This window comes from Citrobacter sp. HN-141 (assembly GCF_033341895.1).
Lineage (GTDB): Bacteria > Pseudomonadota > Gammaproteobacteria > Enterobacterales > Enterobacteriaceae > Citrobacter.
Map to the genome: position 1 here is coordinate 112,460 of NZ_JAWPBF010000013.1, position 42,599 is coordinate 155,058.

General features: G+C 51.8%; 43 protein-coding genes and 1 pseudogene (1 of these 44 cut by a window edge). 24 read left to right on the plus strand and 20 right to left on the minus strand.

Annotation, left to right across the window (positions count from 1 at the left end; genetic code table 11):
• Positions 1-69, minus strand: partial view of a diguanylate cyclase DgcJ gene (gene dgcJ / locus RYZ59_RS16715; protein ID WP_318049440.1) — the 5' end (the start) only. It extends 1,422 nt beyond the left edge of the window; the window shows 69 of its 1,491 coding nt (coding positions 1-69); the start codon lies at positions 67-69; its stop codon lies beyond the left edge, outside the window.
• Between the two features lie 179 nt (positions 70-248).
• On the opposite strand from dgcJ, the gene RYZ59_RS16720 reads away from it, so the two are divergent.
• Both RYZ59_RS16720 and RYZ59_RS16725 read left to right on the plus strand, forming a co-directional pair.
• Entirely contained in the window at positions 249-1,019 is a 771-nt protein-coding gene (locus tag RYZ59_RS16720; protein WP_202038854.1) for a class I SAM-dependent methyltransferase, read from the plus strand.
• 13 nt (positions 1,020-1,032) lie between these two features.
• Positions 1,033-1,443 carry a hemerythrin domain-containing protein gene (locus RYZ59_RS16725; RefSeq protein ID WP_202038853.1) on the plus strand — a complete coding sequence of 137 codons (411 nt, stop codon included), beginning with the start codon at positions 1,033-1,035 and terminating at the stop codon, positions 1,441-1,443.
• A gap of 92 nt (positions 1,444-1,535) precedes the next feature.
• Here the strand turns inward: RYZ59_RS16725 and RYZ59_RS16730 are convergent, their stop codons facing one another.
• Both RYZ59_RS16730 and yeaG read right to left on the minus strand, forming a co-directional pair.
• The gene (locus RYZ59_RS16730) at positions 1,536-2,819 is read right to left on the minus strand and encodes a YeaH/YhbH family protein (RefSeq protein WP_137383441.1); all 1,284 of its coding nucleotides are present in this window, start codon (positions 2,817-2,819) and stop codon (positions 1,536-1,538) included.
• Positions 2,820-2,941: 122 nt separating this feature from the next.
• Positions 2,942-4,876, minus strand: coding sequence for a protein kinase YeaG (gene yeaG, locus RYZ59_RS16735; protein WP_137383440.1), 1,935 nt, complete (start codon positions 4,874-4,876; stop codon positions 2,942-2,944).
• Positions 4,877-5,309: 433 nt separating this feature from the next.
• On the opposite strand from yeaG, the gene RYZ59_RS16740 reads away from it, so the two are divergent.
• From RYZ59_RS16740 to RYZ59_RS16755, 4 genes are all read left to right on the plus strand, one after another.
• Positions 5,310-6,056: a MipA/OmpV family protein gene (locus tag RYZ59_RS16740; protein WP_048212595.1), complete on the plus strand. Its 747-nt coding sequence runs from the start codon at positions 5,310-5,312 to the stop codon at positions 6,054-6,056.
• Positions 6,057-6,636: 580 nt separating this feature from the next.
• Positions 6,637-6,879, plus strand: coding sequence for a hypothetical protein (locus tag RYZ59_RS16745; RefSeq protein ID WP_318049432.1), 243 nt, complete (start codon positions 6,637-6,639; stop codon positions 6,877-6,879).
• Between the two features lie 10 nt (positions 6,880-6,889).
• Positions 6,890-7,165, plus strand: a complete 276-nt coding sequence (locus RYZ59_RS16750; protein ID WP_318049429.1) for a hypothetical protein — start codon at positions 6,890-6,892, stop codon at positions 7,163-7,165.
• A 252-nt stretch (positions 7,166-7,417) separates the two neighbouring features.
• Positions 7,418-8,272, plus strand: coding sequence for an aldo/keto reductase (locus RYZ59_RS16755; protein ID WP_318049427.1), 855 nt, complete (start codon positions 7,418-7,420; stop codon positions 8,270-8,272).
• Positions 8,273-8,353: 81 nt separating this feature from the next.
• Here the strand turns inward: RYZ59_RS16755 and RYZ59_RS16760 are convergent, their stop codons facing one another.
• A complete protein-coding gene (locus RYZ59_RS16760; protein WP_318049425.1) occupies positions 8,354-9,238 on the minus strand; it encodes a D-hexose-6-phosphate mutarotase in 885 nt (294 codons plus the stop codon).
• 268 nt (positions 9,239-9,506) lie between these two features.
• Entirely contained in the window at positions 9,507-10,502 is a 996-nt protein-coding gene (gapA, locus tag RYZ59_RS16765; RefSeq protein ID WP_003030697.1) for a glyceraldehyde-3-phosphate dehydrogenase, read from the minus strand.
• Between the two features lie 341 nt (positions 10,503-10,843).
• On the opposite strand from gapA, the gene msrB reads away from it, so the two are divergent.
• Positions 10,844-11,257 carry a peptide-methionine (R)-S-oxide reductase MsrB gene (gene msrB, locus RYZ59_RS16770; RefSeq protein ID WP_040233651.1) on the plus strand — a complete coding sequence of 138 codons (414 nt, stop codon included), beginning with the start codon at positions 10,844-10,846 and terminating at the stop codon, positions 11,255-11,257.
• Between the two features lie 42 nt (positions 11,258-11,299).
• A complete protein-coding gene (locus tag RYZ59_RS16775) occupies positions 11,300-11,575 on the plus strand; it encodes a YeaC family protein (protein ID WP_005121124.1) in 276 nt (91 codons plus the stop codon).
• 44 nt (positions 11,576-11,619) lie between these two features.
• Here the strand turns inward: RYZ59_RS16775 and yajD are convergent, their stop codons facing one another.
• The 5 genes from yajD to sppA form a co-directional block, all read right to left on the minus strand.
• Positions 11,620-11,964, minus strand: a complete 345-nt coding sequence (gene yajD, locus RYZ59_RS16780; RefSeq protein WP_003832478.1) for an HNH nuclease YajD — start codon at positions 11,962-11,964, stop codon at positions 11,620-11,622.
• A gap of 94 nt (positions 11,965-12,058) precedes the next feature.
• Entirely contained in the window at positions 12,059-13,312 is a 1,254-nt protein-coding gene (locus tag RYZ59_RS16785) for a glycoside hydrolase family 18 protein (RefSeq protein WP_202038848.1), read from the minus strand.
• 259 nt (positions 13,313-13,571) lie between these two features.
• Positions 13,572-14,210: a bifunctional nicotinamidase/pyrazinamidase gene (pncA, locus tag RYZ59_RS16790; RefSeq protein ID WP_318049617.1), complete on the minus strand. Its 639-nt coding sequence runs from the start codon at positions 14,208-14,210 to the stop codon at positions 13,572-13,574.
• A 14-nt stretch (positions 14,211-14,224) separates the two neighbouring features.
• The gene (gene ansA / locus RYZ59_RS16795) at positions 14,225-15,241 is read right to left on the minus strand and encodes an asparaginase (protein ID WP_202038841.1); all 1,017 of its coding nucleotides are present in this window, start codon (positions 15,239-15,241) and stop codon (positions 14,225-14,227) included.
• A gap of 127 nt (positions 15,242-15,368) precedes the next feature.
• Positions 15,369-17,225, minus strand: coding sequence for a signal peptide peptidase SppA (gene sppA, locus RYZ59_RS16800; protein ID WP_318049417.1), 1,857 nt, complete (start codon positions 17,223-17,225; stop codon positions 15,369-15,371).
• A gap of 173 nt (positions 17,226-17,398) precedes the next feature.
• Between sppA and RYZ59_RS16805 the strand changes: the two genes are divergently transcribed.
• The 3 genes from RYZ59_RS16805 to RYZ59_RS16815 all read left to right on the plus strand — a co-directional run bounded on the left by RYZ59_RS16805 (position 17,399) and on the right by RYZ59_RS16815 (position 21,055).
• Positions 17,399-17,950: an NAD(P)H nitroreductase gene (locus tag RYZ59_RS16805; RefSeq protein ID WP_202038839.1), complete on the plus strand. Its 552-nt coding sequence runs from the start codon at positions 17,399-17,401 to the stop codon at positions 17,948-17,950.
• Positions 17,951-18,066: 116 nt separating this feature from the next.
• Complete coding sequence (selD, locus tag RYZ59_RS16810) at positions 18,067-19,110, plus strand: selenide, water dikinase SelD (RefSeq protein ID WP_318049413.1); 1,044 nt, start codon at positions 18,067-18,069, stop codon at positions 19,108-19,110.
• A 4-nt stretch (positions 19,111-19,114) separates the two neighbouring features.
• On the plus strand, positions 19,115-21,055 hold the full coding sequence (locus RYZ59_RS16815) for a DNA topoisomerase III (protein WP_318049411.1): 1,941 nt from the start codon (positions 19,115-19,117) through the stop codon (positions 21,053-21,055).
• A 92-nt stretch (positions 21,056-21,147) separates the two neighbouring features.
• Here RYZ59_RS16815 and gdhA read toward each other — a convergent pair whose 3' ends face one another.
• The gene (gene gdhA / locus RYZ59_RS16820) at positions 21,148-22,491 is read right to left on the minus strand and encodes an NADP-specific glutamate dehydrogenase (protein WP_318049409.1); all 1,344 of its coding nucleotides are present in this window, start codon (positions 22,489-22,491) and stop codon (positions 21,148-21,150) included.
• A 236-nt stretch (positions 22,492-22,727) separates the two neighbouring features.
• Here gdhA and RYZ59_RS16825 point away from each other — a divergent pair, with 236 nt between their 5' ends.
• Complete coding sequence (locus RYZ59_RS16825) at positions 22,728-23,003, plus strand: YnjH family protein (RefSeq protein ID WP_137383420.1); 276 nt, start codon at positions 22,728-22,730, stop codon at positions 23,001-23,003.
• Here RYZ59_RS16825 and RYZ59_RS16830 read toward each other — a convergent pair.
• Positions 22,963-23,376: a pyrimidine (deoxy)nucleoside triphosphate diphosphatase gene (locus tag RYZ59_RS16830; RefSeq protein WP_318049615.1), complete on the minus strand. Its 414-nt coding sequence runs from the start codon at positions 23,374-23,376 to the stop codon at positions 22,963-22,965. The two genes, RYZ59_RS16825 and RYZ59_RS16830, sit on opposite strands and share 41 nt — an antisense overlap.
• Before the next feature lie 81 nt (positions 23,377-23,457).
• On the opposite strand from RYZ59_RS16830, the gene RYZ59_RS16835 reads away from it, so the two are divergent.
• Positions 23,458-24,027: a carboxymuconolactone decarboxylase family protein gene (locus tag RYZ59_RS16835; protein ID WP_318049407.1), complete on the plus strand. Its 570-nt coding sequence runs from the start codon at positions 23,458-23,460 to the stop codon at positions 24,025-24,027.
• Positions 24,020-24,643 (plus strand): CDP-alcohol phosphatidyltransferase family protein, encoded by a 624-nt coding sequence (locus RYZ59_RS16840; protein ID WP_318049405.1) that lies wholly within the window; start codon positions 24,020-24,022, stop codon positions 24,641-24,643. The genes RYZ59_RS16835 and RYZ59_RS16840 overlap by 8 nt, the downstream gene beginning before the upstream one ends.
• 44 nt (positions 24,644-24,687) lie before the next feature.
• Here RYZ59_RS16840 and RYZ59_RS16845 read toward each other — a convergent pair whose 3' ends face one another.
• The 7 genes from RYZ59_RS16845 to xthA form a co-directional block, all read right to left on the minus strand.
• The gene (locus tag RYZ59_RS16845) at positions 24,688-25,995 is read right to left on the minus strand and encodes a sulfurtransferase (RefSeq protein WP_318049403.1); all 1,308 of its coding nucleotides are present in this window, start codon (positions 25,993-25,995) and stop codon (positions 24,688-24,690) included.
• Between the two features lie 87 nt (positions 25,996-26,082).
• Entirely contained in the window at positions 26,083-26,715 is a 633-nt protein-coding gene (locus RYZ59_RS16850; RefSeq protein ID WP_318049400.1) for an ATP-binding cassette domain-containing protein, read from the minus strand.
• Entirely contained in the window at positions 26,715-28,250 is a 1,536-nt protein-coding gene (locus RYZ59_RS16855) for a thiamine ABC transporter permease (protein WP_318049396.1), read from the minus strand. The genes RYZ59_RS16850 and RYZ59_RS16855 overlap by 1 nt, the downstream gene beginning before the upstream one ends.
• Complete coding sequence (locus RYZ59_RS16860; RefSeq protein WP_318049393.1) at positions 28,223-29,392, minus strand: ABC transporter substrate-binding protein; 1,170 nt, start codon at positions 29,390-29,392, stop codon at positions 28,223-28,225. The genes RYZ59_RS16855 and RYZ59_RS16860 overlap by 28 nt, the downstream gene beginning before the upstream one ends.
• A 26-nt stretch (positions 29,393-29,418) precedes the next feature.
• Positions 29,419-30,120: a TVP38/TMEM64 family protein gene (locus RYZ59_RS16865; protein WP_411961709.1), complete on the minus strand. Its 702-nt coding sequence runs from the start codon at positions 30,118-30,120 to the stop codon at positions 29,419-29,421.
• 5 nt (positions 30,121-30,125) lie between these two features.
• Positions 30,126-30,785 carry a TVP38/TMEM64 family protein gene (locus RYZ59_RS16870; RefSeq protein ID WP_170974388.1) on the minus strand — a complete coding sequence of 220 codons (660 nt, stop codon included), beginning with the start codon at positions 30,783-30,785 and terminating at the stop codon, positions 30,126-30,128.
• Positions 30,786-31,005: 220 nt separating this feature from the next.
• A complete protein-coding gene (xthA, locus tag RYZ59_RS16875; RefSeq protein WP_116360166.1) occupies positions 31,006-31,812 on the minus strand; it encodes an exodeoxyribonuclease III in 807 nt (268 codons plus the stop codon).
• Positions 31,813-32,256: 444 nt separating this feature from the next.
• On the opposite strand from xthA, the gene RYZ59_RS16880 reads away from it, so the two are divergent.
• The 7 genes from RYZ59_RS16880 (at position 32,257) to ves (ending at position 40,043) form a co-directional block, all read left to right on the plus strand.
• Positions 32,257-33,477, plus strand: coding sequence for an aspartate aminotransferase family protein (locus RYZ59_RS16880; RefSeq protein ID WP_318049388.1), 1,221 nt, complete (start codon positions 32,257-32,259; stop codon positions 33,475-33,477).
• A complete protein-coding gene (gene astA / locus RYZ59_RS16885; RefSeq protein WP_202038827.1) occupies positions 33,474-34,508 on the plus strand; it encodes an arginine N-succinyltransferase in 1,035 nt (344 codons plus the stop codon). The genes RYZ59_RS16880 and astA overlap by 4 nt, the downstream gene beginning before the upstream one ends.
• Complete coding sequence (gene astD, locus RYZ59_RS16890) at positions 34,505-35,983, plus strand: succinylglutamate-semialdehyde dehydrogenase (RefSeq protein WP_318049386.1); 1,479 nt, start codon at positions 34,505-34,507, stop codon at positions 35,981-35,983. The genes astA and astD overlap by 4 nt, the downstream gene beginning before the upstream one ends.
• The gene (gene astB / locus RYZ59_RS16895; protein ID WP_318049384.1) at positions 35,980-37,323 is read left to right on the plus strand and encodes an N-succinylarginine dihydrolase; all 1,344 of its coding nucleotides are present in this window, start codon (positions 35,980-35,982) and stop codon (positions 37,321-37,323) included. Before astD ends, astB begins: the two co-directional genes overlap by 4 nt.
• Positions 37,316-38,281 carry a succinylglutamate desuccinylase gene (gene astE / locus RYZ59_RS16900; RefSeq protein ID WP_318049380.1) on the plus strand — a complete coding sequence of 322 codons (966 nt, stop codon included), beginning with the start codon at positions 37,316-37,318 and terminating at the stop codon, positions 38,279-38,281. The genes astB and astE overlap by 8 nt, the downstream gene beginning before the upstream one ends.
• A 348-nt stretch (positions 38,282-38,629) precedes the next feature.
• A complete protein-coding gene (gene spy / locus RYZ59_RS16905) occupies positions 38,630-39,115 on the plus strand; it encodes an ATP-independent periplasmic protein-refolding chaperone Spy (protein WP_048211888.1) in 486 nt (161 codons plus the stop codon).
• A 352-nt stretch (positions 39,116-39,467) separates the two neighbouring features.
• The gene (gene ves / locus RYZ59_RS16910) at positions 39,468-40,043 is read left to right on the plus strand and encodes an environmental stress-induced protein Ves (protein ID WP_048211887.1); all 576 of its coding nucleotides are present in this window, start codon (positions 39,468-39,470) and stop codon (positions 40,041-40,043) included.
• Positions 40,044-40,100: 57 nt separating this feature from the next.
• Here ves and nadE read toward each other — a convergent pair whose 3' ends face one another.
• Complete coding sequence (gene nadE, locus RYZ59_RS16915; RefSeq protein WP_318049376.1) at positions 40,101-40,931, minus strand: ammonia-dependent NAD(+) synthetase; 831 nt, start codon at positions 40,929-40,931, stop codon at positions 40,101-40,103.
• A 210-nt stretch (positions 40,932-41,141) separates the two neighbouring features.
• Between nadE and osmE the strand changes: the two genes are divergently transcribed.
• The 3 genes and pseudogenes from osmE to RYZ59_RS16930 all read left to right on the plus strand — a co-directional run.
• Entirely contained in the window at positions 41,142-41,480 is a 339-nt protein-coding gene (osmE, locus tag RYZ59_RS16920; protein WP_202038822.1) for an osmotically-inducible lipoprotein OsmE, read from the plus strand.
• A gap of 301 nt (positions 41,481-41,781) precedes the next feature.
• Complete coding sequence (chbB, locus tag RYZ59_RS16925; RefSeq protein ID WP_003832547.1) at positions 41,782-42,102, plus strand: PTS N,N'-diacetylchitobiose transporter subunit IIB; 321 nt, start codon at positions 41,782-41,784, stop codon at positions 42,100-42,102.
• An 85-nt stretch (positions 42,103-42,187) separates the two neighbouring features.
• Positions 42,188-42,544 (plus strand): annotated as a pseudogene (locus tag RYZ59_RS16930) (PTS N,N'-diacetylchitobiose transporter subunit IIC); the annotation flags it as partial.
• Between the last annotated feature and the right edge of the window lie 55 nt (positions 42,545-42,599).

The window sequence follows — 42,599 nt, forward strand, 5'->3', positions numbered from 1 at the left end:
AAAAGAAGATGTCAAAACAATAACGCTTACGGAGATAAAGTGCCGGAGCGCTTTATGATGCAATTTCATAATGATTTACAACCCTGTAAGTCAGATGCATCAGTCTATCACACGGCATACATTCACTCTAACAGTACGGAAAATCCCGCAGAATTGCGCATTATTTGTAATAAAAATCATTCGTGCTCTTCACCTTTAACCTCTATTGTTGTATTTATAATGCAACTTATAAAAAAGGAGACCGGCGAATGAGCGCGACTGAAAAAGCGGGCCATACATTTTTAGCCAGCCTGGGAAAAACCCGCCTGCGTCCAGGCGGAGTTGAAGCGACAGAATGGTTGTTCCGGCAGTCCCAACTGACGCCTGGCAGCCAGGTCCTTGAAGTTGCCTGTAATATGGCGACGACGGCCATCGAACTGGTACAGCGCTTTGGATGTACGGTCTATGCCATTGATATGGATAAAAATGCGCTGAACAAGGCCAGAAGTAATGTGGCGCACAACGGACTGGAAAATCACATTCATGTCATGGCGGCAAACGCCAATACGCTGCCTTTTGCGGATAACAGCTTCGACGTTGTGATTAATGAAGCCATGCTGACGATGTATGCAGACAAAGCTAAAGCGAAACTGATTGCGGAATATCATCGGGTGCTGAAACCCGGTGGACGTTTGTTGACCCACGACATTATGTTCACAGCGCAAAAACTGGAAGAAGGCGAACAATATCAGTTGGTTCAGGTGGTGAAATCAAACGTCAGTCCGCTGACCAAACAAGGATGGAGTGACCTGTTGATGAGTGCGGGGTTTGAACAGGTCATGCAACAGAATGGCAAAATGTCGTTGATGTCACCGCGCGGATTAATTCGCGATGAAGGAGTAAAGGGCGCGATTAAAATTGCGTTTAACGGTATGCGAACGTATGAAAATCGTCGCCGATTCTTGAAAATGTTTCGTTTTTTCCACTCGCAACGTCACCAACTAAACTACATTGCCTGCTGTTCCATCAAAGGAAAATAAAAAGGATAAACGGATGAATATTGATAAAATGAAAAGTCAGCATGTTGATATTCTGGAGAAAATATCATTCTTGCGTAAACTAAGCCTCGCTGGCGTTTCAGCCAATGCTCAGGAAATCGCTACTGCCATTGTGAGCATGAGTGCGATCATTAAAACGCATTTATCTGCTGAAGATCAGTTTCTTTATCCGCATATTGAACAAGATGGTAATAACGCACTTCGGCAAGTCAGCACAAAATTCAAACGCGAAATGGCGGATATTGTTAACGAATATGAGGTTTTCTCCCGCCGCTGGAATATTGCCAGTAAGTTGATGGGGAATGATGACGCGTTCAGACGCGATGCCAACATCGTTTTGCGTAAAGTATATGAGCGTATGCAACGGGAAAATAAAGACTTCTACCCGCTGGTGGAAAGAATGTAGCGTCATTCTATGTATGAACGGAACGCACTGAACCCGGCAAGAAAAAATCAGCCAGAGATGAAAAACTGGCTGATTTTTTACGTTACTAAGCGCTAACTATTGCTGGTAGCACTTTGCTTATGGAACAGCTCGCGGAATACCGGATAAATATCATCCTGGTCGCGGATATGCTGCATCGCAAAGTTATCAAAGGTAGATTGCAGATGCTCATACTCGCGCCACAGGGTCTGGTGTGCGCGCCGGGTGATTTCAATATAGCTATAATATCGCACCACCGGCAGCAGCTTTTTCGCCAGGATTTCATGACACAATGGTGAATCATCTGCCCAGTTATCGCCATCCGATGCCTGAGCGGCATAGATATTCCACTGGGCAGGGTTGTAGCGATCTTTTACCACTTCATCCATTAACTTCAGGGCGCTGGAAACTATGGTTCCCCCCGTTTCCTGAGAGTAGAAGAACTCGTGTTCATCGACCTCTTTTGCCTGAGTATGATGGCGAATATAGACCACCTCCACGTTCTTGTAAGTGCGGCTTAAGAACAGATACAGCAGGATATAAAAACGTTTTGCCATATCTTTAGTCGACTGATCCATTGAGCCAGAGACATCCATCAGGCAGAACATCACCGCCTGGCTGGAAGGATCGGGTCGTTTCTCATAATTCTTGTAGCGCAAATCAAAAGTATCAATAAACGGTACGCGTTCGATTTTTGCCCGTAATTCAGCAATTTCTTTGCGTAATCGTTCTTCTTCCAGCAACTGCGCAGGTTCACTTTTGGCGATGGTTTCCAGATCGGCCTCAAGCGCATGCAGTTCACGACGTTTACCCGCCGTCATTGCTGTGCGACGCGCCAGTGAGTTCTGCAAGGAGCGCACCACGCTGATATTGGCGGGCACGCCGTTGGAGGTAAATCCTGCACGGTGCGTTTTAAACTCCGTTAACTGACGCTGCTGATTCTGCTTCAGGTTTGGGAGCGCTAAATCTTCGAACAGCAGATCAAGATATTCATCTTTAGATATCTGAAAGACGAACTCATCCTGCCCCTCTCCATCCTGACTGGCCTGGCCTTGTCCGCTTCCTGAGCCGCCGCCGCCCCCCTGCGGACGTTCGATACGGTCATTCTGTACAAAATGATCGTTACCCGGATGCACGCGATGACGCAGGCCACCGCGCCCCTGATGAAACATCGGTTCGCTAATATCATCGGTCGGAATAGAGACAGATTCGCCGCTATCTACATCGGTCACCGAACGCTTGTTAATGGCCTCGGAGATCGACTGTTTAATTTGCGATTTATAACGGCGCAAGAAGCGTTGGCGGTTTACCGTGCTCTTGTTCTTGCCGTTAAGACGCCGGTCAATAAACCAGGTCATATGCCCCCCGTACTGCCAACTGTTCGCCATGTCTGTAAGTGCCGGATGGCGCTGGCGCTATCCGGCCTACGGAATATTGTTTTGCAGGCCCGGTAAGCGCAGGCGCCACCGGGGCACTTATGTTAAGACGATTTACGTACGCGCAAATACCATTCGCACAGTAAACGCACCTGTTTACGCGTGTAGCCTTTTTCCATCATACGGTCGACAAAATCGTCGTGTTTTTTCTGCTCGTCAGTCGAGGTTTTCGCGTTAAACGAAATGACCGGCAGCAGCTCCTCGGTATTCGAGAACATTTTCTTCTCAATAACCGTGCGCAGTTTTTCGTAACTGGTCCAGTTTGGATTACGACCGCTGTTGTTTGCTCTGGCACGCAGAACAAAGTTGACGATCTCGTTACGGAAATCTTTCGGGTTGCTGATACCCGCCGGTTTTTCAATTTTCTCCAGTTCGGCGTTCAGTGACTCGCGATCGAACAGCTGGCCGGTATCCGGGTCGCGATACTCCTGATCCTGAATCCAAAAATCCGCATAGGTTACATAACGGTCAAAAATGTTCTGTCCGTATTCGGAATAGGATTCGAGATAAGCCGTCTGGATCTCTTTGCCAATAAACTCGGCGTATTTCGGGATCAAATAGCCTTTCAGGAACTCGAGATAACGTTCTGCCTGCTCCTGCGGGAATTGCTCGCGCTCTATTTGCTGCTCAAGCACATAGAACAGATGCACGGGGTTTGCCGCGACTTCGGCATGGTCAAAGTTAAATACGCGGGAGAGGATCTTAAACGCGAAACGCGTGGACAGACCGTTCATCCCCTCATCAACTCCGGCGTAATCCCGGTACTCCTGATACGATTTTGCTTTAGGATCGGTATCCTTCAGGCTTTCACCGTCATAAACGCGCATCTTCGAATATATGCTCGAGTTTTCAGGTTCTTTCAGACGCGAAAGAATCGTGAAGCGAGAGAGCGTTTCCAGCGTGCCCGGTGCGCAAGGCGCATGAGTCAACTCACTGTGGTTAAGCAGTTTTTCGTAGATCTTGATCTCTTCAGAGATACGTAAGCAATACGGGACCTTCACGATGTATACACGGTCGAGGAAGGCTTCGTTATTTTTGTTGTTACGGAACGTCACCCATTCAGATTCATTCGAGTGGGCGAGAATAATCCCGTTAAACGGCAGGGCAGAGATACCTTCTGTCCCGTTGTAGTTTCCTTCCTGGGTTGCAGTCAGCAGAGGATGCAGCACTTTAATCGGTGCTTTAAACATCTCTACGAATTCCATAATCCCCTGGTTGGAGCGGCACAACGCACCTGAGTAGCCGTAGGCATCAGGATCGTTCTGTGCATGGTGTTCGAGTTTACGAATATCCACTTTCCCGACCAGAGCGGAAATGTCCTGGTTGTTTTCATCACCAGGCTCGGTTTTAGCGATGGCGATTTGCTCCAGAATAGACGGCCAGACTTTGACGACACGGAATTTAGTGATGTCCCCGCCGAAATCATGCAAACGCTTCGCAGCCCACGGCGACATGATCGTACCGAGATAGCGACGCGGGACCCCATACTCTTTCTCCAGGATCTGTGCATCTTCCTGCGGATTAAACAGGCATAACGGATGATCGTTAACCGGGCTACGTTCACCATTGGCGCTGAGGACATAAATGGGCACCCTTTGCATCAGCGACTTCAGTCGCTCTGCAAGCGATGATTTCCCCCCTCCCACCGGCCCCAGCAGATACAGGATCTGCTTCTTCTCTTCCAGCCCCTGAGCCGCATGCTTCAGATAAGAGACAATCTGTTCAATCGCGTCTTCCATGCCGTAAAACTCTTCAAAAGCGGGATAACGTGCAATCACCCGATTCGAAAAGAGTCGAGAAAGTCGAGGTTCGTGGGCAGTGTCAACCATGACAGGCTCACCAATAGCCATTAATAGCCGCTCTGCCGCGTTGGCATAAGCACTGCGATCTTGCCGACAAGTGGTAAGAAACTCCTGCAGCGTGAACTCTTCGTCCTTGGCAGCTTCATAACGCTGGCGATAGTGATCGAATATATTCATGGTATGCCGTCCTTTCGTTTTTTAGCACATGTTAAGAGCCGTTCATATGAATAGTAGAGGCCCCTGAAGAGGTAAACTGAACGACGTCGCTGCTGAAGAAATAAGCAACTCTCATGCCATTTCGATGGTCAGGAGATCAACGTATTCGGTGATACACCTTCTAAATTTAAGCGTAGATGGCATTTGCAAAACTTGCCTGCGCGCGCAAATGAATTTCAATGGCATATCAATAACTCATCAGCAAAAAAAGCACATGTTATGTAAAGAAATGGGGCTGAATTCATGTGCTGTTCACCGTACTGCAAGCAAAATGTCATCACTCGTTGAGAAATTAGGGGGTTACATTGGGCAGGTAATACGTAAAATAGTTGGGCTGAAGCGTATTGGCGGTTACACTTTCGTCGCTAAACATTTGAATAAGGAATTATGGATTGTGACCAAACTCAAACTTCTGGCACTTGGCGTGCTTATTGCCACGTCCGCGAGCGTCGCGCAAGCAGAAAGCAACCTGACGCTGGGCGCAGGCGTTGGTGTGGTTGAACACCCTTACAAAAACTACGATAGTGACGTTTACCCGGTCCCTGTTGTGACCTATGAAAGCGACAACTTCTGGTTCCGTGGTCTGGGCGGCGGATACTACCTGTGGAATGACAATACAGATAAATTATCTGTGATGGCGTACTGGTCGCCACTGTACTTCAAGCCGGGCGACAGCGACGATAGCCGTCTGCGCAATCTCGATAAGCGTAAGAGCACCATGATGGCCGGGCTTTCTTACGTGCATAACACGCAATATGGTTTCCTGCGTACCAGCCTCGCGGGAGACGCACTGGATAACAGTAATGGTATCGTATGGGATCTGGCATGGCTGTACCGTTATACCAACGGGGGCCTGACGCTGACACCGGGGATTGGTGTTGAGTGGAACAGTGAAAATCAGAACCAGTACTACTATGGTGTATCGCGCCACGAATCGTCTCGCAGTGGTTTACGCAGCTACGATCCTGAAAGCAGCTGGAATCCGTACCTTGAACTCAGCGCCAACTATAATTTCTTAGGTGACTGGAGCGTGTACGGTACTGCGCGTTACACCCGTTTGTCTGATGAAGTGACAGACAGCCCGATGGTAGACAAATCCTGGACGGGTCTGATCTCAACGGGTATCACCTATAAGTTCTGATGCATTTCCAATGCTGAACATGAGCCCGCGTTATGCGGGCTTTTTTATGCCTGACGGGAATGAATGTTGATCTAAAGCATGAGAATTCACGATTTCTGCTGATTCTGCCTTATGCGCTGCTGCAACGAATAATTAACGTGTTTTACCTGGTGTAGTTACCAAAAAGGAACGTATTATTTAATTAGTCTGATATCGATTTTCTTCCAGAGTAAGAAATACAGGTGTCCCAGAATCCATCATCGTTAGCGACTAACAAAATCTACTGCGGCAATATACTGAAAATGCACTGTTTTGTTATGACGCCTGGACCTCAATTAACCATGCATGGCGTGTTGCAAATATCTGATAACTATTTTTATCGTCTAATTCAACCATGAAAGTCATCTTTCATGTGAAAAGTAAAAAACAAAGCGTTTAATTTTTATTTTACATCCTTTAGGTGATTATCTGAAAAAATTAAAATTGACATTAAATATTCTATTGCAGATATTACTCAAACTTAAAAAGTAGCGAGAGTAATTCTTCCTTGCAGAAATATAATCTGCGATGAAGGTTTTTGAGAATAAACCTGGTATAGATAATGAAAAAGTTAATCATGATAGCTGTGATGGGCGGGGTTCTGGCGGGTTGTTCTACCGAGGCCTCTCGCATGAATGACTGTGAGAACAAGGGCGTCAGTCGGGACGCATGCTACGTTGCTGAGCAGAATCGTCAGTCTACAATTAATGCTGCAGCGGAAAAACAGGCTATGGAAAATGCACAGAGCCTGTACAGCACAAATGATGGTAACTCCAGTCATCATCATAATCACAATAAATATTAAGGTTTTCCTCATGAGAAAATTAATTATTATCTCTGCGCTGGTGGCATCAACTGTTGCACCTGCTCATGCTATTAGCGAGGCTTACCGCCGCCAGTTACAACATGATCATAAAACCATGGTTAGCGAAGCGAATGCTCCGGTTAACGCCAGTACGGTAAAACCCATACATGTAAAGAAACTGGGAGTTGATTTTAAACGTGGCGCCGATGGCATTGCCTACATTAATGGTAGCCGGCAGCAAATGATGAAAATAATGCAGATGCGCAAACCTACAGTGCAGGCTTGATTTCGGTTATTGTATATAAGAATGGAAAAATAAACGCCATGCAAGAAGGTAAATATTTAGGCCGTTTAAAATAATCTCTGCACAACTAACACGTTATCTGTCTAAGCCCGGGAATAAATACTGTTCCCGGGTTTTTTATTGCATCTGATTAACGACGAACCCTCCAAACGAGGATGGTGCAATTTGTGCACCATCACAGGACACATCCCCCGTGTTTTGCTTTACTGTGGTGCATGTACTCAGGGGGGAACTATGACAGTAAAACAGGTGATGTTTACCGAGCAGGTTTCGCTTCCTGCGATAGGGCAGGGAACATGGAACATGGGGGAGGATCCCTGCCGTCGTCGTGATGAAGTCTCGGCGTTGCAGGCTGGCCTGGATCTGGGGCTGCGTCTGATTGATACGGCTGAAATGTATGCTGATGGTGCAGCAGAAGAAATTGTTGGCGAAGCTTTAGCGGGACGGCGCGATGGTGCATTTTTGGTTTCAAAAGTTTATCCATGGAATGCCGGTGGCCAGAAAGCGATTGCTGCCTGTGAAGGCAGTCTGCGTCGGCTGAAAACCGACTATCTGGATCTCTATTTGCTGCACTGGACGGGGGACTTTACTTATGAAGAAACCGTCAGCGCCATGGAAAAACTCATCGCTCAGGGGAAAATTCGTCGATGGGGTGTTTCAAATCTTGATTATGACGAGATGCAGGCGCTATGGCAGGTTGCCGGTGGACGGCAATGCGCCACTAACCAGGTGCTATATCATTTAGCGTCGCGCGGCATTGAATATGACTTGCTGCCATGGTGTCTGCAACAGCAGATGCCGGTTATGGCCTATAGCCCGTTGGCACAGGCAGGACGGTTGCGCCGTGGTCTGCTCACTCATTCGGTGATTAGCGACATTGCACGTGCACATGATGCCAGTACCGCCCAGATCTTGCTGGCATGGGTTATTCGGCAACCGGGCGTGATCGCGATTCCAAAAGCGGCGAGTGTGGCGCACGTCGAACAGAACGCGGCCGCGTTAGAGATAACGCTCTCTACTGATGAGTTAAGATTATTAGATCAGGCCTGGCCTGCTCCAGCAGGCAAAACCGCGTTGGATATGGCCTGATAGCGATATTTACTTCTCTTATCCGGCCTATGCAATGCGTCAGCAGGCCGGATAAGTCGCCATCAGGCAACAGGCAAAATCTTATCGTTTCGCAACACGAATAGTCTGCGCCAGACGAGAAGGTTTCTCTTCCGTGGTTTTCTGCGGTGCGGTTGCGTAGGCTGTTTCTACGCAAACAAACGTTTTGTAGCCATCGTCCGGCATGTCACCCATGCTGGCAGACAGCGCCGGACCCGGGTTCCAACCCACAACGTTCAGATGGTGGTGGTGCACGACATCGATATTACGCTTGAGTGAACCATCATGGATGACGCTGCATGCTTCCGGGTTCAGATAAATGCGGTCAGTACGATCCGGGAAGGTCTGGATTCCATCGGCCAGCACATCTTCTTTCGCATCGTTCACTTTATCGATCAGGCGGTCGCCAAGACCACTGACTTTCACTGCGGCAATATCGCCCACGTTGAAGTAGGTATGCAGTGCGGAGGTGGTTTCAAACTCGCCGTGGGCTTCCAGCTCGATTTCGCAGGTTGCGCCGACTTTAAAGCGGGCAAGCAGGGTAAAGTCGTGCGGCCATAGCTGACGCGTTTCAGCATTGCTTTGCAGCTCAAACGTCAGAACCACGCCGTTGTCATCTTCGTTGTGCGCCTTCAGCGTCCAGGGCAGGTTACGTGCAAAGCCGTGAGAAGGCAGACCTTGCTGAGCCGCCGGGCCAAACCACGGCCAACAAATCGGTACGCCACCCCGCAGCGCCACACCAGTTTTAAACGGCGTGTTATTGCTTAACCAGAGAACGTCATCTTCGCCGTTTGGTTTCCAGGACAGAAGGTGCGCACCCTGCAGTGCAAAAGAGGCTTTAACCTGAGGGTGATCGACAACAATAACCTCCAGCTCATCAAGCTGGCGGCGGGAGAGGACAGGGGTAATTTGTTCGATTACCGGAAGTGCAAAAATTTTATTAATCATTACGCAATCCTTTTTAACCCTAAATATTTCGAGTTGCAGGACGGCGGCACGTGAACGACAAATTCGTCAGGAACGAATTTGAACAACCAAAGGTTGCCTTCGGTCAGGGACATGGATGTCCCTGATTCACCCCGATGAGCTTACTGTAGTAAGTGATTCGGGTGAGAGAGCGTAGCCAACACACCTGCAATTTGATGTATGACGGGTATCTTCGGGCAAAAAAAAGAGCGACCGTAGTCGCTCTTACAGATTACTGTCTCATCTCAACTTATTTGGAGATGTGAGCAATCAGATCCAGAACTTTGTTGGAGTAGCCAGTTTCGTTGTCGTACCAGGAAACCAGTTTCACGAAGTTGTCGTTCAGTGCGATACCTGCTTTAGCATCGAACACGGAAGTGCAAACTTCACCGTTGAAATCGGTAGATACAACGTCGTCTTCGGTGTAACCCAGAACGCCTTTCATCGGGCCTTCGGAAGCAGCTTTGATTGCTTTCTTAATTTCTTCGTAAGAAGCAGCTTTTTCCAGACGAACGGTCAGGTCAACAACGGATACGTTCGGGGTCGGAACGCGGAACGCCATACCAGTCAGTTTGCCATTCAGTTCTGGCAGTACTTTACCTACCGCTTTAGCAGCACCGGTAGAGGACGGGATGATGTTCTGGGATGCGCCGCGGCCGCCGCGCCAGTCTTTGTGAGACGGGCCATCAACGGTTTTCTGAGTAGCGGTGGTCGCGTGAACAGTCGTCATCAGACCTTCGATGATGCCGAAGTTGTCGTTGATAACTTTAGCCAGCGGAGCCAGGCAGTTAGTGGTGCAGGAAGCGTTAGAAACGATGTCCTGGCCTTCGTATTTGTCAAAGTTAGCGCCTTTAACAAACATCGGGGTGTTGTCTTTGGAAGGACCAGTCAGAACAACTTTTTTCGCGCCAGCAGTGATGTGCTTACGAGCGGTTTCATCTGTCAGGAACAGGCCAGTAGCTTCAGCTACAACGTCAACACCAACTTCGTCCCATTTCAGGTTAGCCGGATCACGTTCAGCGGTAACACGGATTTTTTTACCGTTTACGATCAGATGACCGTCTTTCACTTCAACGGTACCGTTGAAACGGCCGTGAGTGGAGTCATATTTCAGCATGTAAGCCATGTAGTCAGCGTCTAACAGGTCGTTGATTGCAACGATCTCGATGTCAGAACGTTCTTGAGCAGCACGGAAAACAATGCGACCGATACGGCCAAAACCGTTGATACCTACTTTGATAGTCATATATTCCACCAGCTATTTGTTAGTGAATAAAAGGTTGCCTGTAAAATTACAAAAACCTTACGCAGCGTCAAGCGGAATCGTGTCAATCATTGCGACAAATCAAACTGCTGCTTAAGCTTTGCGCAACTGACTCGCCTCACTCTTCCTTTGGGCTTGAAACCACATGGGGGCGGCGGCCCGAATTTTAAAGGGCAATCAAGATAAAAACGTGATGTCTATCACGATTTCTGGGCTGCCATTTCGCACGGATCAAGTTTAGAACAAAAGTTCGCACTACGGTGTTAATGTTTTGTTAGAATCTGTCTCGCAATGTGAGTTTAGATAAAGCGAGATGTGAGCAAATGGCTAAGCAACCTTCCCCAGAAGAACTGAAAAAAAATTTGTCCGAAATGCAGTTTTACGTGACACAAAATCATGGGACAGAACCGCCATTTACCGGGCGTTTGCTGCACAATAAGCGTGATGGCATCTACCATTGTCTGATCTGCGATAATCCCTTGTTTCGTTCAGAGACAAAATACGATTCTGGCTGCGGCTGGCCTAGCTTTTACGAGCCTGTGAGCGAAGAGGCAATCCGTTACATAAAAGACACGTCTCATGGCATGCAGCGCATTGAAATCCGCTGTGGAAACTGTGATGCGCATCTGGGGCATGTCTTTCCAGATGGGCCTCAGCCCACAGGTGAGCGTTACTGCGTTAATTCAGCGTCATTGAACTTCACAGACGGCGAAAACGGTGAGCAAACGAAAGGCTGAAGAAACGATTCAGCTAATTATTCTACGGAGAGTGGATTTAACATGAATCTTGATGAGATGATCAACAGCATGACGCCGGAAGTTTATCAGCGCTTATCGACTGCCGTTGAACTGGGAAAATGGCCGGATGGCGTCGCGCTGACTGCAGAACAAAAAGAGAACAGTTTGCAACTGGTGATGTTATGGCAGGCACGTAACAACACGAATGCGCAACACATGACTATCGATACCAACGGTGAGATGGTGATGAAGAGTAAGCAGCAACTAAAAGTGGAATTTGGCATTACGCCTGAGCCGATTGCGACGTTTAAATCCTGATGGTAGATGCCCGGTGAGCGTTTATGCCGGGCATATGCAGTAGACTACTTTTTGTTCATCATCGCTTTAAGGTCGGCAAACGGATTATATTTCGCTTCACCGACGGCCTTCTGCGCGTCTTCTCCGGCAACCACTGTTGAACCATACTGGTCCGCTTCCGTATATTTGGAGTGCTCATGATCGTGGCAGTACAGGCACAACATTTCCCAGTTGCTACCATCTTCCGGGTTGTTAGAGTGGTCGTGATCGATATGGTGTACGGTCAATTCGCGCAGATTTGAGTACACGAACTCGCGGGAACAACGTCCACAGACCCAGGGAAAGAGCTTAAGTGCCTTTTCCCGATAACCGACTTCCAGACGGGCGTAATTTTTAGGGATGAAAGCCATACCAGCTCATGCCTCCAGTAGAAGATGAAATGCTGCGCCAGAGAATGGCGCAGCGGATTGCGATAATCATAACCTATTGTGGCAAGCGTTGGGATCAGTGTTTGATACCCAACGAATCGGCCAACTGCTTCGCTAACTGGTTTTTATCATCCGCACCATACTCCCAGAACATAGCGCCTCCCAGTCCCTTGCTTTTGATGTAGTCCGCTTTGATGGCAACAGAGCGCGGATTCTCGTAAGAGAGGGCGAAAAGTGCTTTTCCGTCGGCAGACTGCACCGACAACCACGGCACTTTTGCTTCATCGTCCCAGTGTTGGGTAAAGCGCTTTTGTGGATCGTTGATGAGCTTCGCCACAATGTCGTTGTACTTCACATAGGTATCTTTGCTCAGATCAACGCCCAGTGATTTGAACAACGCTATTTGCTGTGGCTCAAAATAGGGCTGAGTGGCTGGATTTTTCTGTGCGTCAGGTTTGCTCCAGTCAATGCCTGGCTCAACGGCGCGTTTAGGCACGCGACCATAAAACCCAATACCCAGGTTCATCTGAGCGGGCTTTAGCCCTGCTGCGAGGTAGTTGTTGACGACAAAATCGGCACTGTACTTATCCGCTTCGGCGACCGTTGGCCACGTTGTCGAATCGTACAGGTTTGAGTTGAAGTACTGAGTACCGTAAGCCATATCGTAGGTCATCAGATTGATGTAGTCGAGCAATGGCGCAATGGCTTTGACGTCTACCCAGCTTTTCGGGCTTTCTGCGTTTGCACCGACCGCGATGGTCACCAGTTTTTTATGCCCCACTGCGGCACGTAACTCCTTCAGCAGCGTAGTAAAGTTCGCACGATCGGCCGGTTTACTTTCAACTAACCCCCACGCACCGTTTACCGGATACTCCCAGTCGAGGTCGATACCATCCAGGCCATATTTCGCAATGACGTCCTGCACCGACTGAATAAATACCGCCCGGGATTCTTTTGTGGCCGCAGCGCCTGAGAATCCACGCGCCCCCCAACCACCAACGGAGAGCAGAACCTTAAGATTTGGGTTCTGTTTACGCAATTCCGGGATCTTTTGCAGATCAGACTGCACTTTTTCTGAAAGCCAAATTTGATGCAGCTTACTGGCATCTTTTAGCGCGTCATTGGTTTCGTCCTTCTCGTTGTTATAGATCAGGCCAAATGAGTAGTTCAGGTGGGTTATCTGGCGAACATCCAGTTTGTCGATATCGCCGCCAGGACCGGCAGTGACGTCGCCGCCGCCGTTGAAGTAGCCGACAGACATCAGTGAGTTAGCGGAAACAACGCTGGCACAGAGCAGGGGTAATGCTGCCAACAAAGGCAAAAGTTTCATCGGAGTTCCTCTTTGACAATTAAAAAAGCAAACACGCCACGGAAATGGCGTGGCGAAAAAAACAGCTCTCGCAGACTAGCAGTTTCAAAAGAGGAAAAATGCGAAGGGGTTCACGCCGTGCTGGCGAAGCGGTGTACCAATTCTTGTAGGTGGCATCGAGTAGAGTTGTTGATTGCCGGATGGCGGCGCAAGCGCCTTATCCGGCCTACAGAATTTAGGTCTGATAAGACCGTGTTTTACGTCGCCATCAGGCAAAACGTTAGCGCTGCGTTTCTTCCCAGTCGGCCAGCGTGTACAGCGTTGCTCCGGCCGCAGCCATTTCCATAAAGGCGTGCGCGCTGTCTTCTGGCTGAATATTAACCCCACGGCAACCATCAGTAATAACGCTGACGGTATAGCCAAGATCGAGCGCATCCAGTACGGTGAATTTAACGCAATAGTCGGTTGCCAGACCCATGATGATCAGTTCAACCATGCGGTTTTCCAGCAGCCATGCATTAAGCGCAGTTGCCTGACGACGGCCGTTATCAAAAAAGGCGCTGTAACTGTCGACCAGTGGATTTTCACCCTTGGTGAAGGTTTGAGAAATCGCACGCTGGTTCAACAGCGGATGCAGGGCAGCACCTTCGCTATTTTGCACACAGTGATCGGGCCAGAACGTCTGCGGCAGTCCATCGAGTTGTCCCTGGCTGTAGGGCTCGACCTGATGCTGGCTGGCAAAACTACCGTGATTAGCCGGGTGCCAGTCCAGACTGGCAACGACCGTGTCGCCGCGTATGGCACACCATTCAATCAGGCGGTTGGCGATATCGATTGTGCTGTCACCTTGTGGGACCGCAAGGGCGCCACCGGCGCAAAAGTCATTCTGTAAATCGACCAACAATAAGGCTCGGGCCATCGTCATAGACTCCTTTACTCGTCTGGTGTGAGCTCGCCACGCAGATTTTGCGTCATCGCTTCGCGAATAGCCTGGGTATCCAGGTTCTGGCTCAGCAAATAATGCAGCTTGGTAAGCGTAGCTTCGACGGTCATGTCCGCGCCACCAATAACTCCCGCGTGCGCCAGCGCATTCCCCGTCGCGTAACCGCCCATATTGACCTTGCCGGACATGCATTGGGTGAGATTCACCACCACAATGCCACGCGAACTGGCATCTTCAAGCTCTTTCAAAAACTCTTTGTTTTGTGGTGCATTACCGACACCGTAGGAGCGAAGAATTAATGCTTTCACGGGCTGGCGCAGGAAATTTCGCACCACGTCAGCAGATATCCCTGGGTAAATCGTGACCACGCCGATCGGCTGCGGGGTGATAGGATGCACAATCAGTGAGCCCACACCATGCGGTGCGGGTGGCGTCCCCAGCCGGCGGATGTGGATCCCCGCTTCCAGCAGTGGAGCAAGGTTCGGTGAGGCGAAGGCGTCAAAACCGTCAGCATGTGCTTTGGTTGTACGGTTGCCACGAAACAGGCGATTGTTGAAAAACAGGGTGACTTCGTTGATCGGATAATTAGCTGCAACGTAGAGCGCATTCAGTAAATTAATTTGTCCGTCCGAGCGTAGCTCTGCCAGCGGGATTTGTGACCCTGTCACAATGACCGGTTTACCCAGGTTTTCCAGCATAAAAGAGAGCGCCGAGGCGGTAAACGCCATGGTGTCTGTGCCGTGCAGAATGACAAAACCATCATAATCGTCATAGTGCGCTTTGATGTCTTCAGCAATATGTTGCCAGTCTTCCGGCGTCATATCGGAGGAATCCATCAGTGGGACGTATTCATGGATGGTGAAGTCTGGCATCTCAGGGCGGTGGAATTCAGGCATCAATGCCAGTTGGCGCTGCAGGTGGCCCGAAACCGGAATATAACCCTGTTCAGAGCGCTGCATACCAATGGTACCGCCGGTATAGGCAACGTAAATCGATTTCTTTTGCATGACGATTTTCTTAAGGAGTCAGGATATTAATATAGCCGGATGGCTGCTACGCCTCATCCGGCCTATAAATTGCGCGATATTCGTAGGCCGGATAAGACGCATTAGCGTCCTGTCCGGCAATAGCGATTTAACGTACGTTGGCGCAGGTCAGGCAGAACGCATAACGGTTTTGCGGATCGTTAAACGCAGCCAGTTTATCTCCTTCAGCTTTTACCACGCTGGCAGCAGAAGCCAGCGGTGCCGGGAGCATGGCCTGAAGGGCTTCTGGCAGCATGGCGCGCACCGAACCTGACATACTGTCCATGACCATATCCACGAAGGTGGGTTCGTCCTGATAATACTCAATGTGCCATTGTTTCAGTTTTGCCAGCTCTGCAGCTTTCGCGACGGCATCATCGAAATCGCCCAGGCTGTCTACCAGTCCGTTTGCTTTCGCATCCTGACCGGTCCAGACGTGACCCTGCGCGATTTTATCAATCTGTTCTGGTGTCGTCTTACGTGCATCCGCAACCAGCGTGATAAAGCGCTTATAGCCGTTCTCGATGCTTAACTGCATCATTTGCTGTACTTCCGACGGTAACGCTTTGGTGATAGAGATATCCGCCAGTGGGGATGTTGCAACACCATCAGTATGCACGCCAATTGAATCCAGGCTGTTTTCCACCGTATTGATAACACCAAAGATGCCGATGGAACCGGTCAGGGTGCTGGGGTTTGCCACGATGTAGCTTGCAGGCGTGGAGATCCAGTACCCCCCGGACGCCGCCATGCCGCCCATGGAAACGACAACCGGTTTGCCCGCCGCTTTTGCCGCTGCCAGCTCAGAACGGATCACTTCCGAGGCGCTGACGCTGCCGCCTGGGCTATTCACGCGCAGGACAATGGCTTTCACCTTCGGATCGAGGCGTGCTTCACGGATCTGTGCAGCGGTCGTATTGCCACCTACATTCCCCGGCGTTTCCTCTCCGTCCATAATGGCGCCGTTGGCGAAGACGACGCCGATGCTGTCCCCGGTATCAGCAGGTGTTTTCAGCGTGTAATCGTAGTAGCTGACAGAGCGGTAGTTTTTATCCGCTTTGCTCCAGCCAAACTGTTTGGTCAGCAGCTTTTCGATTTCAGCGCTGGAGGCGAGAGCATCCACCAATTTGTTATCGAGAGCATATTTCGCGGTATCACCGTCGACTTTCGTCAGGCCGTCCAGCATCGCTTGCGCGCCAGGGAATACCTGTTGCGCCGGGATCTGCCGGTTAGCGGCGACCGTATCGAGATAGTTCTGCCACAGCTCGCCAATCCAGCGGCTGTCAGCTTCACGTGCGGCAGGTGACATATCATCACGGATAAACGGCTCGACGGCGGATTTATAGGTGCCCACGCGGAATACATGCGTTGAGACCTTCAGCTTATCCAGCAGGGATTTGTAGTACAGACCGTTGGTGGCAAAGCCGTGCAGATCAACGGAACCCTGCGGAGAGAGATAAATTTTATTGGCGAAACTGGCGAGGTAGTACTGCCCCTGGCTGAAGTTATCGCCCACGGCAAAGACCGGTTTGCCGCTGTCGCGGAATTCCCGCAGCGCTTTACCGATATACTGCATGGAAGGCTGGTCGGCGCCGGCAAAATTTTTCAGATCCATCACAATGCCGGTAATGTTGCGGTCATCTTTGGCCTGTCGAATGGTATTCACGATATCGAACAGGGAGTTTTCCTGTAGACGATCGGAACTTGCGCCAAACAGCTGACGACCGATGACACTTAACCGACTGGTGCTTGAAGGTTTATCAACAATAACCCCCGAGATATCCAGCAGCAGTGCGCCACGTTCAGCATGTTCGCTGGTGTTGCTGCTACTGACCTGCATCCAGATCCCAACACCCACCAGTACTAAAAAGATAAAGAACAGGTTAAGCACAAATTCACGGACGAAATTGAGTAATCGCCATGTCCATTTAAAAAATCCGGCAATAAATCGCCACAGGGTTCGCATGTATTCTCCCTACCGATTAACAACACGCCCCCGTGAGCCACGAGAAAGGCGTTAAGATGTGGCTATCGTAATGACCCGGCAGGCACTTGTCAGCAGGAATCACTACCTGTGCTGTAACAAAATCCGCCCACGTGTTAATTTTGTGAACAAATATCATTGTTGGAGTTAAGCAAATGGATGCACTCGAATTACTTATGACCCGTCGTAGCGCTTCTCGTCTTGTCGAACCGGCCCCGGCGGGAGAGCAGCTGCAAAATATCCTGCGTGCTGGTATGCGTGCGCCAGACCACAAATCGCTACAACCGTGGCAATTTTTTGTGATTGAAGGTGAAGGGCGCGAGCGTTTTAGCGCCGTGCTTGAAAAAGGCGCGATTGCTGCCGGAAGTGATGAAAAAGCACAGGAAAAAGCCCGTACAGCACCGTTTCGCGCGCCGCTGATTATCGCTGTGGTGGCGAAATGTGAAGAAAGCGACAAGGTGCCAATGTGGGAACAAGAAATGTCTGCAGGCTGCGCGGTAATGGCGATGCAAATGGCGGCGATTGCGCAAGGGTTCGGCGGGATCTGGCGCAGCGGAGCCTTAACGGAAAGTACGGTAGTCCGTGAAGCGTTTGATTGTCGTCCACAGGATAAAATTGTCGGTTTTCTCTATCTGGGAACGCCGCAGCTAAAAGCCTCCACCTCGATTAATCTTGCCGATCCGACCTCATTCGTCCGTTATTTCTGACATCAACGGCAAAACTGTCTGGATTATGAGCAAAGACACCCTAATTCAGACAGTCACTCTTACCACATCATGGAATGAGCGCTACCATATCCGCATTGCAATGACAGGAGATGTCCATGAGCGAGCACGCTATTCGTTTAACACAATACAGCCACGGAGCCGGTTGCGGTTGTAAAATTTCCCCGAAAGTGTTGGAAACCATCCTGCACAGCGAGCAGGCGAAGTTTGTTGATCCGAATTTACTCGTGGGTAATGAAACCCGCGATGACGCGGCGGTGTACGATCTGGGTAACGGCACCAGCGTTATCAGTACCACCGATTTCTTTATGCCGATTGTCGATAATCCGTTTGATTTTGGCCGCATTGCTGCGACCAACGCTATCAGCGACATTTTTGCGATGGGCGGCAAACCGATTATGGCAATCGCTATTCTGGGCTGGCCTCTTGATAAACTGGCGCCGGAAATCGCCCGCGAAGTGACCGAAGGTGGGCGCTTTGCCTGTCGTCAGGCGGGGATTGCACTGGCGGGTGGCCACTCTATCGATGCCCCAGAGCCTATCTTTGGCCTTGCGGTAACCGGCGTTGTGCCGACCGAACGTGTGAAGAAAAACAGCACCGCAGAGGCTGGATGTAAGCTGTTCCTCACCAAACCGCTGGGTATTGGTGTACTGACCACTGCAGAGAAAAAATCGCTGCTGAAACCGGAACACGTCGGACTGGCGACGGAAGTGATGTGCCGGATGAACATTGCCGGTGCGGCATTCGCCGATATCGACGGCGTAAAAGCCATGACCGACGTGACCGGTTTTGGTTTGCTGGGGCATCTGAGTGAGATGTGCCAGGGGGCCGGCGTTCAGGCGCAGATCGTCTATCAGGACATTCCTAAGCTTCCTGGCGTTGAAGAATACATCGCACAGGGCGCAGTGCCGGGCGGTACGCAGCGTAACTACGCGAGCTATGGACACCTGATGGGGGAAATGCCGCAATCGGTACGCGATCTGCTGTGCGATCCGCAAACTTCCGGCGGCTTGCTGCTGGCGGTAACACCGGAATCTGAAGCTGAGGTCAAAGCCGCAGCGGCGCAGTTTGGTATCGATCTCACGGCTATCGGTGAGCTAGTGGAAGCCCGCGGCGGTCGCGCCATGGTTGAGATTCGTTAACCCGATGCGGTTGTTTATCGCCGAAAAACCAAGCCTGGCGCGCGCCATCGCCGATGTGCTACCCAAACCACATCGTAAAGGTGACGGTTTTATCGAATGCGGAAATGGGCAAGTGGTGACCTGGTGTATTGGTCACCTGCTTGAACAGGCGCAGCCGGATGCCTACGACAGTCGTTATGCTCGCTGGAGTCTGGCCGATCTGCCGATTGTTCCGGAAAAGTGGCAACTACAGCCGCGTCCTTCTGTGACCAAACAACTCAACGTCATTAAACGCTTTTTACATGAAGCCAGCGAAGTTATTCATGCCGGAGACCCCGATCGCGAAGGACAACTGCTGGTGGATGAAGTGCTGGATTACCTGCAACTGGCGCCTGAAAAGCGCCAGCAGGTGCAACGTTGCCTGATTAACGACCTCAACCCACAGGCCGTGGAGCGGGCGATAGAGCGCCTACGTGCAAACAGCGAGTTCATCCCACTGTGCGTGTCGGCACTGGCGCGGGCGCGGGCGGACTGGCTGTACGGTATCAATATGACGCGCGCCTACACTATTCTCGGGCGCAACGCAGGATACCAAGGCGTTCTCTCTGTTGGCCGTGTACAGACACCCGTGCTTGGGCTGGTTGTACGTCGCGATGAAGAGATTGAGAACTTCGTCGCCAAAGACTTCTTCGAAGTGAAAGCGCATATCGTAACGCCCGCCGATGAACGATTTACCGCTATCTGGCAGCCGAGTGAAGCGTGTGAGCCGTATCAGGATGAAGAAGGGCGCTTGCTGAATCGTACGCTGGCTGAGCATGTGGTGAAGCGCATCAACGGTCAGCCGGCGATAGTCACCAGTTATAATGATAAACGGGAATCAGAATCCGCACCGCTGCCGTTTTCGCTGTCAGCGTTGCAGATTGAAGCCGCGAAACGCTTCGGTTTAAGTGCGCAAAATGTTCTGGATATCTGCCAAAAACTGTACGAAACCCATAAGTTGATTACCTATCCGCGTTCGGATAGCCGTTATCTGCCGGAAGAGCACTTTGCCGGACGTCACGCGGTACTGAACGCGATTAGCGTCCATGCGCCGGATCTGCTCCCGCAGCCGGCGGTCAATCCCGATACGCGAAATCGTTGTTGGGACGATAAAAAGGTGGATGCGCACCACGCTATTATTCCGACAGCGCGCAGCTCATCCATCAATCTCAATGACAATGAGTCGAAGATTTACAACCTGATTGCGCGTCAGTATCTGATGCAATTTTGCGCAGATGCGGTATTCAGGAAGTGCGTTATTGAGCTGGATATCGCCAAAGGTAAGTTTGTCGCCAAAGCGCGTTTCCTGGCCGAGGCCGGATGGCGTACGCTGCTCGGTAACAAAGAACGCGATGAAGATAACGACGGGACGCCGCTGCCGGTGGTGGCAAAAGATGACGAACTGCTGTGCGAAAAAGGCGAGGTGGTTGAACGTCAGACCCAGCCGCCGCGCCACTTTACCGATGCCACGCTGCTGTCAGCGATGACCGGGATTGCGCGATTCGTGCAGGATAAAGATCTGAAGAAGATCCTGCGCGCAACGGATGGTTTAGGTACGGAAGCGACACGTGCCGGAATTATCGAGCTGCTGTTTAAGCGTGGGTTTCTGGTGAAAAAAGGACGTTATATCCATTCGACCGATGCGGGAAAAGCGCTGTTCCACTCGTTGCCAGAAATGGCGACGCGCCCGGACATGACAGCGCACTGGGAATCTATCCTGACCCAAATCAGCGAAAAGCAGTGTCGTTATCAGGACTTTATGCAACCGTTAGTCGGAACGTTGTATCAGTTAATCGACCAGGCTCGTAGTACACCCGTTCGCCGGTTCCGTGGGATTGCTGCCCCTGGCGGCAGTGAGAAGAAAAAGAGTGTGTCGCGTAAACGTCCGGCAAAAAAAAGCCCGCCATCGGAAGAGGCAGGCGTGTAGTGTATTCGTAGGCCGGACAAGGCACGTGTACTGCATCCGGCAATGCCTGATGGCGCGACGCTTATCAGGCCTACGGGAGCTACCGTTCTGGATTAAATCACACCCTGGCCTAGCATCGCGTCGGCAACTTTCACAAAGCCTGCGATGTTGGCGCCGCGCACATAGTTGGTCTGTTTGCTTTCACCGCCGTACTCGACACAGGCATGGTGAATATCCAGCATGATGTGGTGCAGGCGTGCATCCACTTTTTCCGCTTTCCAGCCCAGACGAGCGGCGTTTTGCGCCATTTCCAGACCGGATGTGGCGACACCACCGGCGTTGGCGGCTTTGCCTGGCGCGAACAAAACGCCTGCTTCCAGGAACAGATCGGTGGCCTCGATGGTCGTTGGCATATTTGCGCCTTCGGCGACGGCTTTCACGCCATTGGCGATCAGTACGCGTGCGGCATCGACATCCAGTTCGTTCTGGGTTGCGCATGGCAGGGCGATATCAACCGGAACAGACCAGGGTTGTTTACCTTCCAGATAGGTCAGACCAAACTCACGGGCGTAATCCGCCACACGACCGTCACGGCTGTCTTTAATCGCGCACAGACGCGCCAGTTTTTCTGTTGTAAATCCACTTTCATCAACCACGGTACCGCTGGAATCGGAGGCGGTAACCACACGCGCACCAAACTCCATCGCCTTCTCAATGGCGAATTGTGCAACGTTACCGGAGCCGGAAACAGCCACACGCATCCCTTCAAAGCCCAGACCATGACGTTTGAGCATCGCTTCGGTGAAGTACACCAGACCGTAGCCCGTTGCTTCCGGGCGAATCAGACTGCCACCGAAAGAAAGGCCTTTTCCGGTGAAGACGCAGGCGCCGTTATTGGACAGTTTTTTCATCATCCCGGCCATAAAGCCGACCTCACGACCGCCCACGCCGATATCACCCGCAGGGACGTCGGTATCAGGCCCTAAATGGCGGAACAGTTCGGTCATCAGCGCCTGACAAAAACGCATGATTTCGCCTTCGCTTTTACCTTTCGGGTCAAAGTCGCTGCCGCCTTTACCACCGCCCATTGGCAGCGTGGTGAGTGCGTTTTTAAAGGTCTGCTCGAAGCCGAGGAACTTCAGGATCGACAGGTTCACCGAAGGATGGAAACGCATGCCGCCTTTGTACGGGCCAATCGCGGAGCTGAACTGTACACGCCACGCACGGTTAACCTGTACCTGATTGCGATCGTCGAGCCAGACCACGCGGAACTGAATCACGCGCTCCGGTTCAACCAGACGCTCCAGCAAGGACATTTGACGATAGCGCGGGTTTTGCTCAAGGAACGGCCACAGTGTCGTCATTACCTCACGAACGGCTTGCGCGAACTCGGTCTGATTCGGGTCGCGCTTTTGTACATGGTTGAGAAACGACTCCAGAGAACATGTCTGATCCATAGATATAAGAACCTCTTATGTATTGATATGGTTATATTTTTGATATTTGTGTTAAGTGTTTTGCAGTTTTTGACTATACCATCAGCAGTGTGACGAGACGCAAGAAAAAATTAATCCCGCTAAGTAAATTAATATCGCGGCGTTGCTCATAACCAAAAACGATGATCGAGGAACTAAAGTTTCTGCCGGTTTATACCGTTATACTGAGCATAAATGTCAGTTAAAAAGGAAAGAATATGCGCCGTTTAATCATGGCAGGTGCGTTGGTGATGTTATCCAACGGGGTACTGGCAAATCAGCTTTATCGTCCGGATGTGCAAGTGAATGTGCCGCCGGAAGTGTTCAGTTCCAGCGGTCAGCGCGCGCAGCCCTGTAATCAGTGCTGCATTTATCAGGATCAAAACTATTCAGAAGGGGCGGTGGTGAAAGCCGATGGCGTGCTGCTACAGTGCCAGCGCGATGAGAAAACCATCAGCACGAATCCGCTGGTCTGGCGGCGTGTAAAAGAATAAACGCTTCTAATAGCGGGATATCGGCAGGCGCGAGTGGATAACGCAGCGCCTCTTCGGGGGAGCACCAGACCAAATCCTGATGCTCATGGGCGTAAAGCTCACCCTGATAAGCCGGCACGTGCCATGCGTGCAGATGTATCAATCGGCCTGACACTTCACGCTGATGGCTGGCGATGTAATTCCCAACGATAGCCTCGATACCCAGTTCCTCACGTAATTCACGGACCAGCGCCTGTGGCTGGCTCTCTCCAGGTTCAACCTTACCACCAGCAAATTCCCACATACCGGATTGATCTGCATGCTGCGGGCGTTGAGCCAGTAAAATTTTGCCATCACGTTCAATAATCGCAGCGACCACGTCGAGGGTTTTCATCATATTCATCAAGATCTAACAGCAGAAAATGACATAATATAGTTAACCATGGGTTTGACCAAAAGTATTCAGGAGCAACCGTTGAATGAACCTCAGTCATGGGTAAAACCGTTGACGCGTATCCCTTCCAGTTTGAAACCGCTTGTAGCAACACAGAAAAAACACTATGGCGATGTGCTACATCCCACGCGCTGGTGGGGGCGAATGCCATTTCTGTTCTGGCTGGTGGCGCTGTTTGTTGGCTTCCTTGAGCGTAAGCGGGCGCGCTTAACGCCGGTGATGCGAGCATTGTTGATGACACGTGTTTCTCAGGTGTGCCATTGTGCCTTTTGTGTGGATGCTAACAGTTTACGTCTGGCTGAACGCTGTGGCGCACTGGATAAAGTATTGCAGGTGGCTAATTGGCAGGAATCGAGGCTGTTCAGTGAAGAAGAACGTGTCGCACTGGCTTATGCGGATGCCGTTACCGCCACGCCGCCTCGGGTTGATGAGGCATTAAAGGCGCAAATGAAGCTGTATTTTACCGAGGATGCCATTACTGAAATGACCGCGCTGATTGCGTTCCAGAATCTCTCGGCGCGCTTTAATGCCGCCCTTGATATTCCTTCGCAGGGACTGTGCGACACCTTCAAAGGACGCCCACATGCTTGACTGCCATCTTCATCCGCGCTTAAAACCGCTTTTGCATCGCTGTGTGCGGGTTATCGATAAACCCGCAATTACGCCGGATGGCCTGACACTGGTTGGTTTTGCCATTGGCGTGCTGGCGCTGCCGTTTCTGGCTTTAGGCTGGTATCCGGCGGCGTTGGTGGCCATCGTGCTAAATCGTCTGTTTGATGGGCTGGATGGTGCGCTGGCGCGGCGCAGGGGGCTTACTGATGCCGGCGGGTTTCTCGATATCTCGCTCGACTTTCTTTTTTACGCCTTAGTGCCGTTTGGGTTTATTCTGGCCGCACCGGAGCTGAATTCGCTGGCCGGCAGCTGGCTGTTGTTTGCCTTTATCGGAACGGGGAGCAGTTTTCTCGCCTTTGCCGCGTTGGCGGCGAAACACCAGATTGATAATCCGGGTTATGCGCATAAGTCGTTTTATTATCTGGGTGGGCTGACCGAAGGAACCGAGACCATTTTGCTGTTTGTGCTGGGCTGCTTGTTCCCAGGCTATTTTGCCCTGATGGCATGGATATTTGGCGCGCTGTGCTGGATGACAACACTCACCCGGATCTGGAGTGGATATTTGACGCTGAAAGCGGTTCAGCGTCAGGCGTAACGTATTGCGTTGCCGGATGCGCTTATCCGGCAATCATGCCAATATTACTTGCTGCTGTCCGGACCACGTTCACCGCTGGCTACCGGGTTCTTCGGATCGCTGCTCCACTCATACCAACCGCCATCATAGACCGACACGTTTTGCCAGCCCATTGCGCGGGCGTATATAAAGGTTTCTGAGGCGCGCCAACCGGTACCGCAATAGAAAGAGACCTGCTGATCCGGCAGAATGTTCCATTGCTTCCACATTGCGGCGATGTCGTCTGCACTGCGCATCGTGCCATCCGGATTATGGAAATCTTCCATGTGGGTGGAGTCACTTCCTGCATGACCCCAACGAGCGCCAGCGATTTCACCTTTTGGCTTGATGTAGCTATATCCACTGGTGGTGCCGATAAACTCTGGCCACGAACGGATGCTGACCAGTGACGCATCCTGGCGATGCAGCAAGCCGCGAGCCTGCGCCATATCCAGCATCAATTGTGGTTGGGCGGGGATCGTGACGCCAAAATCCGGTTCAGGTTTGACCGTCGGCGGGGTGCCGCGTTCGACGGGTAAACCTGCGTCGGACCAGGTTTGCCATCCACCGTCGAGCAGGCGCACATCTTTTACACCCGCATACAGCATGATTTGCGCCACTCGTGCGGCGGCGTACACATCGCGGCCATACAAAATGACCGTGGTGTCGTGGCGGATACCGTGTTTAGCCAGCATCGCTTTTAGCTGCTCGTCGGAGACTTTATTCCACAGCGGTTCGCTTTCCACTTCGTTAGTGTCAATGTATCCCGCACCCGGAATATGGCTCAGCAGATAAAATTTTGGCGCACCCCAGGCCGCTTCAATGACTTTCCAGTCACCAGTCGGTTTTGCGGTAACGTCTTTGCCTTGCTGAAGATCGTGTAACCATTGTGGGTAGACCAACTGTTCGAAGTGCGGCAGACGTTGCAACCGTGCAGGGTCCTGTAGCGCATCGCTAAGGGTCGAAATATGGCTAAAACCCACTTTTTGCAGGCGGGCTTTGACGGCTTTTACATCGCTGTCGTTGCCATACAGTGCCACTGACGCATCGGTTTTTAACTGATGTGCCTGAACCCAGGCGGTAAGTTGTTCATCGTTCATCTTGTCGAGCCAGGCGGCGGACAGATTCAGTGCGGAAGGTTCGTGCCCGGAAGGACCATTGAGCGACTGAGGCCAGCCGTTATAAAAAGCGCTCAGACGGGTATCGATCGCCGCGCCTTGTTTTTGCTGTAACTGGTTGAGGGTAAGCGTCTGCGCTGTTTCAGCAGCCCAGGATGAAGCGCAAGCGAGCCCTAAAGCCAGTGCCAGCGCGGTCATTTGAGAAACACGTTTCATCGAATAGCCCGACGTTGAAAAAAGAGGACGACATTCTGTGCCGCCGGTTAAGTAAAATCCTTGCGTTAACGCAGCATAACGCCACATTCACGCCCAGGAACCCATTTGTACTACCCGGCCTGCCGGGGTGACGTCTTGCGTATCGTGGGTGACTTGCACCACAGGGATCCCCAGCGTCCGCACTTCGGTGAACACCCACTGGCGAAACGTATCCCGCAGTGACGCATCCAGGCGACTGAAGGGTTCATCCAGCAGCAAAGCCTGCGGTTGCGCCAGCAGGGCGCGAAGCAGGGCGATGCGTGAACGTTGCCCCCCGGACAACGATGCCGGGTCGCGATGATAAAAGCCTGCCAGGTCCGCACGCTCAAGGGCATGTTCCACTTCATCGCGTCTCGCCGTGCCTTTCTGGTCAGCGGGAAGCGCCAGTGATAAATTTTGTCCAACACTGAAATGATCAAACAGCAGGGCATCCTGGAACAGAATACCAATCTGGCGCTGCGCGGTAGGTAATGTGTCAATGCGCCGTTCATTGAGCCATAGTTGGCCGGAGGCACGAAATTGATCGGGGAGCGCACCAATCATCCACGAAAATAGTGAAGACTTGCCGCTTCCTGAAGGACCCATAATAGTGACAATGTCACCTTTATTGACCTGAAGGTTGACGCCTGTCAGCAGGGGTGTTGAACCCAGGTACAGGGAAACATCTTGCACTATGAGCATTAGCGGAGTCCTTGTCGAAAGCGGCCAGCCAGGGCGGAAAGCGAGGCTGCGAGTGCGAAAACAACCAACGGTAACAGCAATTGCCATAGCGCCTGTGCCGCCAGAATAGCGGTGCTACCACCGCTGCTTAATGCTACGGCTTCGGTCGTGAGTGTGGGATAACGACCTGCGCCCAACCATAATGTTGGCATGTACTGGGCAATACTAACCGAAAATCCTACGGCGAAAGCAATCAGTGCCGGGCGCAGAATCAACGGGCATTTTACCTGCCAGAAGATGCGGTTTTGTGTCCAGCCCAGCGTTTGCGCAATCACAATAAGGCGCGAGTCAATACGCTGCCATGCAGGTTTAAGTACAAACAGCATCCACGGTGTTACCCACAATAAATGCCCCCAGACCACCGTGATGAACTGGCCATCCAGTTCAGCATATAGCGCCAGTGTGTATTGCCCGGTGACCAGCGGTAACGCGGGTAAGATAATGGGCAACCAGACCCAGCGGTGTCCGGTTTGTGGCCCCCATTCCAGCCATGTCAACAGTGTGACCAGCGCAAGTGTACTGGCCAGAACCCCCATTTGCAGGCTGTTGATCAGCGCATCTCGGTTCAGCGATGAGTATTCTGCCATCAGGAGCAGAACGACTGCGCACACAACGCCGCTGATGGGCAGAAGTTGTATCAGCGAACGTCCGGCTGTACAGGATGAAAAATGCAGGCGTACACCGCTGATTGTCGGAATTGTGCGCCGCCAGCCGCGCCAGAGCAGATAGCCCACCAGCGCAAAAATGACCAGTAACAGCACCAGCAGTAAGCTGGCGAGCGCACCTTTTGTCTGCTGGTCGGCGTCGCCCTGGCTTAACCATTGCCAGCTCAACACTGCGAGTGTTGGCGGGTTGCCGGGCCCAAGGACGATCGCGACATCCACGACGGAGAGCGACCACGCGACAATCGCCAGCATAACTTTCCCTAGCGCTGGCGCGATAGAGGGCAGTACCAACCAGTTCAGACACTGCAACCGGCTGTAACCCAGTGAGTCCAGCACGATGACCTGTTGCGACAATTGCTTTTCACTCAATAAAGCGGAAAGGACCCAGAGCAAAAAAGCGCTTTCTTTCACCGCCAATGTGATGCCCAGACCCACACCGTAGCGGTCCAACAGTGGGCTGAGAAACGGCAATATACGGTAGAGCATGCCGCCTTCGGCGAAAAGTAACAGCATGCTGGTGGCAAAAGCAACGTGCGGAACCGCCAGCAGCCAGGGGAGGCGAGTACAAAGCCGCGCCCATCCAGCGCCGGGCCAGAATGCAAGGACGGTCAGCAGAGCGATACTGAGCGCGCCAGTGGCTGCCAGCGTGACAGAAACCAGTGTCGCCAGTAACGCTTGCAGGATTTGGGGATCGGCAAACAGCGCCAGCCAGTGTGCAAGGGAAAGCGCTGGCGCAATTAGCGTAAAAGCCGCAGGGACCAGCGGCAAGTAGATTGCCGCCATGAAGGCCCAGAGCAGCAGAATTAATGCGTACCGTAACGGCGTAGCCATTCTTGTTCCAGTGCATTTACCCAGGCTGCATGTGGCTCAGGCAGGACTGCGGGGAGTCCTTGCGGGATTCGAGCCAGTAGCGCTTCCCGCTGTTCGGCTGGTAACTTTTGGGGGGCAAGCACTGAAGGATCGCCCCAAAAGGTTGGGTCAGCTTTGCGGAGCTGCGCTTCAGGCGAGAGCAGGAAGTTAGCCACCACTTTCGCCCCGGCACTGGCACGCGCATTCGCGGGAATGGTGACAAAATGCACATTACCCAGCATGCCCTGAGAGAAGCCAAAACTATAGCTATTTTTCGGTAACTCGCCGCGAGCGATTTTTTGCTGTGCATGCGCAGGGTTAAAGGTTAACGATATCCGCAGCGTGCCGCTATTCAGCAAGGCATCCATGCGGGCAGGCGTAGGGGGAAAGTCTTTCCCTTCGCGCCACAGTGCGGGATGTAAGGCATCAAGATACTGCCACAAGGGGGCGGTAACCTCGGCGAACGTGGCTGCATCGGGCGCGCTTTTCAGTGCTTGTGGTTTTGCGGTGAGCGTAATCAGCAACTGTTCGAGAAAAGCGGTACCGGTAAAGTCGGGTGGGCGCGGATAAGTCACCGTGCCGGGATGCGCTCGCGCAAATTCCAGCAGTGCCTGCGCAGAACGAGGGGGATGTTCGGTGATATCCCGATTGGCGATAAAGGTTAACTGCGCGCCACCCCACGGAGATTCGGCACCCTCTGTTGGAATGGCGAAGTCTTCAGTCACCGGTTGTTGGGTATCCACGTAACGCCAGTTGGGCAGCATTTGCGCCCACTGCGTTTGCAGCAGGCCAGCGTCTTTCAGGGTGCGAAAATTCTCGCCATTGACCCACAGAAGATCAACCGAACCGCCTGTTTTACGCCCTGAAGCTGCTTCGGTCTGGATGCGTTTTACAGCATCGGCGGCATCCGCCAGACGGACAATTTTCAGGTTAATGGCGTAGTGTGTTTTCATCTCACTGCTAACCCAGTCGAGATACTGATTAACGGCGTTATCGCCTCCCCAGGCGTTAAACCACACCGTCTGACCCCGGGCGTCGTTTTTGATTTGCTGCCAGTTATCACTCTGCGCAAAGGTCGCCAGCGGAGAGAGCAGCAAACCCAGGCACAATAAACAGTAACGCATAGTATCTCCAGTCGTTTATGGAGGCTTCAGGAACGCTTCCTGTGCCGCTCAAGATAAAGGCCTCTTGCCACTGAAATCACGACACTCAGGGCAAACAGAATAAACAGCCCGGTCACAAACCAATATGTGCCGCCGGTCAGCAGGCTACCAGCCCATGAGTAAACGATAGTGGCAGGCAACTGGCCAATACCGGTGGCGATGAAAAAATGACGAAAGCGGATGGACGTTAGGCCAGCGGCGTAACTGACCGGATCGAAGGGAACGAAAGGCAACAGACGGCAAACCAGAATGGCATGTTTACCGTAGCGCTCAAAAAAGGCGTCCATATTTTCCAGCACCGTTTTACCGGTTAATCTTTCTACCGCGCTGCGACCGAACACCCGGGCGATAAAAAAGCAGAGTGCTGCACCCGCCATCGCACTGGTCCAGGAGAGAACACCGCCCCAGAATGCGCCAAACAATGAGGCATTCGCAAAGGTGATCAGGAAGGCCGGAAGCGGGGCGATGATCGCCTGTAAAATCATCAGGAAGAACGATACGACCGCGGCCTGAGGTCCCCAGGAGCGAATGAAATTTTCAAGCGCATGCTGATCAAGCGTGGTAAACGCAGTCAGGCTCTGCGTGAGAAAGTCTCTCACGCCGGGCAGCCATGCCCACGCCATTAACGCGACGACCAACAGGGCAATGAACCCAGCCCGGCAACACTTTCTGATCTGCGTTTTATTCAGCGTTCTCATTTACCGGCAAGCTCTCGATTTGCAGAGGGGTCGATATGTTTATACCGGGCCCAGGCCTTTGCCGCCTGCACGAGGGCAAACAAGGCAAAACCTGCAACACTGAGTTTAACGATAAACGCCCAGGTGATGCCTTCACTGGCGAGTTCGTGTGACATCAGCGTATAGATAAAGATACCGGGTAACGTGGTGATAGCTGAAATCAGTGTAAATGACCAGAACGGAATGGCCGTCAGTCCGTACGCATAGTTTTGAATATTATAAGGAAACAGGGGTACGAGGCGGGTCAGGATCAGAAAGTCGATACCGCTATGGGCAATGCCTTTTTCGATCGCCTGAAACGTCGCCGTATGCCCGACGTGTTTCAGTAATAGTTCCCGCCCAAGCCAGCGTGCCAGTAAAAATGACAATGCCGAGGCAACGGTTGCTGCCAGTAAAGAGATGAGCGTGCCAACCAGTGGGCCGAAAAGGATACCGCCGACAATCACCAGAATGCTGCCGGGTATCAGGCACAGCGCCGCGACGATAAAGAGCAAAATATAAAGCGCGTAGCCGAACAGCCCGCTTTGGCGGATGACATCTTGTAAATGATGGAGATTGGTTATCAGGTCAGACAGACCAAAATAGTGGAAAACCCCAGCCAGGGCGCAGAATAGCACTGCCACAATCAGCAGTCGGTATTCTGCCTTATGCGAACTTCTTTTTCATGGGGGGTCTCCTGTAAATCCGTGGGTAATGATGCGTTTTCACCAGCGAAAAGTGCGCGCGAAGATATATTAAAATCCCGCTCGCAACAATGTATTACCGTCGCTTTATTGATTTTGCACAGAATATACTGACTCTCCAGGCGAGGCCCGGAGAGCGAAAAAATGCAGATGATTAGACGCGGAATTTTGCCCACACTGGCGCGTGGTCGGACGGTTTTTCCATGCTGCGGATCTCATAGTCGATACCCGTTTCTTCGCAGCGTTCCGCCAGCGGATTGCTTGCCAGCAGCAGGTCAATACGCAGACCACGGTTATCGTCGAAGCCTTTCGAGCGGTAATCAAACCACGAGAACTGGTCGTTTTTATCAGGATGCGCGTGACGATAGGTGTCCACCAGCCCCCAACCTAACAGACGTTCCATCCACTCACGTTCTTCCGGCAGGAAGGAACATTTTCCGGTACGCAGCCAGCGTTTGCGATTCTCTTCGCCGATGCCGATATCCAGGTCGGTTGGGCTGATATTCATATCACCCATGATCAGCACCGGATTATCGCGTTTCAGCTCCGTCTCAAGATAGTTTTGTAAGTTCTGATAGAACGCCGCTTTCGCCGGGAATTTGGTTTCATGGTCGCGGCTTTCGCCCTGTGGGAAGTAGCCGTTGATGACGGTGATGTTGCCAAGCGGAGACGGGATCTCCGCCATAATGATACGGCGCTGAGCCTCTTCGTCATCATTCGGGAAACCACGGCGCACTGCAATCGGTGTCTCTTTGGTCAACAGTGCCACGCCGTAATGGCCTTTCTGTCCGTGATAGAAAACGTTGTAGCCCAGTTTTGCTACCTCTTCGAGCGGGAACATATCGTCGTGAACTTTTGTCTCCTGTAAGCCAATAACATCCGGTTGGTGTTTTTCGACAATGGCTGCCAGTTGATGAGGACGGGCACGCAGGCCGTTGATATTAAAAGAGACAAATTTCATAGTCGCTGCCACTTTGTAAGATGAATAGTGCAAGGATGGTAGCAGAATTTCGACGAACTGACTGCTTCTTGTCACCTGATTCCAACAATGATTGCTAATGGTGTTAACGATGGAGCAAAAACTGCACCGTTTTGGCGCGAAGCGCGTCGCTATGGGGCAATAATTTCCGATAAATTTCGTATACGATCACAATTCCAGAATTATATTTGGCGACTGAATAAAATTGCGGTTTTTCCTCTATTTAGTCCGCTGATGCGCAAACATATTCACTTTATATGCACATATGGTGAATATCGCTGTGCTGTAACTTGTTGATATTCCGTTCTCTGACCCCGTTTATGCACTTTTTCCGCTGGCTGGCACGAACCCTGCAATCTACATTTACACCGCAAATACTATATTTATTAACATATAAATAACCTTTTATTTACCGTTGAGGTCGCTATGTCTCTGTCAGTTACGCGTGAAAATTTTGATGAATGGATGATGCCTGTCTATGCCCCAGCGCCTTTTATTCCGGTGCGCGGTGAAGGTTCACGTCTGTGGGATCAACAGGGTAAAGAGTATATCGATTTCGCGGGAGGCATTGCGGTTAACGCACTGGGGCATGCACATCCGGCATTGCGTGAGGCATTAAATGACCAGGCCAGCAAATTCTGGCATACCGGCAACGGTTACACCAACGAACCGGTATTGCGTCTGGCGAAGACACTTATCGACGCGACGTTTGCTGAGCGGGTTTTCTTCTGCAACTCCGGCGCGGAGGCTAACGAAGCTGCACTAAAACTGGCGCGTAAATTTGCCCACGATCGGTTTGGCAGCCAAAAAAGCGGCATTGTGGCATTTAAAAACGCCTTCCACGGTCGCACGCTGTTTACCGTCAGTGCCGGGGGGCAGCCAGCCTATTCACAGGATTTCGCACCACTGCCGCCGGATATCCGTCACGCGGCGTATAACGATCTCGACTCCGCCAGCCAATTGATTGATGACACCACCTGCGCGGTTATTGTGGAGCCAGTGCAGGGGGAAGGCGGCGTCGTGCCGGCAACCACCGCATTTTTACAAGGGCTGCGTGAATTATGCGATCGTCATAATGCGCTGCTGATCTTTGATGAGGTACAGACCGGCGTTGGGCGTACCGGCGAACTGTATGCCTATATGCACTACGGTGTGACGCCAGACCTGCTGACGACGGCCAAAGCGCTTGGCGGTGGGTTCCCTATCGGCGCGTTATTGACCACCGAACGTTGCAGCAGCGTGATGACCGTGGGCACTCACGGCACAACTTACGGCGGAAACCCATTAGCTACTGCCGTGGCGTGTAAGCTGCTGGAAATTGTTAACACGCCGGAAGTCCTCAATGGTGTGAAACAGCGTCATGACTGGTTTGTGGAGCGTATTAACGCCATTAACGAACGTTTTGGATTGTTTAGTGAAATCCGTGGTCTTGGGCTGCTGATCGGCTGTGTACTGAATGCGGAATTTGCCGGAAAAGCGAAACAGATCTCGCAAGAAGCGGCCAATGCAGGCGTGATGGTACTGATTGCTGGCGCTAACGTGGTGCGTTTTGCGCCAGCGCTAAACGTCAGCCAGGAAGAGGTGGCAACCGGGCTCGACCGCTTTGCGTTGGCATGCGAACGCATTAAAGCAGGAGGTTCATCATGATGGTGATCCGTCCCATTGAACACGCGGATATCGCCGCGTTAATGCAGCTAGCCAGTAAGACCGGCGGTGGGTTGACGTCATTGCCCGCAAATGAAGCCACGCTGGCGGCGCGTATTGATCGTTCGTTGAAAACCTGGCAAGGCGAGTTGCCTAAAAGCGAGCAGGGCTACGTTTTTGTACTGGAAGACAGTACCACCGGAACCGTGGCGGGGATTTGTGCGATTGAAGTGGCGGTAGGGCTTAACGATCCCTGGTACAACTACCGTGTTGGCACGCTGGTTCATGCTTCGAAAGAGTTGAATGTCTATAACGCATTGCCGACGCTGTTTCTCAGTAACGATCACACCGGAAGCAGCGAGCTTTGCACCCTGTTTCTCGATCCGGACTGGCGTAAAGAAGGTAACGGCTATTTGCTGTCGAAGTCGCGCTTTATGTTTATGGCGGCGTTTCGTGACCGTTTTAACGAAAAAGTCGTTGCAGAAATGCGGGGTGTCATTGATGAACACGGCTATTCGCCATTCTGGCAAAGCCTTGGCAAGCGTTTTTTCTCGATGGAATTCAGCCGCGCAGATTTTCTCTGTGGCACCGGACAAAAAGCGTTTATTGCAGAGCTGATGCCTAAACATCCTATATACACCCACTTCCTGTCGGAAGAAGCGCAAAGTGTGATTGGCGAAGTGCATCCGCAAACGGCGCCAGCCCGTGCGGTGCTGGAGAAAGAAGGATTTCGCTACCGCAACTATATCGATATTTTCGACGGTGGGCCGACGCTGGAATGCGATATCGACCGGGTACGCGCTATCCGCAAAAGTCGACTGGTGGAAGTGGCTGAAGGTCAACCTGCACCGGGCGAATATCCTGCCTGCCTGGTGGCTAATGAAAATTACCAAAACTTCCGCGTCATGCTAGTGCGTGCCGACCCGAATACCCAACGACTGGTGCTGACGGCAGCGCAACTGGACGCCCTGAAATGCCACGCGGGTGACCATGTACGTTTTGTGCGTCTTTGTGCAGAGGAGAAAGCAGCATGACATTATGGATAAACGGTGACTGGGTGACTGGGCTGGGCGCACGACGGGTGAAAACGAACCCGGTGAGTGGGGACGTGCTGTGGCAAGGCAATGATGCCGATGCGACTCAGGTAGCACTGGCATGCCAGGCGGCGCGGACCGCCTTTCCGGGCTGGGCGAAACAGACTTTTGCCGCCCGGCAGGACATTGTCGAGAAATTCGCGACGCTGCTGGAGAGTAATAAAGCAGAACTGACGGCGATCATTGCACGGGAAACCGGCAAGCCGCGTTGGGAAGCTGCAACCGAACTGACGGCGATGATCAATAAAATTGCCATCTCCGTGAAGGCGTACCACACCCGTACCGGTGAACAGCATAACGCGCTGCCAGATGGCGCAGCGACGTTACGTCATCGCCCACACGGTGTGCTGGCCGTGTTTGGCCCGTATAACTTCCCCGGTCATTTACCTAATGGTCATATCGTTCCGGCGCTGTTGGCTGGCAATACGCTGATTTTCAAGCCCAGCGAGCTGACGCCGTGGACCGGTGAGGCGGTGATCAAACTGTGGGAACAGGCGGGATTACCGCCGGGCGTATTGAACCTGGTACAGGGCGGGCGTGAAACAGGACAGGCACTGAGTGCGCTGGAGGACCTTGATGGTCTGTTGTTTACCGGTAGCGCCAATACGGGTTATCAGCTGCATCGTCAGCTATCTGGCCAGCCGGAAAAGATCCTCGCGCTGGAGATGGGTGGGAACAACCCGCTGATTATCGAGAACCCCGAAGATATTGATGCGGCGGTACATCTGACTATTCAGTCAGCGTTTGTTACGGCCGGGCAACGGTGTACCTGTGCCCGTCGTCTGCTGGTTAAAAAAGGGGCGCAGGGCGATGCATTTCTGGCGCGGCTGGTGGACGTCAGCCAGCGTTTAATGCCGGGCAACTGGGATGCACAACCGCAGCCGTTTATTGGCGGGCTTATTTCTGAACAGGCCGCGCAACATGTTTGTGACGCCTGGCAACGCCTTGCAGCGCAGGGAGGGCGAACCCTGTTGGCACCGCGCCAGGTACAAGCGGGAACTTCACTGTTGACCCCCGGCATTATTGAACTGACCGGCGTGGCGAATGTCGCGGATGAAGAGGTCTTCGGCCCGCTGCTCGGTGTCTGGCGTTATGACAGCTTTGATGATGCGATTCGCATGGCCAACAATACCCGCTTTGGTTTGTCGTGCGGGCTGGTTTCTCCGGATCGCAATCAGTTTGACCAATTGCTACTGGAAGCTCGTGCGGGCATCGTCAACTGGAATAAGCCGCTAACCGGGGCGGCAAGCACCGCGCCGTTCGGTGGGATTGGTGCTTCAGGCAACCATCGCGCCAGTGCGTGGTATGCCGCAGATTATTGCGCCTGGCCGATGGCGAGCCTGGAATCTCCGACCCTGACGCTGCCGACAGCGCTTAGCCCAGGACTCGATTTTTCACGCGAGGATAAGCCATGAAAGCGCGTGAAGTAAATTTCGACGGTCTGGTGGGACTAACTCACCATTATGCGGGGCTGTCATTTGGTAATGAGGCCTCAACCCGGCACCGTTTCCAGGTGTCGAATCCCCGTCTGGCAGCGAAACAGGGCCTGTTGAAGATGAAGGCGTTGGCCGATGCCGGATTCCCGCAGGCGGTGATCCCGCCTCACGAGCGTCCCTATATTCCCGTGCTGCGCCAACTGGGGTTTAGCGGCAGTGACGAACAGGTGCTGGAAAAGGTGGCCCGGCAGGCACCTCAGTGGCTCTCCAGTGCCAGTTCCGCTTCGCCGATGTGGGTGGCGAATGCGGCAACGGTCTGTCCTTCGGCAGATTCGCTGGACGGGAAAGTGCATCTGACCGTCGCCAACCTGAATAACAAGTTTCACCGTTCGCTGGAGGCTCCGACCACGGAAGCGTTGCTAAGCGCAATCTTCCGCGATGAGAGCCACTTTTCGGTCCATAGCGCATTGCCACAGGTTGCATTACTGGGTGATGAAGGTGCGGCTAACCATAACCGCCTCGGCGGTGATTATGGTGATCCCGGCGTGCAGGTGTTTGTCTATGGTCGGCAAGAGGGCAACGGCGCGCAGCCGAAGCGTTATCCGGCGAGGCAATCGCGTGAGGCCAGCGAAGCTGTTGCGCGCCTGAATCAGGTGAACCCTAAGCAGATTATCTTTGCTCAGCAAAACCCGGATGTTATCGATCTTGGTGTGTTTCATAACGATGTTATTGCGGTATCAAATCGTCAGGTGCTGTTTTGTCATGAATTGGCGTTTGCCAACCAGCAGGCGTTGTTACAGCAGTTGCGTAGCCAGGTGGCGGGATTTACGGCGCTGGAAGTTCCCCTGGCGGAAGTGTCAGTGCAGGATGCCGTGGCAACGTATCTGTTTAACAGCCAGCTACTCAGTCGTGATGACGGTTCAATGATGTTGGTCCTGCCGCAGGAATGCCGGGAGCATGCAGGGGTATGGCATTATTTAAACCGTCTGCTTGAAGATGACAACCCGATTGACGATCTACGGGTATTCGATCTGCGCGAAAGCATGTCCAACGGTGGTGGACCGGCGTGTCTGCGCCTGCGGGTCGTGTTAACCCCACAGGAGCAACAGGCGGTGAACCCGGCGGTTCTCATGAATGATGTGCTGTTTAACACGCTGAATAACTGGGTTGATCATTACTATCGCGATCGCCTTACCGCAGCCGATCTTGCTGACCCGCAGTTGCTGCGCGAAGGGCGTGAAGCGTTGGATACGTTGACACAATTACTCAAACTCGGTTCGGTGTATCCCTTCCAACAGGAGCGTACACGTCATGGATAATTTCCTTGCGCTGACGCTTGCGGGGGACTCGCCAGATACCCCCCGGGGGACAGTTCACGGTTTTGACTGGCAATGGATTGGGCATGGCATGCTGGAGCTGACGCCGGTTGTTCCGGTTGAGCGTTCGCTGGTTTTGTCTGCGGGCATTCATGGTAATGAAACCGCACCAGTAGAAATACTGGACACCTTGCTGTCCGGGTTGTTTAGCGGCACGCTGCCGCTGACATGGCGGCTATTGGTGGTCCTGGGCAATCCGCAGGCGTTAGCTGCGGGCAAACGCTATTGTCATAGCGATCTGAATCGTATGTTTGGCGGTCGCTGGCAGCTCTTCGATGAGAGCGGTGAAACACGGCGTGCCCGCGAGCTTGAACGGTGTCTGGAAGATTTTTACGCGCGGGCAAAGGCACCTGTTCGCTGGCATCTCGATCTCCACACGGCTATTCGCGGGTCACATCATTTGCGTTTTGGCGTGCTACCGCAGCGTGATGTGGCATGGGATGAGGCGTTTCTTCACTGGCTGGGGGATGCGGGGCTTGAGGCTCTGGTTTTCCACCAGGCGCCAGGCGGAACGTTTACCCATTTTAGTGGGGAGCATTTTGGCGCGCTGGCCTGCACGCTGGAGCTGGGCAAGGCGCTGCCGTTTGGGCAAAACAACCTGTCACAGTTTGCTCACACTGCGCAGGCGCTGGCAATGTTGTTGACAGGCAGCCCCGTAGCGGCAGCTGAGACGCCGCCGCTACGCTATCGCGTGGTGGCGCAAATTACACGGCGCAGCGACGATTTCATTCTCTACATGGACAACCAGACGCTGAACTTTACCGCGTTTAAAGAGGGAACCGTGCTGGCTCAGGATGGCGATGAACGTTTTATCGTCACCCATAGCGTTGAATATGTTCTCTTTCCTAATCCAAATGTAGCCTGTGGTTTACGCGCGGGACTAATGCTGGAAAGGGTGTAAAAGATATATCCGCCCTTGGGTTAATCTCTGAGGGCTTATTTTTGCGTGCTGTTTATATTTATTACGGATTATTCCTGGTAAGTTGCTTTCTTAATAACCAGAGTTCAGGTATAGTTCTTCATAATCCTTTCAAAATCATCCTGTTGTAATTTTTTATTTCAACTCTCCGCAATTTATTCTTTTTTTCTTCATAATTGATGAAAGTTTGTTTTTTACACTTTCATTGTTTTACCGTTGCTCTGATTAATTGACGCTTTAGCCGGTAAAGTTAATCCCGTCAACACGACATCACATTGCATAAGCATCGCATGAATGTCGTAAGAATAACTGAAAGGAAGGATAGAAATTATGCGTAAATTGACTGCTCTGTTTGTTGCCTCTACCCTGGCGCTGGGCGCTGCAAATCTGGCTCATGCCGCTGACGCTACCACAGCCGCTCCGGCAGATGCCAAACCGATGATGCACCACAACGGTAAGTTTGCCCCGCATCATGACATGATGTTTAAAGACCTAAACCTGACCGATGCACAGAAACAGCAGATCCGCGACATCATGAAAGGTCAGCGCGATCAGATGAAACGTCCTCCGCTGGAAGAACGCCGTGCAATGCACGATATCATCGCCAGCGATAGCTTCGATAAAGCGAAAGCTGAAGCGCAGATTGCGAAGATGGAAGAGCAGCGCAAAGCTAACATGCTGGCGCATATGGAAACGCAGAACAAAATTTATAACATTCTGACCCCGGAACAGAAAAAACAGTTTAATGCCAATTTTGAGAAGCGTCTGACAGAACGTGCAGCGCAGAAAGGTAAAATGCCACAGGCTGCCGAATAATCGGTAGGCGTCTATACTCAATCATTCACGCTGTGTCGGAGCAGATTGCCCCGGACAGCGTGAAAAAAAACTCAAGACCGCCGGCCTTGTCCACAACACGTTTAACGATGTGGGCAGGATCGGCGGTTTTTTCTTTCCTACCTCTTGCACAGCGCTTCGGACACGTTATGCTCCTGAAGCCCGCGAAAATGCTACCTGGATCAGCGCGTTAAACTTTTTTGCAAAACGCCATGGTCATCGCTAAGGCAAATCAACTCTGCTGCCGATAACAACGAGCAGGGTGAATGATAACAATGATGATTTGGCTGCCTGATGACGGCATGTCGGCGCACAGTGCCTTTCTGGAGGGATGATGGAGTACTTTGATATCCGCAAAATGCCGGTTAATCTCTGGCGTAATGGTGCGGGAGAAACGCGTGAAATATGCTGTTTTCCGCCAGCAACGCGCGACTTTCACTGGCGGGCGAGTATTGCCTCCATTGCTGCGAACGGCGAATTTTCACTCTTCCCCGGCGTTGAGCGCGTTATTACGCTGCTCGAAGGGGGAGAAGTCACGCTGGAAGGCGCTAACACGCTACCGCATACGCTAAAACAGCATCAGCCTTTTACTTTCGCCGGCGACCGCGTGGTAAAAGCGAAGCTGACGGAAGGGCAGATGTCGATGGATTTTAATATCATGACTCGTCGGGATGTTTGCCAGGCGAAAGTTCGTGTGGCTGACCGGACGTTTACGACCTTTGGTTCGCGTGGCGGCGTGGTATTTGTGATTAGCGGAGCCTGGCAACTGGGGGATAAGTTGCTGACGGCTGACCAGGGGGCGTGCTGGCATGACGGTAAGCATACGTTGCGACTGTTGGAGCGCGAGGGGAAATTGCTGTTTAGTGAGATTAACTGGAAGCCTGGTTTTTCGCCTGATTCGGTGCAATGACGTCGTTTGGGCCGGATAAACCCTTTTGTGGTTATCCGGCACGGGTAAATCAGCGAATTACGATTTTTTCCAGAAGTCGTCAAACACCGTAATCGGTGGGCGGCGTTTGTGTTCTGTCTTCACGTACCAGCCTTCAATTTTCTTCGCAACGTCGGCATCCAACGTTTTTCCTTCCAGATAATCGTCAATGTTGTCGTAGGTAACGCCTAATGCGGCTTCATCGGGCAGAGAGGGACGATCGTCTTCGAGGTCGGCGGTTGGCGCTTTGTTGTATAAATGCTCAGGGCAACCTAATGCCGCAAGAAGCTGCTTACCCTGACGCTTGTTGAGGCGGAATATTGGGTTAATGTCCGTACCGCCATCGCCATACTTAGTAAAGAATCCGGTAATGGCTTCTGCGGCGTGATCGGTACCCACGACAACACCGCTGGTCATTCCGGCGATACTGTATTGTGCCTTCATACGCTCGCGGGCTTTTTCGTTGCCGCGCACAAAATCGCTCAGTTCAATACCTGCTTCCCGCAATGCCTGCTCGCTGGCCAATACCGCGCCTTTGATGTTGACGGTGAGTACACGGTCAGGTTGTATGAACGCGATCGCGTCCTGACAGTCCTGTTCATCGGCCTGCACACCATAAGGCAGGCGCACGGCAATAAACTGCAAAGCATCGTTACCCGTTTCTTCACGTAACTCGGAAATCGCCATTTGGCATAACTTTCCGGCCAGGGTGGAGTCCTGCCCACCGCTAATCCCTAACACCAGTGATTTAAGGAAAGGGTAGGTTTTGAGGTACGATTTCAGAAAATCCACGCTGCGGCGAATTTCCTCTTCTGCATTAATGTGTGGTTTGGCGCCAAGTGCCCGGATTATCTCTTGCTGCAGAGTCATTTAACCCCCTCCAAAAAATGAAATGATCAAAAATAACGATGTGTTAAAGCTAACGCGTTGACGCCCAAACGACAAGGGATGCAGCCGGATATAACATCATTTTGTTTTGATAGAATTTTCTGAAATGACCCGAGTATCCACTGACAGCTTGAAAAATGCGTTGTTGTGCTCCAGGCTTATATAACACGCTGAAAAACAAGAGGACGGAATATGAACAAGAATCTAACAGGAATTCTGAGCGCAGCGGCGGTATTGACTATGCTGGCAGGGTGTACGGCTTACGATCGTACCAAAGACCAATTTGTGCAGCCCGTGGTGAAAGATGTGAAGAAAGGGATGAGCCGGGCGCAAGTGGCGCAGATTGCCGGCAAACCGTCATCTGAAGTCAGCATGATCCATGCGCGTGGTACATGTCAGACCTACATCCTGGGTCAACGAGATGGTAAAGCAGAGACCTATTTTGTTGCATTGGATGATACTGGGCACGTGATTAATTCCGGCTACCAGACCTGTGCGGAGTATGACACCGACCCGCAGTCTGCGAAGTAGTTGCATCTGTTTATTGCCTGAGCGCTCTGCAGAACCGGCCACTGTGCCGGTTTTTTTGTGTCACGCGATCTTATTTATTGTCGCGAATTATTTGCCCGAAGTGTGAGGGGTGTCATAACCACAGGTCAAGGAGAGACAATTTAGTTGGTCAATGAAATACCATCCGCGGGTGCAATCCCGTATACTCATTTCAGCCACCTAAAAAAGTAATTTAGCTGACGCAAGTTACCCAGAGCATGGATGCAGGTTATGGCTTGCGGAGTGTCTGGTACACAGATAATCGCACATGAGGATCGTTTTAATGGAAAAGAAACACATTTATCTGTTTTGTTCTGCGGGCATGTCGACTTCTTTGTTAGTCTCGAAGATGCGTGCTCAGGCTGAAAAATACGAAGTGCCGGTCATCATTGAAGCGTTTCCTGAAACGCTGGCCGGAGAAAAAGGCCCGGTAGCCGATGTTGTGTTATTAGGTCCACAGATTGCTTATATGTTGCCCGAAATTCAGCGTTTGTTACCCAACAAACCTGTAGAAGTGATTGACTCGCTGTTGTATGGCAAAGTCGATGGTTTAGGCGTGCTTAAGGCTGCAGTTGCAGCAATTAAAAAAGCCGCAGCAAATTAATTATTTATTTTAAATTTCCCGTCAAAGAGTTATTTCATTAACATTCACCGCAATTGTTAATTGCGGTATTTAAGGGTATTTTTCTATGAGTAACGCTATTGCTTCACTTGAAAAGGTACTCCTTCCTTTTGCTGTAAAAATTGGAAAGCAGCCACACGTTAATGCAATCAAAAACGGTTTTATTCGTTTAATGCCGTTAACCCTCGCAGGGGCAATGTTTGTATTAATCAATAACGTTTTCCTGAGCTTTGGGGAGGGGTCGTTTTTTTATTCCATGGGCATTCGACTTGATGCTTCAACTATTGAAACGCTAAATAGTTTAAAAGGCATCGGTGGGAACGTCTATAACGGTACGCTGGGTATTATGTCATTGATGGCGCCATTCTTTATCGGTATGGCGCTGGCGGAGGAACGCAAAGTCGGTGATGCTGCCAACTTACTGATTTAGTGTATGATGGTGTTTTTGAGGTGCTCCAGTGGCTTCTGTTTCTATCAGC

What these genes read in the sequence shown, in the direction of transcription:
- RYZ59_RS16720 (WP_202038854.1), top strand. Translation starts at nt 249, where the DNA reads ATGAGCGCGACTGAAAAAGCGGGCCATACATTTTTAGCCAGCCTGGGA.
- RYZ59_RS16725 (WP_202038853.1), top strand. Translation starts at nt 1,033, where the DNA reads ATGAATATTGATAAAATGAAAAGTCAGCATGTTGATATTCTGGAGAAA.
- RYZ59_RS16730 (WP_137383441.1), bottom strand. Translation starts at nt 2,819, where the DNA reads ATGACCTGGTTTATTGACCGGCGTCTTAACGGCAAGAACAAGAGCACG.
- yeaG (WP_137383440.1), bottom strand. Translation starts at nt 4,876, where the DNA reads ATGAATATATTCGATCACTATCGCCAGCGTTATGAAGCTGCCAAGGAC.
- RYZ59_RS16745 (WP_318049432.1), top strand. Translation starts at nt 6,637, where the DNA reads ATGAAAAAGTTAATCATGATAGCTGTGATGGGCGGGGTTCTGGCGGGT.
- RYZ59_RS16750 (WP_318049429.1), top strand. Translation starts at nt 6,890, where the DNA reads ATGAGAAAATTAATTATTATCTCTGCGCTGGTGGCATCAACTGTTGCA.
- RYZ59_RS16755 (WP_318049427.1), top strand. Translation starts at nt 7,418, where the DNA reads ATGACAGTAAAACAGGTGATGTTTACCGAGCAGGTTTCGCTTCCTGCG.
- RYZ59_RS16760 (WP_318049425.1), bottom strand. Translation starts at nt 9,238, where the DNA reads ATGATTAATAAAATTTTTGCACTTCCGGTAATCGAACAAATTACCCCT.
- gapA (WP_003030697.1), bottom strand. Translation starts at nt 10,502, where the DNA reads ATGACTATCAAAGTAGGTATCAACGGTTTTGGCCGTATCGGTCGCATT.
- msrB (WP_040233651.1), top strand. Translation starts at nt 10,844, where the DNA reads ATGGCTAAGCAACCTTCCCCAGAAGAACTGAAAAAAAATTTGTCCGAA.
- RYZ59_RS16775 (WP_005121124.1), top strand. Translation starts at nt 11,300, where the DNA reads ATGAATCTTGATGAGATGATCAACAGCATGACGCCGGAAGTTTATCAG.
- yajD (WP_003832478.1), bottom strand. Translation starts at nt 11,964, where the DNA reads ATGGCTTTCATCCCTAAAAATTACGCCCGTCTGGAAGTCGGTTATCGG.
- RYZ59_RS16785 (WP_202038848.1), bottom strand. Translation starts at nt 13,312, where the DNA reads ATGAAACTTTTGCCTTTGTTGGCAGCATTACCCCTGCTCTGTGCCAGC.
- pncA (WP_318049617.1), bottom strand. Translation starts at nt 14,210, where the DNA reads ATGGCCCGAGCCTTATTGTTGGTCGATTTACAGAATGACTTTTGCGCC.
- ansA (WP_202038841.1), bottom strand. Translation starts at nt 15,241, where the DNA reads ATGCAAAAGAAATCGATTTACGTTGCCTATACCGGCGGTACCATTGGT.
- sppA (WP_318049417.1), bottom strand. Translation starts at nt 17,225, where the DNA reads ATGCGAACCCTGTGGCGATTTATTGCCGGATTTTTTAAATGGACATGG.
- RYZ59_RS16805 (WP_202038839.1), top strand. Translation starts at nt 17,399, where the DNA reads ATGGATGCACTCGAATTACTTATGACCCGTCGTAGCGCTTCTCGTCTT.
- selD (WP_318049413.1), top strand. Translation starts at nt 18,067, where the DNA reads ATGAGCGAGCACGCTATTCGTTTAACACAATACAGCCACGGAGCCGGT.
- RYZ59_RS16815 (WP_318049411.1), top strand. Translation starts at nt 19,115, where the DNA reads ATGCGGTTGTTTATCGCCGAAAAACCAAGCCTGGCGCGCGCCATCGCC.
- gdhA (WP_318049409.1), bottom strand. Translation starts at nt 22,491, where the DNA reads ATGGATCAGACATGTTCTCTGGAGTCGTTTCTCAACCATGTACAAAAG.
- RYZ59_RS16825 (WP_137383420.1), top strand. Translation starts at nt 22,728, where the DNA reads ATGCGCCGTTTAATCATGGCAGGTGCGTTGGTGATGTTATCCAACGGG.
- RYZ59_RS16830 (WP_318049615.1), bottom strand. Translation starts at nt 23,376, where the DNA reads ATGAAAACCCTCGACGTGGTCGCTGCGATTATTGAACGTGATGGCAAA.
- RYZ59_RS16840 (WP_318049405.1), top strand. Translation starts at nt 24,020, where the DNA reads ATGCTTGACTGCCATCTTCATCCGCGCTTAAAACCGCTTTTGCATCGC.
- RYZ59_RS16845 (WP_318049403.1), bottom strand. Translation starts at nt 25,995, where the DNA reads ATGAAACGTGTTTCTCAAATGACCGCGCTGGCACTGGCTTTAGGGCTC.
- RYZ59_RS16850 (WP_318049400.1), bottom strand. Translation starts at nt 26,715, where the DNA reads ATGCTCATAGTGCAAGATGTTTCCCTGTACCTGGGTTCAACACCCCTG.
- RYZ59_RS16855 (WP_318049396.1), bottom strand. Translation starts at nt 28,250, where the DNA reads ATGGCTACGCCGTTACGGTACGCATTAATTCTGCTGCTCTGGGCCTTC.
- RYZ59_RS16860 (WP_318049393.1), bottom strand. Translation starts at nt 29,392, where the DNA reads ATGCGTTACTGTTTATTGTGCCTGGGTTTGCTGCTCTCTCCGCTGGCG.
- xthA (WP_116360166.1), bottom strand. Translation starts at nt 31,812, where the DNA reads ATGAAATTTGTCTCTTTTAATATCAACGGCCTGCGTGCCCGTCCTCAT.
- RYZ59_RS16880 (WP_318049388.1), top strand. Translation starts at nt 32,257, where the DNA reads ATGTCTCTGTCAGTTACGCGTGAAAATTTTGATGAATGGATGATGCCT.
- astA (WP_202038827.1), top strand. Translation starts at nt 33,474, where the DNA reads ATGATGGTGATCCGTCCCATTGAACACGCGGATATCGCCGCGTTAATG.
- astD (WP_318049386.1), top strand. Translation starts at nt 34,505, where the DNA reads ATGACATTATGGATAAACGGTGACTGGGTGACTGGGCTGGGCGCACGA.
- astB (WP_318049384.1), top strand. Translation starts at nt 35,980, where the DNA reads ATGAAAGCGCGTGAAGTAAATTTCGACGGTCTGGTGGGACTAACTCAC.
- astE (WP_318049380.1), top strand. Translation starts at nt 37,316, where the DNA reads ATGGATAATTTCCTTGCGCTGACGCTTGCGGGGGACTCGCCAGATACC.
- spy (WP_048211888.1), top strand. Translation starts at nt 38,630, where the DNA reads ATGCGTAAATTGACTGCTCTGTTTGTTGCCTCTACCCTGGCGCTGGGC.
- ves (WP_048211887.1), top strand. Translation starts at nt 39,468, where the DNA reads ATGGAGTACTTTGATATCCGCAAAATGCCGGTTAATCTCTGGCGTAAT.
- nadE (WP_318049376.1), bottom strand. Translation starts at nt 40,931, where the DNA reads ATGACTCTGCAGCAAGAGATAATCCGGGCACTTGGCGCCAAACCACAC.
- osmE (WP_202038822.1), top strand. Translation starts at nt 41,142, where the DNA reads ATGAACAAGAATCTAACAGGAATTCTGAGCGCAGCGGCGGTATTGACT.
- chbB (WP_003832547.1), top strand. Translation starts at nt 41,782, where the DNA reads ATGGAAAAGAAACACATTTATCTGTTTTGTTCTGCGGGCATGTCGACT.